Below are 48,636 nucleotides of genomic sequence, written 5' to 3' on the forward strand. Positions count from 1 at the left end.
AGGCGCGCATAGTCGTTCTATGTAAGTCTTGCCGTAACGCCGAAGGCGGACGAAAAGACCAGCAAGATGTGACCTTTATTTCTTGACAGGCCCTAAGAATCGTCATACGCGAATACAAGCTGTTGTAATTTGATAACTTTCCAAACTTCGTAAGTGTCGACGACATGGCATTGCCCATTTAGGACCTCCCTTCTCCCCTGAGGAGAAGCGCAGGATGAGGCCATATTTTTGAAAGAAAACTCGTAACTACTCACCCGGTCTGTAAGTGATTGTCCTGCCTTGTTGGCCGATCTTGGTGGCGCCTCGAATCCGGCCCCTTTTTCAGATTCAGGCCTGCCCTTGTTTGAGCGAAGCGAGTTTTGTCCAGGGATGGACTTATGCCGCGGAGCCCAAGAGGAGTGGTACAGGGATGTACCGTTTACGGAGCCGAGGATGCAATGGCCGGGAGCGGCTTGGGCAGGCGCTGAAAATGGGGCCGGATTCGAGGAGGCAAGCGATCGTGTGAGGCCGGCAAGGTAGGCCAATCACCCCGTGAGTAGTTACGAAAACTCTATACTTTATTCTTTCAAAAAAAGCAGAATCCAAGACTTGGCCTCGGTCGCCTGCTATGCCGCAGCGGGCAGGTATGCGAAGTGGTTACAGTGTAACCACCCCATGTCTCGGATCGGCTTAGACCGTCCGCTCAGATAACGCCGCAAATCTTCACGTGCTCGACGGCCTTCCTGGTCAGTCGCGGGAATACGCAGAAGACGCTCGCTGCGCCAGACGCGGACAATCCTCACCCGCTGGGGATCGCGCCGGTACACAATGCGAAATGGCGGTTGGATGAGTTCTCGCAGAAAGGGCTGATCGAATTCTGGCACCACCCAGTCCAGGTCGGGATGGTCGACTAGAGTCTGGCCGCACAGGAAGACCTCCGCCACCGGCCTCGCCCCGACATCAGGCACCCCTTGCTCGGCATACCAGGCTCGCACCACCTGAAGATCACGGCGTACGGATTCAGCAAAACTGATGGCCACTGTGGATTTGTAGCGACTAAAGGCCGAGCCTCGCCATGGCCTCGTCGAGGGATACCTCGCGCCCCGCCTCCAGGTCCGCCAGCCCTGCAATCACTGCGCGCATGAAGGCCTGCTCTTCGTCGGCTTTCTCGTAATCAGTGACCGACTGTAGCACGGCAACACCTCGGCCCCGGCTGGCCAGCAATACGGGGCGGTGAGCCTCTGTGGTGTGCTTTACCACCCGTCCCGGGTTCACCTTCAGGTCCGTCAAGGGAACCAAATCCTCGGAAAATTTGATAGTCATGATTGCCTCCACAAATACCTGTAATAGATATCCAAAATAGCACCTGTTACATGGCCTTTAAATCAGTCGCTTAATGCAGCATGGGGTTGGGGATCAGGCATCGTGCGAAGTGATGCCTCGGCGCAAAACAGGATTAAGGAAGAAAACGTCCCGCACGAGGCGGGGAGCTGTCGTTTATTACGACTCGGCTTCCTGTAACCACCCCTTATCGTGCGTCCTGTGCAGCTATTTTTTATCGTACGTGATATATTTCGTGCATTGGCGCATGGCGACTCTTTATTTATCACGCACGATAACTTTTTATTGCCGCCAGCTGATCAAGGTGCTATTTTTTACCGTACGATATCTTTATTGAGAGTGCAGCCATGGCGCAGGATGACATCACTTACGGAACGGTCCAGACCGCCAAGGAACTCGGCCGCCTGGTGCGTACCCATCGCAAGCAGCGGCACCTGACGCTGGAAACGGTCTCCGGCCTCGGCAATTTGAGCACACGTTTTCTGTCGGAGTTCGAGCGCGGCAAGGAGACGGCGGAGATTGGCAAGGTCCTGAAGGCGCTGCGCACGCTGGGTCTGGAGGTGATTATCCAACCGCGCGGCCAAGCGGGCGCCCGGAGCGGTCCCGGCAAGGTCGGTGGGGGCATCTCATGAGCGATCCTGATGTGTTGAATGTTTGGTATGAGCAACATTTGGTTGGTGTCCTCCAGCGCAACCTAGTCGGAGCCGTGGGTTTTCACTACGATCCCGACTGGATCGCGGGCGGCGGCTTTACGGTCTCCCGTTCCCTGCCGCTGGCAGCCCGGGAATTCATTCCTGAAGAAGGCAGCGCCCAGCGCTGGTTTGCCAATCTGTTGCCCGAGGGAGGGGTGCGCGAGCACATCGTCCGCGACCTCAAATTGCCGAATACCGATTTCGACCTCCTGCGCGCCATCGGTGGTGAGTGCGCCGGCGCGCTTTCGATCCTGCCCGTTGACAGGCAGCCATCGAAGCAGCGGCACTATCATGCACTTACGGATAAGGAACTGGCGGACCTGGCTGCGCGGCGGGGGCAGAGCTATGCGTCCTGGCCGGCGGACGAGCGCCCGCGGCTGTCGCTCGCCGGCGCCCAGGACAAGTGCCCGGTGTTCCTACGCGACGATCGCTATTACCTGCCCCAGGGCGAAGCGCCCTCCAGCCACATCCTCAAGTTCGAGCTGGCCAACTACCGCAATCTGCCCGCCTACGAGACCTTCACCACCCAACTGGCTGCGGCCATCGGTTTGCCGGTAGTGGACATCACCCTGCGGTCGATTGGACAGACCCGCTATGCGCAGATCACCCGCTATGACCGCGTATGGGATGAACACGGCGAGGTGCAGCGGCTGCATCAGGAGGATTTTTGTCAGGCCCTGGGTTACGGGCACGAAAGGAAATACCAGGAACACGGCGGGCCATCCTTCGCCCAGTGTTACCGTCTGGTGCAAGAAGTTTCCAGCGAGCCGGCCATCGACACGCAACACCTGCTGCGCTGGCAGATTTTCAATGTGCTGGCGGGCAACTCGGACGGCCACGCCAAAAACCTCTCTCTGCTGCATCTGCCTGATGACACGACGCGTCTGGCGCCGTTCTATGATCTGGTGTGTACCCGTGCCATTGCGCGCATCGACTATCATCTCGCCTTCGATGTGGGTGGTGAGCGCAATCCCAGTGTGATCACACCCGCCCACTGGAAGGCGCTTGCCCAGGCATGCGACGTGCGGCCGCAATTCATGGATAATCTGGTGCGTGAGACCGCAGCGGGTTTGCTGGAGAAGCTCGGGACGGTTCGGGTGGTATTTGAATCTCGTTACGGCGCCTACCCGGCGCTGCAACGCATCGAAAAGGTGGTCTCCACACAGTGCCGGCGTAGCGAGTAGTGGTAGGAGTTACAGTGATTAAGTGAATACGGTAACCACCATACCCCCCATCATTATGCGCCTTGAGGATTGACCTACAGCAGCCGTAGCGGAGAATTGGGATCCGCTGTAATGTCGGAGGTTCGAACCTTTTTCGACAACGCATAAACAAAAAGCCCACCCTTTGGGTGAGCTTTCCGTTTATATGGCGCGCCCGGAAGGATTCGAACCTCCGACCACCTGGTTCGTAGCCAGGTACTCTATCCAACTGAGCTACGGGCGCTTAACTTTGGAGCGCGAATTCTGAAGATTTCTTGCTCCGTTGTCAACTAAATAGCTGACGATGATAATGGCGGAGAGCGAGGGATTCGAACCCTCGATACGCTATTAACGTATACGCCCTTAGCAGGGGCGCGCCTTCAGCCGCTCGGCCAGCTCTCCTGATTCATTTCACGCATTTAATGGTCCTGCGGACCATGCGGGGCGCGTGTTATTCGGTGCCACGCACCACCCCCTACGATGCCGTCCCGATAGAGCAGAACAGCCAGGGCGATACCCTGTCTCGAAAGAGGCGGTATTCTAACCCATTTTTTTTCGTATTGCTTCTATGAATTTCACTTTAAAAACGGTTTTTGAAGGGCCGTTTTTTTGCCCTGTCCGGCCGGATGGCTCAGCCAGGGACACACGCTTTTGTATGAAGGCAACGGGGCCTGAACGGCCCCGTACGGGTAAACGCTTTACTCGTCGTCCACTATATCCTGGTCAGTCTGCTGCTCACGCTTGATGCGCTCGTAAATTTCTTCACGATGCACCGTTACATCACGTGGGGCATTGACACCGATACGGACCTGATTACCTTTGACGCCCAGTACCGTTACGGTCACTTCGTCGCCAATCATCAGAGTCTCACCTACGCGGCGTGTCAAGATCAACATCGTCCAATCTCCCTGTTAAATTTCCAACTGTGACGTCTCGAACACCAACCCTGCCGAGGACTCCATCCTCCGGAAAGTGCACAGAAACGCCGCCAACCAAGCACTTGCGCCACAGGAGATGTGGTGAAAGAGCGATGGAATTCTACCAGCTAACCCATTGAGAAATAAAGGGAATTAAAGGTATATACTGCCGTGTGAATACCTTTCCACTGATAGAGGGAACCGACTCGTCCATATAGGTAGACTCTAGCCTATCTTTGCCGGTTCTGCCGCCAGGTCAAACGCCTCGTGCAGGGCACGGACCCCCAGTTCCAGATACTTCTCGTCGACCACCACCGAGATCTTGATTTCGGAGGTGGAGATCATGCGGATATTGATCCCCTCCTTGGACAGGGCGGCGAACATGGAGCTGGCGATACCGGCGTGTGAGCGCATGCCCACGCCCACCAGGGAGATCTTGACGATGGTGTTATCACCGCTCACCTCCCGCGCACCCAGCTCCTTTGCCACCCCGTTCAGAATGGACACGGCCTTGTCGTAATCGTTGCGATGCACGGTAAAGGTGAAGTCGGTGGTCCCGTCCTGGCCGATGTTCTGGATGATCATGTCCACTTCGATATTGGCATCGGAGATGGGGCCCAGAATCTGGTAGGCCACGCCGGGCTGATCCGGGACCCCCAGGATGGTGAGTTTCGCCTCATCGCGGTTGAACGCGATACCTGAAATTTTTGCGTCTTCCATACCCTTGTCCTCAAAGGTGATCAGGGTTCCCTCGCCCTCTTCGAAACTCGAGAGTACGCGCAGGGGTACATTGTATTTGCCAGCAAATTCGACCGCCCGGATCTGCAGCACCTTGGATCCGAGGCTGGCCATCTCCAGCATCTCTTCAAATGATATCTTGCTCATGCGGCGCGCCTTCGGCTCCACCCGCGGATCGGTGGTGTAGACCCCGTCCACATCGGTGAAGATCTGGCACTCGTCGGCCTTCAGCGCCGCCGCCAGGGCCACCGCCGTGGTATCCGAACCGCCGCGGCCGAGGGTGGTGATGCTGCCCTGCTCGTCGATGCCCTGGAACCCGGCCACCACCACCACGCAACCGGCGTCGAGGTCGGCCTTGACCTTGATATCATCGATATCCTGGATACGTGCCTTGCTGTGGGCGCTGTCGGTGAGGATATGCACCTGGCCGCCGGTGTAGGATTTCGCCGGGCAACCGATCTTGTGCAGGGCCATGGAGAGCAACGCGATGGTCACCTGCTCGCCGGTCGACACCAGGACGTCCATCTCCCGCGCGGAGGGGTGTTCCTCGATCGCCTTGGCCAGCGCGATCAGCCGGTTGGTCTCGCCGGACATGGCGGAGACCACCACCACGACCTGGTCGCCATGGTTTCGTGCCGCCGCGACCTTTGCGGCCACCGCCTGTATCCGCTCGATGCTGCCGACCGATGTGCCACCGTATTTCTGTACGATAAGGGCCATTGATTCTGCTACTCGCTTTCCAGTTACATGATCTCGCCCGGCGCAAGGCCGGGCGTCCGAAGGGGGCTAATTAAACAATAAAATATGCGCGGTTTCCACGGTTTCGTAAGCGGCTGCCGTCTACTGCCCCAGCGCCTCACGCACCCAGCCCTCGACCGAGGCCAGGGCGCCGGGCAGGGCCGCCGGGTCGCTGCCGCCGGCCTGGGCCATGTCGGGCCGGCCACCGCCCTTGCCGCCCACCTGTTCGGCGACGAATTTCACCAGCTCGCCCGCCTTCAGGGTCGGGATCTGGTCCTTGGTGACGCCGGCCACCAGGCTGACCTTGTCGCCACTGACTGCCGCCAGCAGGATCACCGCGCTGCCCAGCTTGTTTTTCAGCTGGTCCAGGGTGTCGCGCAGGTCCTTGGGATCGACCCCGTCGAGCTTGGCGGCCAGTACCTTGACGCCCGCCACTTCGACGGCGCTGCCGGCCAGGTCGCTGCCGGCCGCGCTGGCCAGCTTGCTCTTCAGCTGCTCCAGCTCTTTCTCCAGGCGCCGGCTGCGTTCCACCAGTTGGGTCACCTTGTCCGCCACATCGTCGCGGCCGGATTTGACCAGGTCGGCGATCCGTTGCAGCCGGTTCTCGTCCGCCTCCACCCATTGCAGGGCGGCGGCGCCGGTCACCGCCTCGATGCGCCGCACGCCGGAGGCGATGCCGGTTTCCGAGACAATCTTGAACAGGCCGATGTCGCCCACCGCCTTGACGTGGGTGCCGCCACACAGCTCGGTGGAGAAGTCGCCCATGCGCAAGACCCGCACGTTGTCGCCGTACTTCTCACCGAACAGCGCCATCGCGCCGCTCGCCTTGGCATCCTCCAGGGACATGATGCGGGTCTGCACGGTGTGGTTCTCGCGGATCTGCTCGTTGACCATGCGCTCGATCTCCTGGAGCTGCTCACGGCTGACCGGCTCGAAGTGGGAGAAGTCGAAGCGCAGGCGCTCGGCATTGACCAGCGAGCCCTTCTGTTGGACATGCTCGCCCAGCACCCGCTGCAGCGCGGCGTGCATCAGGTGGGTGGCGGAGTGGTTGAGCGCGGTGGCGGCGCGCTTGCCGGCGTCGACCCGGGCCAGCACCTCGCTGCCGACCTGGAGCGAGGCGCCCTGGAAACGGCCACTGTGGACAAACACGTCGCCACCCTGCTTGCGGGTGTCGGTGACGATGAAGCGGGTGTCGCCACACTCCAGGACCCCCGCATCACCCACCTGACCGCCTGACTCGGCATAGAACGGGGTGCGGTCCAGCACCACTAGCCCCGCCTCGCCATCCCCCAGGGTGTCGACCGATTGGCCGTCCTGGAACAGGGCGATGATGGTCGCCTTGCTCTCCAGCCGCTCATAGCCGGTAAACTCGGTGGCGCCGTCGAGATTGATCTCCACCTTCTGGGCGCCGCCGAACTGGCTGGCGGCACGCGCCCGTTCCCGCTGCGCCTGCATCGCCAGCTCGAAACCGGGCATATCCAGGGTCAGATCCCGCTCGCGGGCGATATCCGCGGTCAGGTCGGTGGGGAAGCCGTAGGTATCGTAGAGCTTGAACACGGTCTCGCCCGGGATCTCCTTGCCGGCCAGTGATTCGATGGTCTGATCGAGGATCTTCATCCCCTGTTCCAGGGTCTCGGCAAAGCGCTCCTCTTCCAGGCGCAGCACCCGCCGCACCTGATCGGCCGCCTTGGGCAGCTCGGGATAGGCCGCGCCCATCTCCTGGCTCAGCGGCTCCACCAGCTTGTGGAAGAAGGGCTGTTTCATGCCCAGCATGTAACCGTGGCGAATGGCGCGGCGGATGATACGGCGCAGGACGTAGCCGCGCCCCTCGTTGGAGGGCAGCACGCCGTCGACGATAAGGAAGGCGCAGGAGCGGATGTGATCGGCAACCACCCGCAGGGACTTCTCTTCCAGGTTGCCGCAGCCGGTGGCCTCGGCGGCGGCCTTGATCAGGTGCTGGAACAGGTCGATTTCGTAGTTGCTGTGCACATGCTGCAGCACCGCCGCCAGCCGCTCCAGGCCCATGCCGGTATCCACCGAGGGTCGCGGCAGCGGGGTCATCTCGCCGGACTGGTCGCGGTTGAACTGCATGAACACCAGATTCCAGATCTCGATATAGCGGTCGCCGTCCTCTTCCGGGGAGCCGGGAGGTCCGCCCCACACCTCCGGGCCGTGGTCGTAGAAGATCTCCGAACAGGGCCCGCAGGGGCCGGTATCGCCCATGGACCAGAAGTTGTCCTTGGCGCCGCAACGGGAGAAGCGGCCCGGGTCGACCTTCATCTCCTTGAGCCAGATATCCTCGGCCTCCTGGTCCTCCTCGAACACCGTTACCCAGAGCTTCTCTTCCGGCAGGCCCAGCACCTCGGTGAGGAACTCCCAGGCGTACTGAATCGCCTCGCGCTTGAAGTAGTCGCCGAAGCTGAAGTTGCCCAGCATCTCGAAAAAGGTGTGATGCCGCGCGGTGTAGCCGACATTTTCCAGGTCGTTGTGTTTGCCGCCGGCGCGCACGCAGCGCTGGGAAGTGGTGGCGCGCACATAGTCGCGCTTCTCCCGTCCCAGGAAGGTGTCCTTGAACTGCACCATGCCGGCATTGGTAAACAGCAGCGTGGGGTCGTCATGGGGCACCAGCGAGCTGCTGGGAACCTCCGTATGTCCCTTCTCGATAAAGAAGTTCAGGAAGGCGGTGCGTAATTCGGCGCTGGTCTTCATACAGGCTAGACTTTGTGATTGAACGAAATGGTGGATATTAGGCAGAACGACGGGCGTTGTCACCTGCAATTCTACGGAAATCGCCCGGGGAGAACAAATGGCCCCGGCCGCCGCCAGGCCACCCGATGAAGTGCCTGCCCGCCGAAACCCGCGACTTGGACATCCGCCCGATCCGCCGTAAGATGTGCGGCCCTTTCAGCAGACCCCGGTAGCAGAAGATGCAGATCAGCAACGACAAGGTAGTGACCATCGAATACACCATGACCGACCAGCTGGGCAATCTGCTGGACACCTCGGACAACGGTGAGACCGTTTCCTTCATCCACGGTCGGGGGACGGTATTCCCCGCCCTGGAGGAGGCGCTGGATGGCCGGTCCATCGGCGAGCGGTTGCAGCTCACCCTGACCCCGGAGCAGGCTTACGGCGCCACCGACGAGCGCCTGGTCAAGGTGATCCCGCGGGACAAGTTCAAGCTCGAGGGGGAGATCGCCGTCGGACGCCGCTTCAAGACCCTCCGCGACGACACCGAGGTGGTGGTCACCGTGGTCAAGGTGGACGACGAGAGCGTGGTGGTGGACGCCAATCCGCCGCTGGCCGGCGTTACCATCCAGATGGACGTGGTGATCGTCGAGGTGCGCGACGCCATCGCCGAGGAGCTGGCCAGCGGCCAGGTCCAGGACATGGACGAGATCTACGAGAAGGAGCAGAAGAAGAGCGTCATCGTCGAGCTGAAGTAGCTGACACCTCCGGTAAAGCCGCGGCTTCCACAAGCGCCCCTCCCGCCGCTAATGGCTCGCGCAAGAACAAGTTCCGGTATTCGGTCGCCCGTGGGCACAGTCATCGATGTACGACCCTGCCCGGTCGGCGGGCATCGCCCTGCCTATGGGTAGGGTTTTGCACTAACGTCAGGAAGTGGAGACGCAGGCCACATCCTCGAATAACCGGCCGGATAGTAGTCGACTACGGCGCGAAGCCGGTGTCCGGGTTATTCCACAGGAAGTCGCGAATCAGTTCGCTGGGGAAACCGCGGTATTCGAGAAAACGGGCGCGCCTGGCCTGCTCCTTGAAATCGGCCGGCGGGGAGTCGCCAAATTTGCGGCGGCAGCAGGCACGCATCTGATCCCGCCACTCGTCGTCCCGGGGATCGGTCTGGGGATCGATCAGGGTGGATGCCACACCCCGCTCCTGCAGCTCCTGTCTGATCCTGACGGGTCCGAATCCCTTCTGTTTACGGCTGCTGACATACTGCTCGACGAAACGGGCGTCGCTCAGGTACCCCTGCAGCTCCAGCCCGTCCAGCACCCGCTCCAGCAATGCCGAGGTTTCACATCGGGACTGCAGCTTCCTGCGCAGTTCAACCCGGCTGTGCTCCCGGATCGCGAGCAGGCGGAGGGCCGCCTGCTCCAGCTCCGCCCGCGCCCGATCCACCCGGGCCTGCTCCATGCTCTCGGGCACCTCAGACCTCGATGCCGGCCTCGGCCTCATCCGACTTCACCTCGGGTTTGGGGAAGGCCTGCGCGCGGATCTGATCCTCCAGGTGCTGGGCGATATCCCGGTTCTCCTTGAGGAAATTGCGCACATTGTCCTTGCCCTGGCCGATACGGTCACCGTTGTAGCTGTACCAGGCGCCGGATTTCTCCACCAGCCCGTACTGCACACCCAGATCGATCAGCTCGCCCTCGCGGGAGATACCCTCGCCATAAAGAATCTCGAAGTTGACCTGTTTGAAGGGCGGAGCCACCTTGTTCTTCACCACCTTGACCTTGGTCTCGTTGCCGATCACCTCGTCGCCCTTCTTGATGGCGCCGGTACGACGGATATCCAGGCGCACCGAGGAGTAGAACTTGAGGGCGTTACCACCGGTGGTGGTCTCCGGGTTGCCGAACATCACGCCGATCTTCATGCGGATCTGGTTGATGAAGATGACCACGCAGTTGGAACGCTTGATATTGGCCGTCAGTTTGCGCAACGCCTGGGACATCAGGCGCGCCTGCAGGCCGACGTGGATGTCGCCCATGTCGCCCTCGATCTCCGCCTTGGGGGTCAGTGCCGCCACCGAATCGACCACCACCACGTCCACCGCGCCGGAGCGCACCAGCATGTCGGTAATCTCCAGCGCCTGCTCGCCGGTATCGGGCTGGGAGACCAGCAGCTCATCCACGTTGACCCCCAGCTTCTCGGCATACTGGGGATCCAGGGCGTGCTCGGCATCGACAAAGGCCGCCGTGCCGCCCAGTTTCTGGGCCTCCGCCACCACATGCAGGGTGAGGGTGGTCTTGCCCGAGGATTCCGGACCGTAGATCTCGATCACCCGCCCCTTGGGCACACCCCCGACCCCGAGCGCGATATCCAGATTGATCGATCCGGTGGAGATCACCTCGATGTTTTTGAGCGCCGTACCGTCACCCATGCGCATCACCGCACCCTTGCCGAACTGTTTCTCGATCTGACTCAGTGCGGCACCCAAAGCCTTCTTGCGATTTTCGTCCATTGCTTCCCCCGGTTTGACTGTAGGCGACATCCCGCCACCCATTAAGTTCTACTGATGTTCTCCATTATTACACAGCGGCAGGCTCAAGTCATGAGTCCGTTCAGAATTTATTACTCCATCAGCCGGGACCCCCCGGCGGGAATTACAGGTACAATCGGTCCGGTGTATCTTTTCGCCTTTCGCCACTAACTCAGGAATCCGTGCATGTTATCAGGAGAGACCGCCGGCATCGCCAACTATCCGTTACGCAACCAGCTGGCCAGCGAAGTCCACGCCCGCCCCTATGAACAGCTGACCGCCCCGGTGCAGGCGAGCCATCTGGCGATCCTCTCGGACGAGAGCCTGCTGCCGCAAGAGCGGGAGATGATCGCGGCGCTGTGCGAGCGCTTCCGGGTGGCGCCGCCATCCCCCTCCGCACGCCACCACAGCGCCGACTTGGGGGTGTTCCGGTTGAAGTGGGAGCGCCACAGCGAATTCTCCAGCTACACCTTTTTTCACAACGCCCCGTTTGAGCAGCCGTTTCAGGAGACCGCCATCAACCGGGTGCCGACCGACTGGCTGGCGCAGTTGCCGGGTAAACTCCTGACCGCGACCCACCTGGCCCTGGCCCCCCAAACCTACCCCAACCAGGAGATCGAGGAGCTGGCCACCCTGTTCGCCAGCAACACGGTGACCGGATCGCTGGTGGCCGGCGGGGCTGCCCGGGTCTGGACCGACTTCCATATCCATGCCGACTGCTTCAGCCGCTTCCTGATCCAGGACAATCACCTGCGCAGCCGCCAGGCCGGGCGCCTGCTGCAGCGCCTGTGCGAGCTGGAGCAGTACCGTCTGCTGGCCCTGCTCGCCTTCCCGCTGGCCCAGCAGTACGGTCAGCAGCTCGGCCAGCTGGACCAGGCGCTGACCAGTCTGACCGGCGAGATCGTCGACATCGACAACCTGGAGGACGAACACCACGCGCTGGACCAATTGACCGGACTGGCCGCGCAGGTGGAACAGATCGCCTCCAGCACCAGCTACCGCTTCAGCGCCGCCGACGCCTATGACGACATTATCCAGCAGCGCCTGGCCGAGTTGCGCGAGGAGCGCATCCAGGGGGTGCAGATGCTGCACGAGTTCATGCAGCGGCGGCTGGCGCCGGCCATGCACACCTGCCGCTCGGTGGACCAGCGCATCCAGGCCCTGGCCACCCGGGTGGCCCGCGCCTCCAACCTGCTGCGTACCCGGGTCGATGTGAGCATGGAGGGACAGACCAAGGACCTGCTCCGCTCCATGGACCGGCGCGCCCATCTGCAGCTGCGCATGCAGGAGACAGTGGAGGGGCTCTCGGTGGTGGTGCTCAGCTACTACCTGCTGGGCCTGGTGGGCTATGGCCTGAAGGGGCTCAAGTCGGCCGGTATCGGCATCAATGTCGAACTGGGTACCGGCCTCGCCATCCCGCTGGTGGTGGCCGCGGTGTTCTTCGGGGTGCGGCGGCTGAAGCGGCTGGCGGGGCATACGGAGGGGTGATTCACTCCGGTGCGATCGGAGTCAAGCCATTGATGCGGTTCGTGTTACTCACCGCATCCTACGATGGTGGGGCCGCACCGGGGTTCTGTCCTTGCCGGGCGGCGGGATTCGGACACAGATCGTAGGATGCCGGTGAGCCTGCGAACCGCATCATGCGCGAACAAGTTGGTAGGCGCGTCAACCGTAACCTGCAATCCGGACAGGGTGCGCGTATTACAATAGAGCCAGCGCCCCCTGTAGCGCCACCACCACCGCCTGCCGACGCACCGCCTCCCGGTCGCCGGAAAAATGGTGACAGACGGCGACCGCCGCCTCGCCCCGGCGCTGCCAGGCAAACCAGACAGTGCCCACCGGCTTCTCCGGGGTACTGCCCCCGGGGCCGGCGATACCGCTAACCGAGAGCGCCAGTTCGGCGCGGCTGTGAGCCAGGGCGCCGGCCGCCATCTCCCGCACCACCGGCTCGCTGACGGCACCGTGGGCCGCCAGGGTCTCTGCCCGCACCCCCAGCATCTCCTGCTTGGCCGGGTTGCTGTAGGTAACGAAGCCGCGCTCGAACCAGTCGCTGCTGCCGGCGATATCGGTCAGTACCTTGGCGATCCAGCCGCCGGTACAGGACTCGGCGGCGGCCAGTTTCAGCTTCCTGTCCAGCAGCCGGGCGGCCAGTTCACGGGCCGGTTGTTCCAGTTCATTATTCATAGCGGACAGTATCTGGGTTCACCCGGGCCGGCGCAAGCCACACAACACCCGCCGGCGTCCCTTTTGCCAGATCGGGCCTGACCGTCCGGCCGATTTCGGCTACACTGTGCGGCCCTGAAGCATCAACCCGGAAGCTGCTATGCAAATCCTCTGTGAACACAAGGCCTCGCCGGCCAAGCTGGAGATCCTCGGCGTCTTCGAGTGGCCCATCTGGGAGAAGGAGATCTCCGAGTTTCCCTGGCAATATGAGCGCACCGAGGTCTGCTACTTCCTGCGCGGCCAGGTGGAGGTGACCCCCGACGGCGGCCAGCCAGAGAGCTTCGGCCGCGGCGATCTGGTCACCTTTCCGGCCGGCCTCTCCTGCACCTGGAAGATCCTCAAGCCGGTCGAGAAACACTACAGCTTTGAATAAACCCATACCCGACAAACTGGACAACGACCACCGCACAGCGCCATGAACCACACCGCCAGCCCCGCCCACACCCCAATGATGCAGCAGTACCTGCGCATCAAGGCAGACTACCCGGACATGCTGGTGTTCTATCGCATGGGGGATTTCTATGAACTCTTCTATGGCGACGCGGAGCGGGCCGCGCGGCTGCTCAACATCACCCTGACAAAACGCGGCCAGTCGGCAGGCCAGCCGATCCCCATGGCCGGCATCCCCTACCACGCCGCCGAGGGCTATCTGGCCAAGCTGGTCAAACAGGGCGAGTCGGTGGCGATCTGCGAGCAGGTGGGCGATCCGGCCACCAGCAAGGGGCCGGTGGAGCGCAAGGTACAACGCATCGTCACCCCCGGCACCGTGACCGACGACGCCCTGCTCGAGGAGCGGCGCGACAACCTGCTGGCGGCCCTTTTCGAACAGGGCGACCACTTCGGTCTCGCCATCCTCGATCTGAGCAGCGGCCGCTTCGTGGTGCAGCAGTTGCGGGGGGCCGAGGCGCTGGCCGGCGAACTGGAGCGGCTGCGTCCGGCGGAGCTGCTGCTGATGGAGGATTATGCCCTGCCCGGAGGGATCAGCGCCCCAGGCGGCACCAAGCACGGCACCACCACCCGCCCAGCCTGGCACTTCGACCGGGAGAGCGCGGAACGGCTGCTGACCCGCCAGTTCGGCACCCGCGACCTGGGCGGCTTCGGCTGCGCCGACCTGCCGCTGGCCATCGGCGCCGCCGGCTGCCTGCTGCAGTACGTGAAGGACACCCAGCAGAGCGCCCTGCCCCACCTGCGCGGGCTCTCGGTGGAGCGGCGCGAGGAGGCGATCATCATCGACGCCGCCACCCGCCGCAACCTGGAGCTGGACCACAGCCTCAGCGGCCAGAACCAGCACACCCTGGCGGGCATCCTCGATCGCACCACCACCCCCATGGGCAGTCGCCTGCTGCGGCGCTGGATCAACCGCCCGCTACGCGACATCGGCCAGGTGCGGGAGCGCCACGACGCCATCGGCCTGCTGTTGCAACAGCAGGCGTTTCCCGCCCTGCGCGAGTGCCTGCAGGGCATCGGCGATATCGAACGTATTCTCGCCCGGGTGGCGCTGAAGAGCGCACGGCCGCGCGACCTGGCGACCCTGCGCGACTCACTGGCCCAGCTGCCGGCCCTGCAATCCCTGTTGGCCAGTCTGGACGCCCCGCTGCTGCGGTGGCTGGCCGGCGAGTGCGGCACCCATCCCGACACCGTCGGGCTGTTGCAGCGCGCCGTCATCGAGCAGCCGCCGATGCTGATCCGCGACGGCGGGGTGCTGGCCGAAGGTTACGACGGGGAACTGGACGAGCTGCGCGATCTGTCCCAGAACGCCGACCAGTTCCTGCTCGACCTGGAGAGCCGGGAGCGGGCACGCACCGGCATCGCCAACCTGAAAGTGAGCTACAACCGGGTGCACGGCTACTACATCGAGATCAACCGCAGCAAGTCCGAGGAGGTCCCCGACGACTATGTGCGCCGCCAGACCCTCAAGGGCAGCGAGCGCTTCATCACTCCGGAGCTGAAGAAGTTCGAGGACCGGGTACTGTCGGCGCGGGAGCGCGCCCTGGCGCGGGAGAAGCTGCTCTACGAGGCGCTGCTGGAGACCCTGCAGGCGGTCATTGCCCCGCTGCAGCAGTGCGCCGCCGCGCTGGCGGCGCTGGATGTGCTCGGCAACTTCGCGGAACGGGCCGAGAGCCTGCGGCTCACTCCGCCACAGTTGGACGAGACCCCCGGCATCCGCATCGAGGAGGGCCGCCACCCGGTGGTGGAGCAGGTGAGCGACGCCCCCTTTGTCGCCAACAGCGTCGACTTCGACGAGCAGCGGCGCATCCTCATCATCACCGGCCCCAACATGGGCGGCAAGTCCACCTACATGCGCCAGACCGCGCTGATCGTGCTGCTCGCCTACGCCGGCAGCTTCGTGCCCGCGGCGGCGGCGCGCATCGGCCCGGTGGACCGCATCTTCTCGCGCATCGGCGCCTCCGACGACCTGGCTGGCGGCCGCTCCACCTTCATGGTGGAGATGGAGGAGACCGCCAACATCCTGCACAACGCCAGCGAGCAGAGCCTGGTGCTGATGGACGAGATCGGCCGCGGCACCAGTACCTTCGACGGCCTCTCCCTGGCCTGGGCCTGCGCCGTGGAGCTGGCCACCCGGATCCGCGCCTTCACCCTGTTCGCCACCCACTATTTCGAGCTCACCACCCTGCCGGAGGAGTACCCGGGGATCGCCAACGTGCACCTGGACGCGGTAGAGCACGGCGACTCCATCGTCTTCCTGCACGCGGTACGGGAGGGCCCGGCCAACCAGAGTTACGGCCTGCAGGTGGCGGCCCTGGCCGGAGTCCCGCGCCCCATCATCAAACGCGCCGGGCAGCGGCTGCGGGAACTGGAACTGGCGGCGCAGCGCCACACCGACCAGCACACCAGCCAGCTCTCCCTGTTCGCCCCGGAGTCCGAGCCGGCGCCTCCTGCACCCGCCCTGGTGGCGCTGCAGCAGCTTGATCCCGACGAGCTAACCCCCCGGGAGGCGCTGGAGGCCCTCTACCGGCTGAAATCGCTGTGTGATTGAGGCGCGTCGCGACAGCATTATTGATGGGGGGTGCACCTACCGGTGGTTGTGGGCTGCACCGGCTACTGGACGAAGGAGATCTCCGCCCGATACTCGCCCACTTCCACCACATCCCCCTCGTGCAGCTGCACGCCGCCCTTGGAGTCGATCTCCTTGTCATTGATGCGCGGAAAGCTGGAACCGCCGATGTGCAGCAGGTAGAAGCCCTGGGGGCGGCGTGCGATCACCGCCACGTTCTCCCCGGGCTTGCCGATGGTGTAGAGTGAGCGGTCGATCTTCTCCTGATGCCCCTTGTTCGGCCCGCGCATGAAGTGCAGGGTGGCGCTCTTGGGCTGGAGTTTTCTGACTGGCCGGGTCTGACCGGCACGGGCAGCGGCAACCGCCTGGGGCTGGAGCACCACCGTCTTGTCCAGGTCCTCGTCCGCGGCCCCCTCGGGCACGTCGTCCAGCATATCCAGCAGAAAACTGCCAATTACCAACTGGTCCCCCGGTTTCAGCACATGCTTGGTGACGGCGCGCCCATTCAGCTGGGTGCCATTGGTGCTGCCCAGATCCTCGATATAGAGGTCGGTGTAGATGCGGCGGATGGTGGCATGGTGTCGGCTTACCGACGGATCATTAAGCTGCAGATCGGACTCCGCGTCCCTCCCGATGGTAACTATCTGCTTATCGATCGGAACCTCATCCACCAGCGCATCATCTTTCTTAATAACCAGCTTTTCCATCGTTACTCCAGACCATGAATGTAGGGCCTTATTCACCTTAAGATTGTGGGCACACCAGTGCCAGTGACACATTGTCCAGACCGCCATTATCCAGCGCGGTTTGCAGCAGGCGACCGGCGGCCTGCTCGATATCGCCATCCACTTCCAGCAGGATGCCCAGCATGTCCCGATTCGACACCATGTTGCTGAGCCCGTCCGAGCAGATCAGGTAGAGATCGTCCGCCTCCACCGCCGCGCTGGCGACGTCCACCTCGACCGTCTCCTGGATGCCCAGTCCACGCAGCAGAATATTACCCTTGACCCCGGCGTCCAGCGCCTCCTCGATGGAGTCGAACATCCCTTCATCCACCAGTGCCTGGACCATGGAATGATCCCGGGTCAACTGCTCCAGCCGGCCGTTGCGCAGGCGGTAGAGCCGGGAGTCGCCGACATGCCCGTAGTGCACCCGCTGATCGCAAAACAGGGCCATCACCACCGTAGTGGCCATCCCTTCGTAGGCCGGCTCGGACTGCACGGCGGAGCGGATCGCCTCATTGGCCACCTCCATCGCCGCGCGGATGTGCCGCTCCGACGGTTCCGCACATTCACCAGTATAGAGTGGCAACAGCTCGGCGGTAATGGTTTCGACCGCCAGTTGACTGGCCACCTCGCCGGCATTGTACCCCCCCATGCCATCGGCCAGGACCACCAGGCCGTGCTCCTCGAGCACCGCCACGTTATCCTCGTTAATCTCCCGAACCCATCCCTTGTCGGAACGGGTGACGGCGCTGATGGACATTAGATTCATAATTTGTAAGCTGATCCTGACACGGCCCGCAACCGATAACGCTCATAGCGTAATAATGTCTTTCCATGACCATGGCCCTTCCTGACCGGGGTATCGGCGGCCTTTCCGTTCCCCTTGAATGTTCTTCCACTATGGCGAAAGAATCTGTAAACGACAGCACATTTCCGCAACCCGGAAAATCCAGCTTCGATGATCCGGCACGGTTGACACACCCTGCCCCCCCGTCATGCCGGATCCAGGTGTCCGCCGGGCTTCACCGATAGACTTCTAGGGCTTCAAGCGCCGTATTTTACCCAGAACTTCGTACAGCCGCTCGGCCGAAACATAGCCCGGCAGCATATCCCCGTTCTCCAGCACGATGACCGGCGCACCGGAGATACCCATACGTCCACCCAACCGCCAATGGTCTCCGACCGGATTGACACAGCTCGCCGCTTCCACCGCTTCACCGGCCATCGCCTCGCGCAGTGCCCGAGTCCGGTCCGGGGAGCACCAGACGGCCGCCGCCTTGTCGAAGGAACTGCTCTCCAGCCCGGCCCGGGGGTAGAACAGATAGCGCACCCGGATCCCCCGGCGGGTGTATTGCTCGATCTCCTGGTGCAGCTTGCGGCTGTAGGCGCTGTCGATATCGGTGAACACGGTGACGCTGTAGCGGGCCGGTCCCGCGGGCTCGAAGATCAGCATGTTCTGCTCACCAATCGCATCGACGGCCGCCACGGTCACTTCGTTGAGACGGGGATTGGTGAGGTTTTTTTGCTGCTCCAGGTCGATGATCTCACCCTCGATCAGGTAGCGGCCGTCCCCGGTCACATAGACCAGCCGCGCCCCCACCACCACTTCAAAAAGACCGGGTATCGGTGTGGGACGGATGCTGTCGGGCAGGACATCCGGCAGCAGCAGGGCCAGGCTCTGGCGCACCTGGGCAATCTGCCGATCGCCGGACGGGGCGGCCCCCGGCGCGGTCGAGATGGACAACAGCAGCCACGGGACCAGCCAGCGGAACAGGCGCGTGCAGCAGACCATGTCAGTCGCGGAAATTGATGTACTTGAGGGGCAGGTCGAATTCGGCCTCCCTGAACAGAGCGATCACCTGCTGCAGATCGTCCCGGTTCTTGCCGGTCACCCGCACTTGGTCGCCCTGGATCTGCGCCTGCACCTTGAGTTTGGCGCCCTTGATCAACTTCACCATCTTGCGCGCCGTGTCGGCTTCGATGCCCTGCCTGATCAGCACCTTCTGGGTGGCGGCATTTAGCGTGGTTTCGGGGTCCCCGATATCCATGCAGGCGAGATCCACCTTCCGCTTGACCATCTTCTGGCGCAGGATATCCAGCATCTGCTGCAGCTGAAACTCCTGCTGGCCCTTCAGGGTGACCTCGGTGTCATTCAGCTCGAAGCTGCACTTGGTTCCCTTGAAATCGAAGCGGGTGGACACTTCGCGTTTGGCCTGGTCGACGGCGTTGCGGACCTCCTGGATATCCACTTCGGAGACGATATCAAATGATGGCACGGGGCCACTCCTCTGTTAGGTTGCTCGGGCCATAAAGGCTACCACACTCAGGCCCTCGGGTGATGCTGCTGGTGCATGCTCTTCAGGCGCTCCCGCGCCACATGGGTATAGATCTGGGTAGTGGAGAGATCGCTGTGTCCCAGCAGCATCTGCACCACCCGCAGGTCGGCCCCATGATTCAGCAAGTGGGTGGCGAAGGCGTGGCGCAAGGTGTGGGGCGAGAGGTGTTTATGGATCCCGGCCGCCGCGGCGTGTTTCTTGATCCGGTACCAGAACGCCTGCCGGGTCATGGCGGCACCGCGCCGGGTGGGGAACACGTCATCGCTGAGCCGCTCGCCGAGCAGATCGTAACGCGCCGTGCGGATGAAACGGGTAAGCCACTCCATCGCCTCGTCGCCCAGGGGCACCAGGCGCTCCTTGCCCCCCTTGCCCATTACCCGGACCAGCCCCTGGTTCAGACCGAGCTGGGCAAAGCGCAGTTCGACCAGTTCCGACACCCGCAGGCCGGTGGCGTACAGCAGCTCCAGCATGGCCCGGTCCCGCAGCCCTTCCGGGTCCTCCGTCTCCGGCGCCTCCAGCAGCGCCTCCACCTCCTGTTCGGTGAGTGACTTGGGCAGGGGGCGTCCCAGCCGGGGCGCGTCGATCCGGGTCGACGGGTCCACCCGGACCCAACCCTCGCGCAGGGCATGCTGATAGAACTGGCGCAGACAGGAGAGCAGGCGCGCCGAGGAGCGCGCCTTGGTTCCGGCCCGTGCCCGGGCCGCCAGATACTCCAGCAGATCCTCCCGGTGTGCCGCCAGCAGGGTGGCGCCCCGCTCCCGGCTCAACCATTCGGCCAGTTTGGCCAGATCCGACTGATAGGCGGCCAGGGTATTGCGGCTGAGTCCCCGCTCCATCCACAGCGCATCGGCAAACCGCTCGATGATCGCGTCATCCGCCGCTTCTGACATAACCTACCACCCGGCATAACCCTCTGATTATTCAAACCACAATTGACTACCCCCAACAAAGCCGGGGCTTATTCCGTGAGCGCTCCAAAGTCGCCACCACACCATGAGCCGTCCAGAACGACCGAACAACCTTCCGAACCCACGGCTCTTTCCCGGTCCCGAATCGTTAGAATTTATCCTCTCGCAAAGACGCCAAGTACGCCAAGAAAAACCGATGCCTTGCTTTAAACTTTGCGTTCTTGGCGTCTTGGCGAGAGTTCTTCTGCCATCTTTCTTTCATTCAGCGGCGCTTGACCGACGCACAGGTCAAACCTGATGAGTCCCCCGGCGCAGCCGGAGGATTGGCCTGGTGGTTTACAATGCCGCGGTTATCGGCCGTGGCCACATCATACACCGCGCGGCAGGTGGCCGCCGCACCAGGCATTGCACCCCACCGGGCGAATAGGGGATCATAGGCCGCACATTCAACAGCCACCAAAGCAGCGCATGAGATTTCACGGACCGGCCCCCGATAACAGCACCCCCCCCTGCACCGGTATCCTGATCACCAACCTGGGCACGCCCGACTCACCCGCGGTGGCCGACGTCAGAAGCTATCTGCAGGAGTTCCTCAGCGACCCCCGGGTGGTGGAGGTTCCGCGCCCGCTCTGGTGGCTGGTATTGCACGGGTTCATCCTGCGAATCCGCCCGAAACGCTCGGCTGCGGCCTACCGCAAGGTCTGGACCGAGCAGGGCTCCCCCCTGCTCACCTTCTCGCGGTCGATAGCCGCCGCGCTGCAGCAGACCCTCGATCAATGCCTCGACGCTCCGACCAAGGTGGTACTGGCGATGCGCTACGGTTCCCCGTCCATTGCCGAGGGGCTGGAGAGCCTGCGTCAAGCCAACGCACGGCGCATCCTGGTACTGCCGCTCTATCCGCAATACTCCGCCACCACCACCGCCTCCACCTTCGACGAGATCAGTCGAGTGCTGCGGGGCTGGCGCTGGCTGCCCGAACTCCGCTTCATCAACCACTATCATGACGACCCCGGCTACATCGACGCCCTGGCCGGGAGCGTGCGGGCGTTTTCCCAGGCACATGGCGACTGCGACCGACTGCTACTGTCGTTCCACGGCCTGCCCCAGTCCTACACCGACCAGGGCGACCCCTACGCCGAGGAGTGCAGCGCCACCGCCGAACGCCTGGCCACCACGCTGGACCTACCCGCGGAACGCTGGGCCATTACCTTCCAGTCGCGGGTCGGCCGCCAGCCTTGGCTCCAGCCCTATACCGACCAGACCCTGAAACAGTGGGGCAGCGAGGGGATCAAGCGGGTCCATGTGCTCTGCCCCGGGTTTCCGGCCGACTGCCTGGAGACCCTGGAGGAGATCGGCGAGGAGAACCGTGAGTACTTCCTGTCAGCCGGTGGTGAGGAGTATCACTACATTCCCGCACTGAACGACAGCCCCGCCCACATCGACTTCCTGGCCGACCTCGTGCGCCGCCACCACTGGCGTAACCGCTAGCCCGATCCCGGCAGATTATTGGTAGCCGGGCTTATCCTAATCATCAGCAGAATTGATGGCAAAAGATTAAAGGTCACCTGGGGTTAGCCGCTATCCGTTAACCAACAAGAATCAGGTAACCGCCATGAAGCCGAGCATTCTGCGTACGCTGTTCATTGCCTATATGGGATTTGGTCTGGCCATGGGGCTGCTGTTTCCCCTGTATGCGCAGTTCTTTGTGGAATGGAAACCCGGCATGCAGCTCTGGTTCAACATCGGCTGCATCATTGCCGGCCTCTCCATCGGCATCGCCAACTACTGGGTCTGCAAACAGGTGCTGCTGCGCCGCTTGAGACGCATCTCCGAGGTGGCCCAGGCGATCAGCAACAACGACATCAGCCAGCAGTGCACCCTGGTCAGTCATGACCTGATCGGCGAGATCATCCACAGCTTCAACCAGATGGCGGCCAATCTGCGGGACATGATCGGACGGATAGGGCAGTCCACCCATAACCTGGATGAGAATATCCAGCAGCTGGCCGAGATCGCCGACCGGGAGAGCGACAAGGCGGCCCGGCAGCAGGCGGAGAGCCGCCAGGCAGTGCAGGCCATAGAGGGTATCAGCGACGGGATCCACCAGGTCACCGAGATGGCAACTGAAGCGGCCGGCGCCTCCGGCCAGGCGGATCAGTTCGCCCGCGAGGGGGCCTTGATCGCCACCGAGGCGATCGGCTCCATCTCCGGGCTGATCGGTGACATGAACAAGGCTGGTGATGTGATCGGTCAACTGGATGAGAAAAGCGCCAGCATCGGCATGGTGATGGATGTCATCCGCAACATCGCCGAACAAACCAACCTGCTGGCGTTGAATGCCGCCATCGAGGCGGCCCGGGCGGGCGAGCAGGGGCGTGGCTTCGCCGTGGTGGCCGACGAGGTACGCACCCTTGCGACCCGCACCCAGGAGTCCACCGAAGAGATCGAGAAGATCATCGGTCAGTTGCAGTCCGGTTCCCGTTCGGCCGTAACCATGATGGACAACGCGCGGAGTCGGGGGATGCAGACCGAGGAGCACTTCGAGCGGGCAGCGGAACTGCTGGCGGAGATCGCCGGCGCCATCGCCTCGGTGACACGGATCAGCAACGGCCTGTCCGGCGCCACCGCTTCCCAGAATGCCCTGGTCGACACGCTAAAGGCGCACATGGGGCGTATCGACGAATCCGTCCAGGACACCACCCAGGGCGCCGTAATGGTTGCCGAATCCAGCAACAACCTGAGCCATCAGGCCCACGAACTGCGTCACATGCTGGAGCAGTTCCGACACTGATCAGCCGGATGCAGGGGCAGGCCCCCGTGCCTGCCCGGGCCGCGCACCAAACCGCCCCAAGGGCAACCACGGGGGGTTACCCCACGGGTTGTCTTGAAACAGGGTGGCCTCCGCGCCATAGGGGCAGGCCCCCGTGCCTGCCCAAATCGACCACCAAACTGCCCCAAGGGTAACCACGGGGGGTTGTCCCTACGGGTTGTCTTGAAACAGGGTGGCCTCCGCGGCATAAATCCATCCCTGGACAAAAAAAGCCCGGCGGTTAGCCGGGCTTTTTTTGTCGGAGGCAGTCGTTATTTCAACTTGCCGATGCCCAACATCTTGAGGATGTACTTCTCGTAAATCGGTTCCGTGGTCCCCTTCTTCATCTTGCGGATGAAGTACTTCTCGAAGGCGATCTTGGCCATGTGCACCCATTTGCCCTTCTTGAACCAGGCGACGTTGCGCGGCGGGATCTGCGGCAGGGCCACGAAGGCGGCACCGGTATCCCCCATGTCGGCCAGACAGATGGCGTTCCAGGTGGCGTTGGTGGAGAGTTCGCGTCCGGCGATATCGTCGGCAATATTGTGCACGATAGCGGTGACCATGGACTCGATCATATAACCGGTCTTGGGCGCACCGGTCGGCACCGCCGTCGCCTCGACCGGGGGAATGGCGATGCAGACCCCGGCGGAGAAGATATTCGGGAAGGTCGGGTTGCGCTGATGGCTGTCGACAAAGACGAAACCGCGCGGATTGCACAGCCCCTCTACATTGGCGACCGCATCCACCCCCTTGAAGGCCGGCAGCATCATCGAATATTTGAAATCCAGCTCGTGATTCTTGATCAGGTGACCGCTGTCATCGTACTGCTCGACATGCATCTTGCCCGCTTCCACCTTGGTCACCTTGGCGTTGGTGATCCAGTTGATGTGGTGGGCACGCAGATCGGACTCCAGGAAGCCCTTGGAATCGCCCACACCGCCCAGCCCCAGATGGCCGATATAGGGCTCGGAGGTCACATAGGTCATGGGTACCTTGTCGCGGATCTTGCGCTTGCGCAGATCGGCATCCATGATGAAGGCGAACTCGTAGGCGGGTCCGAAACAGCTGGCAAAGGGCATGGCGCCGATGACCACGTGTCCGGGATTTTCGAGCAACTGCTGATAGGCATCGTAGGCGCCCAGGGCGTGATCCACGGTACAGATCGACTGGGTATTGCCGATCGCCGGACCAGCGCCTTCCACCTCTTCGAAAAACAGCTTCGGGCCGGTGGCGATGACCAGGTAGTCGTAGCTGACCACTTCGCCATCTTCCATTTCGAGCGTATTGCCTTGCGCATCGATCTTGCTACAGCGTTTGGCGATAAAGCTGATGCCTTTGCGTTCCAGGTGAGGACGTATGTCAAATGTGACGCTGGCCCGGTCGCGCCAGCCCACCGCCACCCAGGGATTGGAGGGGGTGAACTGAAACTCCTCCCGTTCGTTGACTACCGTGACCTGGTGCCCCTTGCCCAGGGCCTCTTTCAATTCATAGGCACAGGGCATGCCCCCGGTACCTGCCCCTAATACAACGATATGAGCCATTCTCTCTTCCTCCCAACGAACGTCGCTGTTAACAATGCTCCCCACCCGCCTCCGCGATCTGTCGGTCAAGCCCGACAGACTGCAAACCGGCACTCGAACCTCACGGGTCCACTCCTGGACCCCGGTGGCAAGCCCTTCTCTAATAATAAATAGTCATCCTGACATCCCGCGATGCCGTGACCCATACCGCGCAAGGTTTCCCTACGCGACGGGTGATGCCCCTTGCTTTCCGGCTCTGCTCAGGTAATCAAACAGGGTCTGAAAGCGAATCTTGTCGGGCTTGTCGAACACCGGGTCGGCGTGACTGGGTGACTGATCAATGATCCCGGCCCAATCCTGCTCCTCCAGCATTTCATCCAACAGCGGGAATGCCTCCTGCTCCTCAAGATCGATGTGCTGACGTTGCAGGGCAATAAATTCACGTCCCTGCACCTCCAGCTCGTCCCGCGGCATCACCCCGCCCTGGTAGATATTCTCCAGGGAGTTGCGGAAGGTTCGGGTCAGCTGCGCCAGCTCCTGATGCTGCTGTATCAGGCGATCCATAAGATCCGCCCGATCAGCCACCCGGGATTTGGCCGCGCTGAACATCACATTCTCCAACGGATGGTGTCCCTGGTCGGCGTAGGCCTCCATGTATTCCAACAGTTCGATCTTAAGGTCAAAATCCGACTCGCGACCCGCCAGAAAATGATCAAGCTGAGACGTCAGCAGATCAAGAATCTTTTCCAAATTCCTATGATCTTTTTGTAGTTTTTCCAGTAGATAATGCATGGGATGCCTCCATATAACAAGCCAAGAATCGAGTGATTCGGGTATAAGTAATTCTTTGTAGGACCTGGAAAGAAATAACTGCGAGGTATTGCGCCGGATTTTCGTTTGCCTTCAAGGCACGGCAAGGCGCGCATAGTCGTTCTATGGAAGTCTTGCCGTAACGCCGAAGGCGGACGAAAAGACCAGCAAGACGTCGTAGTTATTTATTGACAGGCCCTCACTACCCGTAAAATCTGTTTCGGTTCCCCGGAAGCGAAGTGTCCTCGGGGACATTCAGGGCTGACAGGCTGCTCATCGGAGCCTGCGGGATAGTTACATCCTACCCCATCCCGGTCCCGCGCACCTCACCCGAATGGGGGTGCAGCAACCGGTCGGCCGAACCGCCCATCGCCACAGACAAAACCATATCCCGATCATACGATCTGTATTCACCGACACCAAGTCCCGTGTTCATTTCCGCCGGTACCCACGCGGCGGATCCTGCCCGCCGAATCCAGCGACCCGATCCAACGCCCCCCGGCCAAGTTGTTACTATTGGTAACGGCTGGTACTCTTGGCGGATGCAAAAGCACCCGGACCCAATCAGGCTGCGAGAGAGTGCACTGTTACTGGCGCTCTTCGCCCTGTTTCTTTTCGCTTCCCCCCTGACAATCTGGTGGGCCTCCGACCATGCCCACTGGCTGATGCCCTACGCGCTGTGGCTGTTTGTCATCCTGCTGGGAGCCTGGTTACGTCGACGATACCCACACCATGACCTATGACCTGGAGATCCTGTTCGGGGCCAGTCTGTTCTACCTGCTGCTGCTCTTCTTCGTCGCCTATGTAACCGACAGCGGGTTGGTGCCCGACCGCTGGACCGACAATGCACCGGTCTATGTCCTCTCGCTCGGGGTCTACGCCACCTCCTGGACCTACTACGGCAGCGTCGGCTTCGCCCAGAGCGAGGGCTATCAGTTCCTCACCGTCTACCTGGGAATAACCATCGCCTTCATCCTCAGTCCGGTTTTGCTGCAGCCGCTGTTGCGGCTGACCCGGGACTACCAGCTCACCTCGCTGGCCGATCTGCTCGCCTTCCGCTACCGCAGCCAACTGGGTGGCGTCCTGGTGACCCTGTTCATGCTGCTCGGCTCGCTGCCCTACATCGCCCTGCAGATCCGCGCCGTCACCACCTCCATCCAGGTGCTGACCCATGACGAAATCCCGCAGCTGCTGGCGTTGGGCTTCTGCGGCATGCTGACCCTGTTCTCGATCCTGTTCGGCGCCCGGCACATCTCCCCCCGGGAGAAACACCGCGGCCTGGTGGCCGCCATCGCCTTCGAGTCCCTGGTCAAGATCATCGCCATGCTGATGGTGGGATTCTTTGCCGTCTTCGGCGTATTCTCCGGCCCGGAATCACTCAACCAGTACCTCACCGAGCATCCCGAGGCGCTGCGCAATCTCTACGAACCGGTGCGCGAGGGCCCCTGGACCACCCTGCTGTTCCTCTCCTTCTGCGCCGCCTTCCTGCTGCCGCGGCAGTTCCACATGACCTTCACCGAAAACCTGTCGATGCGCTCCCTGGCGACGGCGAGCTGGGCGTTTCCGCTGTTCCTGCTGCTGCTCAATCTCTCCATCCCGCCGATCCTGTGGGCGGGCGAGTATCTGCAGCTGGAGATGGACGCCGACTATTATGTGCTCGGCATCACCCTGAGCAAGGGCCCGACCTGGCTGCCGATCCTGGCCTTTATCGGCGGCGTCTCGGCTGCCAGCGCCATGGTGATCGTCTGCACCCTGGCGCTCTCCTCCATGTGCCTGAACCATCTGTTGCTGCCGGCCAGTTACCCGGACCCCAAGGTGGATATCTATCGCTGGCTGTTGTGGGGCCGGCGCCTGCTGATCGGGCTGATCATCTTCGCCGGTTACATCTTCTACGAGGTGCTGGAACACAATCAGGGGCTGGTGCAACTGGGGCTGATCTCGTTCGTCGCGGTCGCCCAGTTCCTGCCCGGCATCATCGGCCTGCTCTACTGGCGCCGCGCCACCCGCGAGGGGTTTATCGTCGGGCTGCTCGGCGGCATCGCCATCTGGATCATCACCCTGCTGCTGCCGCTGCTGGAAAAATCGGGCTTTATCAGCACCGGCATCGACGTGCCCGCCATGCGCGATCTCTCCGGGCTGGATCAGTGGGAGTTCTCCACCTTCTGGTCCCTCGCCTGCAACGGCCTGCTGTTCGTGATCGTCTCCCTGTTGACCCGCCAGTCACCCGAGGAGGAGGAGACCGCATTCGCCTGTCGCAGCGAGGTGGCGCCGATGGCGCCGCTGGCCGGCACCCTGACCGCCGCCTCGCCCACCCAGTTCGCCGAGGGCCTGGCGGTGATGCTGGGACAGGAGGCCGCGGAAATGGAGGTCAACCAGGCGCTGGAGGATCTGCAGCTGGATCGCGGCGAAACCCGGCCGCGCGAGCTGAAGCGGTTGCGCCAGCGGATCGAGCGCAACCTATCTGGCCTGGTGGGGCCGGCGATGGCCCATATGATTATCAATCAGCAGCTCAAGGTCGATGCCGAAGCCAAGACCGCGCTGGCCGACTCCATCCGGCACATGGAGGAACGGATGGAGCAGTCCCGCAGCAAGCTGAAGGGCCTGACCGCCGATCTGGACGCCCTGCGCCGCTACCACCGGCAGATCCTGCTCGACCTGCCCCTGGGGGTCTGCGCGGTCGATCCGGAACACACCGTGATCACCTGGAACCTGGCCCTGGAGGTGATGAGCGGGGTACCCAGTAACGAGGCCACCGGGCGCAAACTCTCCACCCTCACCCAGCCCTGGGGCGAGCTGCTGGCCGGTTTCGCCCTGGCCCAGGATGAGCATATCCACCACATGGAGGTGCCGATCAGCAACCGCCCGCACTGGTTCAACCTACACAAGGCGGCCATTCTCGATCCCGATCTGCCACGCTATCAGACCGGCCCGCGCAGCGGCCTGGTGCTGCTGCTGGAGGATCTCACCGATCTTGAGACCCTGGAGGCGGAGCTGGCCCACAGCGACCGGCTCGCCTCCATCGGCAAGCTGGCGGCCGGCGTGGCCCACGAGATCGGCAACCCGGTCTCCGGGATCGCCTCGCTGGCCCAGAACCTGCTGGAGGAGCGCGACGAACAGACCACTCAGGAGAGTATCGAGGCGATCCTGCAGCAGACCCGCCGGATCAGCAGCATCGTCCACTCGCTGATGAACTACAGCCGCAGCGGGCGCATCGGCCTCAATTTCGAGACCTTCAACCTGAAGGAGATCATGGCGGAGGCGATCCAGCTGGTGGGCCTGACCCGTGCCGGCAAACACGTAGCCTTCAGCAACGGCTGTCCCGAGGGCCTGAGCATGAAGGGGGATCGCCAGCGGCTGGCCCAGGTGATGGTCAACCTGCTGACCAACGCCTGCGACGCCTCGAAACCGGGCGACCGGGTGGAGATCTTCGCCTTCGCCTCCGACACCCAGCTGCAGATCGAGGTGATGGATCAGGGGGAAGGGATACCGGAAGAGGTGCAGGGCGAGATCTTCGAGCCCTTCTTCACCACCAAGGACGCCGGCAAGGGTACCGGACTGGGTCTGCCCATGGTGGGCAAGATCATCGATGAACATAATGGCACAATAGAGATCGACTCGGCGCCGGGAATCGGCACCCGGGTCATCATCCAGCTGCCCCAACACATGGACCCCAAACGTCATGAGTCAGATATTGGTTATTGAGGATGAATCAGTCATCCGTAGCGCCGTCGATCGTCTCCTGACCCGCCGCGGCTACACCGTGACCACGGCCGAGTCGGTGGAGGAGGCGGAGCAGAAATTCGACCTGAAGAGCTTCAATCTGATCCTCACCGATGTGCGGCTGCCCGGCGTACCCGGCACCGAGGTGATCAGGCGCGCCCCGGGCGTGCCGGTGCTGATCATGACCAGTTACGCCAGCGTACGCTCGGCGGTGGACTCCATGAAGCAGGGCGCCATCGACTATATCGCCAAACCGTTCGACCATGACGAACTGGTGATGCTGATCGAGCGCACCCTGAAGCAGGAGAAGCTGGAGCGCAAGACCGAGGTGCTGAAATCGGACCTGGACAAGACCTATCCGGTCGACGGCATGGTGGGGAAATGCCCGGCCATGCAGGAGGTGTGCCGGCGCATCACCAAGGTCGCCCCCACCGACTCCACGGTGCTGATCCTCGGCGAATCCGGCACCGGCAAGGAGCTGGTGGCCCGCGCCCTGCACGAACAGAGCCTGCGCAAGGATGCACCGATCGTTACCGTCAACTGTGCCGCCATCCCCGAAACCCTGATCGAATCGGAGCTGTTCGGCCATGAAAAGGGCGCCTTCACCGGCGCTGACTCGGCCCGCACCGGGCTGATCGAGGCGGCCGAGGGCGGCACCCTGTTTCTCGATGAGATCGGCGAACTGCCCCTCGCCGCCCAGGCCCGGCTGTTGCGGGTGCTGCAGAACGGCGAGATCCGCCGGGTCGGTTCGGAGCAGTCGCGGCTGGTGGACGTGCGGCTGATCGCCGCCACCCATAGGGACCTGAAGCGGCGGGTCCAGGATAGCGAATTCCGCAGCGATCTCTATTTCCGCCTGCGGGTCGTGGAACTCAACCTGCCGCCCCTGCGGGAGCGGGGCCAGGACCTGGTGGAGCTGGCCGTGTTCCTGCTGGAGAAGACCCGCAAGCAACTCAACCGTGCCCCCATGACCCTCGGTCAGGCGGCCATCGACACCATCACCACCTACGGCTGGCCGGGCAATGTGCGGGAACTGGAGAACGCCCTGGAGCGGGCGGTGATCCTGTGCGAGGAGGATGTCATCACCCCGGACCTGCTGGCGATCGAAAGCAACCACTCCGCCGCCAGCCCGCCAGCCAGCCTGAATCCGGGGAGCGGCGACCTGACCCTGGAAGAGTATTTCCGCCAGTTTGTTCTGGAGAATCAGGAGCAGCTGACCGAAACCGAACTGGCCAAGCGCCTCGGCATCAGCCGCAAGGCGCTGTGGGAACGGCGTCAGCGCTTCGGCATTCCCCGAAGCAGGAAGGGGGCCGGCTGAGCGGCCCTGTTACCGAACCACACGGAGTTGTCACCTTTGGTAACAGCCAAGGGGTAACAGACGCGCCATGAAGCTCGCCAAGCCATTGAGCCTAATAGCTTTATTAAACGGCACAATTCTCGCATAATAGCGGCAGCTTTCGCCTATCGGCCATAGGTCGGCGGCCAAGACAGATACAGATAACAGAACAATTAAAACCATTTGAATTTCACTACTGAGGGGGAATACGACCAATGGACGCAAAGGTTGTCTGGTTGTTTGTATTCGTTGCGCTTTACTGGTCATACTGCATCTTCTGGGGCATCAAGGGCGCGCTGTCGGCAAAGACCGCCAGCGACTATTTCGTCGCCGGCCGGCAGATCTCGCTCTGGGTGTTCATCCTCGCCGCCACCGCCACCTCGTTTTCCGGCTGGACCTTCATGGGACACCCCGGCCTCATCTACCGGGACGGCTTCCAGTACGCCTACGCCTCCTTCTACGCCATCACCATCCCCTTCACCGGGGTGCTGTTTCTCAAGCGCCAGTGGATGCTCGGCAAGCGCTTCGGCTTCATCACCCCGGGCGAGATGCTGGCCTACTACTTCCGCTCCGACACGATCCGCATCCTGGTGGTGCTGGTGGCGCTGATCTTCTCGGTGCCCTACCTCGGTATCCAGCTGCGCGCCTCCGGCTTCCTGTTCAATGTCCTCACCGATGACATGCTGAGCACCAATGTCGGCATGTGGCTACTCTCCATCGTGGTGATCATCTATGTCGCCTCCGGCGGCCTGCGCGCCGTGGCCTATGTCGACTCGGCCCAGGCGATCCTGCTCGGCGGCGGTATTGCCGTGATCGGCATCATCGCCATGAACGAGGTCGGCGGCTTCGAACGCCTCAACCAGGGCATCGCCGCCCTGACCCAGATCGACCCGAGCACCGGCAAGGCGATGTTCGGCGACACCACGCCGGACGGCTACAGCGCCTATATCGCCATCCCCGGGGTAATCCAGTTCGGCGCCGGCCTCGGCAGCGACAGCGCGCCCATCGGCGGCGCCTGGACCGGGGTGATGATACTGACCTACATGTTCGGCCTGATGGGCATCCAGTCGGCCCCGGCCTTCTCCATGTGGGCCTTCGGCAACAAGAGCCCGGAACCCTTCGCCCCGCAGCAGGTGTGGGCCTCCTCCCTGGTGATCGGCTTCATCCTCATGTTCTTCACCGCCATCCAGGGCATCGGCGCCCACTTCCTCGGTGCCGACACCGAATTCATGGCGCGCTTCCCCGAACTGGTCAACAACGTCATGGGCACCGGCCTGGGCGGCATCGACCTGCTGCTGTCCGAGGGCAAGGGCGACATGCTGGTGCCGCAGCTGGTCTACCTGATGTCCGAGACAGCGCCCTGGCTGGTGGGGCTGTTGTCGGTCTGCGCTCTGGCCGCCATGCAGTCGACCGGCGCCGCCTACATGTCCACCGCCGGCGGCATGCTCACCCGCGACCTGCTGAAACGCTTCGTCATCCCCAACGCCAGCCATGCCCAGCAGAAGCTGTACGGCCGCCTGGGCGTGATCCTGATCGTCATCGCCGCGCTGATGGTCGCCTCCACCTCCACCGACGCCCTGGTGCTGCTCGGCGGACTGGCGGTGGCTTACGGATTCCAGATGTGGCCGGCGCTGATCGCCGTCTGCTGGTGGCCCTACCTGACCCGACAGGGGGTCACCGTGGGGCTGATCGCCGGACTGGTCGCGGTCACCCTGACCGAGAGCATCGGCGCCGAGTACATGCCCTGGGGCCGCTGGCCCATGACCCTGCACTCCGCGTTCTGGGGCATCCTGTTCAATCTCGGCCTCGCCATCGGCGTCTCCGCCCTGACCCAGAACGGCAGCGAGCGCGAACACCGCATGATATTCCACAACTTTCTGCGTGATCACGCCTCCCTCTCCCCCGAGAAGCGTGGCCTGATCCCGGCGGCCTGGATTCTCACCCTGGTCTGGTTCTTCTTCGGTATCGGACCCGGCGCGGTGATCGGCAACTGGATATTCGGTGATCCCACCAATGCCGGGACCTGGACCTTCGGCATACCCTCGATCTGGGCCTGGCAGTTGCTCTGGTGGGTACTGGGCGTGGCCATGATGTGGTTTCTCGCCTACCGGATGGAACTCTCCACCGTGCCGCACAAGGAGGTGGTGGCGCTGCATGAGGATATCGGCGACATCCAGTTGGACCTGGACAAACCGGGTTGAGATTGCACCTTTGGACAATGGATAGCCGATACTCGTTATTGTTATTTTCGTGTATTCGGGTGCATTCGTGGCGCGGGTGACTTGCCAGGTCACGGGGTTGAATCGTCGCTACCGCTCCTGATCGTATAGACCGGGAACGCCCGATCAGGACCAAGAGCTGAATCAGACCATGAATCCGATGTTTTATCTCTGGGTCGCAGTGCTGTCAGTGATGCTGTTCTTCCCGGTCAGCAACCTCATCTGGGTAGTCAGCGTGCGTCGGTTGCGACGCAGACTGGGCCGGGAGCTGGCTGCCGAAGAGCTCAACGGACAGAAGAACCGGGCACGTTTTATCAGTCTCATTCTGGTGACCCTGTTCTCCTGGTTTTTCAATTTGTCGGTCAGCGGGGCCGCGCATGGGTGATGCGTACTACCGGATGCTGGTGCGGGTGGCCGTCGTCCTCACCGCCGCCTGGATCGGCTGGACGTTCTATGACAGCGGCCCCGGCGAGTCGACGGTGACCGGCCGGGAGCTGGCGGCAGCCGACCGCTACCTGGAGGATGGCGAGTTTGAACAGGCGCTGGGCATCTTCAGCCAGGTCCATGCGCGGCAACCGGACAACCTCGGGGCGTTGCGGGGCAAGGCACAGGCACTGATGCGCATCGGCATACGCCGGGCGGCCGAGGCGGACCGGCTGGACCCGACGACGCAGCAGCCGGAGATCGCCAGACTGCGGCAGGAGTCGACACAACTGTTGCGGCAGGCCCTGGGGTATTACGACGAAGCGATCGGACGGGAACTGACGGCGGGCGTCAACGAAGGAAACCGGCGTGCCATGGCGGTGGCCCTGGCCAATCGCGGTATCCTCAAGGATCAGCTGGGGGAGTATCGCGGCGCCCTGGCCGATTACCGGGAGGGGCTGCGCCTGGAGCCCGGGCTGGCGGACGGGCCGGGATTTCTCACCCGGTTCCTGCGCAATCAGCCGCAACCGCCGCCCAGCATCGCCGACCGCGCCCGCTATCTCGCCGCGCAGCTGGCGAAACCGGAAGCGGAGCGGCTGATGCGGATACCGGAGCAGGACCACCGGCAGCGTGCCTACCGGCTGGATTAGCCGCGGCTGGGCCACTGCTACAGTAATTTGAGGATATCGACAAACAGAACACGCACGAAAAACAGCAGGGCGATCGCACCGAACAGCAGATGGCCGATATCGTTCTCGCCATCGTCATTGCGATGGGTGAGGGCGTGCCAGGCAATCACGGCGGTAACCAGCAGAAAGATCCAATCGATCAATTGAGCGCCTTCATCGGCAGCAGTTGGCAAGGGAAAATAGCAGTTTTTCTTCCTGAGCTACAGCACAAAACAGAACCCGGACATTTTATATCGTCAACGACAGCAACAGCAACGAATGACACAGCAGAGCGAAACCGTTACAACCGAGCAGATACTTGCCGCCACCCGCACCTTTCGGGATGTCCCGCTGGAGACCCTGCGGGAGCTGGTGGCCTGTGCCAACCGGCGCGTCCTGCCCGGTGGCGTGGCCCTGTTCCGTCCCGGCGAACCGTACCGGAAAGAGATCTATATCCTGCTCGACGGCAATATCGTGATGCACCGCCCCAGCGGCCGCCAGGACACCGTGCTGCCCGGCGATCTGATCGGACTGGCCAACTACCTGGACAAGAACGACTACACCACCAAGACCGTCGCCACCAACCAGTCGGAGATCCTGGCGGTCCCCGAGGAGCGTTTCAAGGCCCTCGAGGAGACGCACCCGGAACTGTTCAACGTGCTCAACCGGGTGATCGCCACCAAGCTCCGGGAGCGCAGCCCGGATCGCTCCATCTCCACCGGGGTGCTGGCGCAGCCGGTCACCCGGGTGATGCGCACCCCGGTCGCCTCCTGCACCCCGGAGACCACGCTACGGGAGGCCTTCAGCATCATGAAGGCACGCAAGATCGGCAGCCTGGTGGTGACCGATGACCAGGGCCGGCTGCGCGGCGTGCTCACCTACGCCGGGCTGGCCGAGGCGGTGATGCTCAAGAGCGCGGACCCGGATGACCAGGTGCTGAAGATGACCCCGGACACCCCGCGGGTGATCGACCCCGACACCGCCCTGTGGGAAGCCGAAGAGATCATGAAACGGCATACCGCAAAGTACCTGATCGTGCTGGAGGAGCAATACCCGATCGGCATGGTCTCCCAGACCGATATCCTGCGCATCCTCATCTCGCGGCCGAGCACCCTGACCAACCGCTTCCGTGAGGCCGACAGCATCAAGGAACTGGCGGAGCTGACGCCGCGACTGGTGGATGCGGCCATCGACATCCAGGAGACCAATCATCGCCCCAGCAGCGCGGTCCGGCTGCTCAGCGAATACCACCTGATCGCCCAGCGACGGGCGGTGGAGCTGACACTGCGCTGGATGGAGACCAAGGACCTGGGCAAGGCGCCGGTCGGCTTCAGCGTGCTGATCATGGGTTCCGGCGGTCGTCTGGAGATGCTGCTCAATCCGGACCAGGACAACGGCATCATTATCGAGGACACACCAATCAGCGAGAACAAGGAAGTGAAGGAGTGGTTCGACCATTTCTGCAACCGGCTGAATCTGAACCTGGACCGGATCGGCTATCCGCTCTGCCCCGGCGCCATCATGGCGCGCAATCCGCTCTACTGCAAAACCCTGTCGAAGTGGAAACAGCAGATCAGCCATATCGCCGACCAGCCCACTGCAAAGGCGGCGCGCTGGTCCAACGTGGTGTTCGATTTCGACACCCTGTACGGCGACGATAGCCTGACCACAGAGCTGCGCCGTCACGCCCTTGCCGAGCTGAAGGAGAAACCGCGACTGCTGAAAATGATGTCCGACGACGACGCCGAGGGAAAACCCGCTATCGGTTTCTTCAATCGATTGGTTACCATGAAGGACGAACAGGGCGAGTATATCGATATCAAGCGCAACGGCCTGCGCATCATCGCCGACGCCGCACGCATCTTCTCGCTGCAGAACGGCATCGCGGCACAGAACACCACCGACCGGCTGAATGCACTGATGCGGGTCGGCAAACTCTCCACCGATTTCAAGGACTCGGTACAGGAGGCCTTCGAGGAACTGCTGGATCTGCTGCTGACCCACCAGATCCGGCAGGCCAAAACAGACAGGGAAGTGAACAAGCTGATCAATCCGGAACGCCTCTCCCCACAGTCACGCAGCACCCTGCGCATGGCCATGCGGGCGGTCAAACGGTTTCAGGAGCAACTGCAGGACGAATACGCAACGGACATATTCTGAGAGAGGAGTGGCAGAGACTTCCCGACAGCCAGATTTGGCGACATCATTCCGCTCCGGCCCAAGGGCCGGAATAACAACTATAAATTACGCATGGTTTGAGTCGGGTCGGGTAGCAGCTGCAAACAAAATATGGCAAGTGAACAACTCGGCGAGTTATTCGGGAGAATACATGCTGGATTCCGGCGCACCCTGAGCAAGGGGGCGCTGCTGGCCGATCCCGGGATGCTGGCGCTGCACCGGCGCCTGCTGTCGATCGATCCGAAACGGCTGGTCACCCGGCCACTGGCGGAGACCCGGTTTGTGGTGGTGGATACCGAGACCACCGGGCTGCAGGCCTACGCCGGTGACGAGATCTGTTCCATCGCCCTGATCGAGATGCAGGGCCTGGAACTGACCGGCAGGGAATTCAATACATTGATTTTTCCGGGGCGCAAGATTCCGGCCGAATCGACCCGCATCCACCGGCTGACCGACGCGGATGTGAAGGACGCTCCTCTGATCGAGGAGGTGATGCTGGAGATCGTGGATTTCATCGGCGAGAGCGTGCTGGTGGGACACCATGTGGGATTCGACATTCGCTTTCTGAACAAGATTCTGCAGCGGGAGCTGCTGTGTCATTTGAAACATCCATGGCTGGATACCATGCTACTCTATCTGGTCCATACCGGCCGGGTTGGACACTATACACTGGAAGAGGTGGCCGACTACGCCAGGGTGGAGGTACAGGGAAGACACACGGCGCGGGGTGACGCCATCACCGCCGCCGAGGTGTTCAGGCGAATCGCCGCGGTATTGACGGAATACAACAATCCGGTCGACCGGCTGATTCAACGGCAATACGAATTGGGACATTTTTAATATTTCAGATAAGCGGATGATCCGCGAATCATCACCAGCAGTTGAGCAGTGCAACTACACTAAATCAGAGAAACCGACCGAGCTTTCGGTCCATGTAATTTAAAGAGAAGGAGACACGCCATGTCCGAAGAGAAAATCTATCCGGTAAGTGCTGAGACAGCCGCGCAAGCCCACATCGATGCAGCCAGATATCAGGAGCTGTATCAGCGCTCAGTAGAAGACCCGGATGGTTTCTGGGGCGACGCCGCTGAAGAGTTTCTCACCTGGTTCCGCAAGTGGGACAAAGTAAGCGAGTGGGATTTCAATGAAGCTGAGATCAAATGGTTTCAGGGCGGCAAGCTGAACGTCTCCTACAACTGCCTGGATCGCCACCTGGAAACCCGAGGCGACCAGACCGCCTTCATCTGGGAGAGCGACAATCCCGCCGAGGACAAAAAAATCACCTACCGCGAACTGCATACCGAGGTCTGCAAGTTCGCCAATGTGCTGAAAAGCCGCGGCGTCAAGAAGGGTGACCGGGTCTGTATCTACATGCCGATGGTCCTGGAAGCGGCGGTGGCCATGCTGGCGTGTACCCGTATCGGCGCGGTGCACTCCATCGTCTTCGGCGGTTTCTCGCCCGACGCCCTCTCCAGCCGCATCCTGGACTCCGACTGCCAGACCCTGATCACCGCCGACGAATCGGTGCGCGGCGGCAAGCACGTCCCGCTCAAGAGCAATGCCGATATCGCCCTGGAAGATTGCCCCAACGTGCACACCTGCGTGGTGGTCAAGCGTACCGGCGGCAACATTGCCTGGACCGAAGGCCGCGATATCTACTATCACGACGCCATGGCCGACGCCTCCGCCGAGTGCGAGCCGGAGCCGATGGATGCGGAAGATCCGCTGTTCATCCTCTACACCTCGGGCTCCACCGGACAACCCAAGGGCGTGCTGCACACCACCGGCGGCTACCTGCTGTTCGCCGCCATGACCCACAAATACACCTTCGATTACAAAGAGGGCGAGATCTACTGGTGTACCGCGGACGTCGGCTGGGTCACCGGCCACACCTATATCGTCTATGGCCCGCTGGCCAACGGCGCCATCAGCCTGATGTTCGAGGGCATCCCCACCTATCCGGATGCCGGCCGCTTCTGGGCGGTGTGCGAGAAACACAAGGTCAACACCTTCTACACCGCACCCACCGCCATCCGTGCCCTGATGCGGGTAGGCGAGGAACCGGTGAAAAAACACGACCTCTCCTCGCTGCGCCTGCTCGGCACCGTGGGCGAGCCGATCAATCCGGAGGCCTGGGAGTGGTACTACCGCGTGGTCGGCGGTGAGCGCTGCCCGATTGTCGACACCTGGTGGCAGACCGAGACCGGCGGCCATCTGATCACCCCGCTGCCCGGCGCCACCGACCTGAAACCCGGCTCCGCCTCCAAGCCGTTCTTCGGCGTGGTGCCCGCCATCGTGGACGCCACCACCGGCGAGACGCTGGAAGGCGAGTGCGAAGGCGCGCTGGTCCTGACCCGCCCCTGGCCCGGCATGATGCGTTCCGTTTACGGCGATCACCAGCGCTTCAAGGACACCTACTTCACCCAGTATCCCGGCAGCTATTTCACCGGTGACGGCGCGCGCCGCGACAAGGACGGCTATTACTGGATCACCGGGCGTATCGACGACGTGCTGAACGTCTCCGGCCACCGTCTCGGTACCGCCGAGATCGAGTCGGCCCTGGTGCTGCACGAGAAGGTGGCCGAGGCCGCGGTGGTGGGCTATCCCCACGAAATCACCGGCCAGGGCATTTATGCCTACGTCACACCCATGGCCGGCGTCGAACCGACCGATGAGTTGAAGGCCGAGCTGGTCAAGCTGGTGCGTGACGAGATCGGGCCGATCGCCAAGGTCAACCTGATCCAGTGGGCGCATGGCCTGCCCAAGACCCGCTCCGGCAAGATCATGCGCCGCATCCTGCGCAAGGTGGCCTGCAACGAGATCGACTCCCTGGGTGACACCTCCACCCTGGCAGATCCCGGCGTGGTGGATGACCTGATCGAGAATCGCGCCAACAAGTAACCGCGGCCTCTGTCAGCCAGCAAGGGCGGTCCCGGCCACGGGCCGCCCTTTTTTGTGGTTTTCTCACCACGACAGCCCCACCTGCAAACAGCCGTGAAACCGTAGGGGCAACCCCCCGCGGTTGCCCTTCTGTTCACCGTGCCATCGACCCGGGCAGGCACGGGAAATCAAGAGGGGTCGGAGTCAAATGGGCTCAAGACTGTTCGGTCAGGCCAACCTCTCTACCCCCATTTGACTCCGACCCCTGTGCCGCTCGCCTGTCAACCGTCATCGCATCGACCCTGCAAACAGGACTCACCACGGCAGCAGACACGCCCCCCGCCAACGCCTATACTTTTGACTATAAATTGCAGAGAGAGCGCCTTGGACGGCCGCGGCAAATGCCTAGAGGCCCGATAGTCAGGGCATCCGTATCAGGGGGAATCGGTTTGACGGATCGGCAGGACGAAGTAAAGATCAATATCTCCACCTACCAGTGGTCGATACGCTTCTTTTCCACCATCAGGCGTCTGTTGAGCGTCAATATCAAGATGCATCACGACCGCGGGCAGGTGGCCGAGGGCGAGATCTTCCTGTTCAACCATTTCGCCCGCTTCGAGACCTTTATCCCCCAGTACCTGATTTACCAGGAAACCGGAGTCTATTGCCGCTCCATCGCCGCCGCGGAGTTTTTCACCGGCGACGACACCCTGAGCAACTACCTGCGCAACGTCGGTGCCGTGCCCCACAATCATCCGCGCCTGATCCCCTACCTGGCCGAGGAGATCCTGCGCGGCCACAAGGTAGTCATTTTCCCCGAGGGGGGCATGGTCAAGGACCGACGGGTGCAGGATAAACGGGGCGGTTACAGCATCTATTCGCGCACTGCCCTGGAACGCAGAAAACACCACACCGGCGCCGCAGTGCTGTCGCTGGCAGTGGATATCCTCAAGCAGTCGATCCTGCACGCCTTCGAACAGGACAACCAGCCGCTGATCAATCACTGGATGGATCGGCTGGAACTGGCCACGCCGCAGGCGCTGTTGGCGGCCGCGGAGCGGCCCTCCACCATCGTTCCGGCCAATATCACCTTCTACCCGATGCGCGTCAGCGACAACCTCCTGCACAGCGTATTCGAACTGGTCAATCGCGGCATCAGCCGCCGCCTCTCGGAAGAGTTGTTGATCGAGGGCAATATCCTGTTGAAGAACACGGATATGGATATCCACCTGGGCGATATCCTCTACACCCGCAAGTACTGGAGTTGGTGGGTGCGACCGATCGTCAGGCAACTGGCACCACAGCTGAAATCACTGGACGAACTGTTGACCCGGCAGGCGCCGCCGGGCGATTTCAAGCGCCGCCTGTTCAGTAACCGGCTGCGCAGGAACGCTCTGCGCCTGCGCAACGACTACATGAAGGCGATCTACAGCCAGGTGACCATCAACCTGAGCCACCTCGCCGCGCTGATCATCTATCAGCTGCTGGAGAAGGGGCAGCAGGCAATCGACCGGGACCTGTTCCACCGCATGCTCTACCTGGCCGTCAAGGCGACACAGAAGCTGCCGCGCATCAACTTGCAGCGCAGTCTCCGCGATGCCGCCAGTTATGGTGAGCTGATGCTCGGTCGTTGCGCCGGGCTTGACCAGTTCTTTCGCACCGCGGCACAGCTGGAACTGATCGAGCACGAGGGCGACCACTACCTGTTCATGCCCAAGCTGTGCAAGGAGCATGAATTTGATGAGATCCGGCTGGAGAACATGGTCGAGGTCTACGCCAACGAGGCGCGTCCGGTCGTCGGCCTGAACGAGCTGATCGACGACATCATCAACCGGGCTGCTGCCACTACCCCGAAAGAGCTTGCCGCCCATCTGTTTGATGACGAACGGGTCGCCTATCGCTGGGACAAGGCCAGTTTCTCCAAGCCACGGCATCAGGAGCTGAACAGTAAGGAGACGGCCACCCGGAGTGCCGAGCCGTTCCTGATTCTGCCGGAACAACCCAACCGCCTGGGTATTGTGCTGGTGCACGGTTTTCTCGCCTCGCCGTCCGAGGTGAAACAGTTCGCCGATAAATTGGGGCACCTGGGATATGCGGTCATCGGCCCACGGCTGAAGGGACACGGCACTTCGCCCTGGGATCTGCGCGAGCGCGGCTGGAAGGAGTGGCTGGCATCGGTCCAGCGGGCCTGCCACATCATGCGACAGCACTGCGAGGATATCTGTCTGATCGGCTTCTCCACCGGGGGTGCCCTGTCACTGCTGCAGGCGGCCGAGCAGCCGGACGGGCTGGCCGGCGTGGTGGCCATCTCCGCGCCGATCAAGTTTCGCAACAAGAATATGATTTTCGTGCCCCTGGTGCATCACGCCAACCGGCTGGTGAGCTGGCTGCGCGCCTATGAGGGGATCATGCCGTTCCGCCCCAACGACACGGAACACCCCGACATCAATTACACCAGCATGCCGGTACACGCCCTGTTCGAGTTGCGTCTGATGGTCACTCAGCTGGTGAAACGTCTGCCGGACGTACACTGCCCGGCCCTGATCATTCAGGGTGACGAGGATCCGGTGGTGGTGCCGGAGAGTGCCAACCGGGTCTATGAAAAGATCAGCAGCAAGCTGAAACGCCTCGAGTTTGTGCACTCCCAGCGGCACGGCATCCTGAATGAGAATATCGATAATACCCAGGGGATCATCATTCAGTATCTGAAGGCCCTGGAAGAGAACCTGACCACCCCCATGCAACAGGCGGTACTGCCGGCGATTGAGCCGCCGCTGCCGATCTGATGTAATGAGCCACTTCCGGTTGGATCATTTACCTATAGGGGTCGGAGTCGAATGGTACTTACTTAAGTCAAGAACTTAAGTCAAGAATCACCGTCATCCCGGCGCAGGCCGGGATCCAGACTGCTTAATGGTGGCGGTATTCCTGGATTCCGGCCTGCGCCGGAATGACGAAAATCCTGCGATTCGCTTTAAGTTAAGTGCCATTTGACTCCGACCCCTGTCTTGAAATTAAAAAAATGGATTCCGCACATGCTTAAAATCGGTGTTTTTGTCGACGCGGAAAACGTCAAATTCAATGGCGGTTATCAGTTGCGTTATGACATTCTGCGACGCTTTGCGGCGCGCGATAACGGCACCCTGCTGCGCCTCAACACCTATCTCGCCTTCGACCAGGAGCGTGCCCGGGAGGATGGCGAATACGCGAAGAAATCCTACATCTACCAGCAGATGGTGCGGGATTACGGCTGGAAGATCATCGTCAAGCACGTCAAGCGCTATACCGACGAGGAAGGCAACATCACCACCAAGGCCAACGCCGACCTGGACCTGGCGGTGGACGCCATGTTGCAGGCGGAGAACCTGGACCTGATCCTGCTGGTCACCGGCGACGGCGACTTTCTCCAGGTGGTCACCGCGCTGCAGAATCGCGGCTGCCGGGTGGAACTGCTGGGTTTCAAGAACGTCTCCAAGCAGCTGCAGCGCCAGGCCGACGCCTTCTATCGCGGTTACCTGATCCCGGATCTGCTGCCGTTCTCCTACGAGCCGCGCAACGAGTGGGGCAAGCCCGGCTCCTGTGTGCGCGGGGTCTGTACCAAATGGTTCCAGGACAAGGGCTACGGCTTCCTGCGCTTTATCCGCGACATCTCGCCCAATCTCTGGATCACCGATCCGCGCGATCCCCACTCGCCCTACGAAAGCGTCTTCTGCCACATCAACGAACTGGCCGACGAGGTGACCCCGGATCTGCTGATGCACCGGGAGACCATTGTCGAGTTCTATCTCAAGGAGAGCGACGTGGATGAAGGCCTGATCGCCACCAATGTGCGGCTGGTCTACGCGCCCAGCTGATTCCGGCTACTCGTGCAGGGTGGTGCGATAGCGCCGCTGCTCCCCCGGCAGGCGCTCGATCACCCCGGAGCGCAGCCGGAACGCCCCCCGGCGCTGGTCCTCGAAGTAGTATTTGAGGGTCTCGGAGACCACCTGGAAGGCCAGCTCGTCCCAGGGGATCTCCCGCTCCTCGAACAGCCGCACCTCCAGGCTCTCGTGGCCCGGCGAGAAATCGAGATCCAGCAACGGCCCACGGAACAGCATGTAGACCTGCGAGATATGGGGCAGGCTGAACAGCGTATAGAGCTGTTCCACCGCCACCCGGGCGTTGGCCTCTTCCAGGGTCTCGCGCAATGCCCCCTGCTGGGTCGATTCACCATTCTCCAGGAATCCGGCCGGCAGGGTCCAGTAGCCCTTCCGCGGCTCGATGGCACGGCGGCAGAGCAGCACCCGGCCCTCCCACTCGGGAATGCAGCCGGTCACCACATTGGGGTTCTGGTAATGGATATATCCGCAACTGGAGCAGACGTGGCGCTCCCGGCTGTCGCCCTCCGGTACCTTGATTTCAATGTCGCTGCCGCACTGGCTGCAGTAATTCATGCTGTTGCCCGTCGTCTCAATGGAGTCATGCTTAAATAGTATAAATGAACCCTGACAATACAATGACCGGCCGCCCCTGACAAACGGGTGCCATGGCAGTGAAACCGGTGTAGTCTTGTAGCGCGGATCATCCGCCCAGGGCAGCGTCCTGGTAGCGGTTTTAACTGCATTTCACGTGATTAGGCGTGTATTCAAGGCGATATGAACGGCCTCTGAACTCAGCGGCGCCTGGCGGATAGCAGGCTATATTCTAACCTGTTTCTCAGTTCAACCGGATTGACCGATAGCAGATATGAAAATCATCATCATCCGACATGCCATCGCCGAAGACCGCGCCGTCTTCGCCGAACACAACACCGACGACAACCTCCGCCCACTGACCGACAAGGGCATCAAGCGCATGGAACAGTCGCGACAGGGACTGAAGCGGTTGGAACCGGAAGCGGACTATATCTTCAGCAGCACCCTGACGCGGGCGGTGCAGACCGCCGATCTGATTGCCGAATACTATCCCGAGGCGATCCGCAAGGCGATTCCCCAGCTCAATCCGGGCTCGGACCCGGCCAAGCTGACCAGCCTGCTCGCCGAACTGCCGACCCAGAGCACGATTCTCCTGATCGGCCACGAACCGGACCTGTCGGAACTCATCTCCTGGCATACCAACGGCTCCCATTTCAACTTCCTGCAGCTCAAGAAAGGTGCCGCCTGCCTGCTGCAGTTCAAGGGCGCACCCAAGCCGGCCTCGGCGGAGATGATCTGGCTGCTGCCGCCCCGGCAGCTGCGCAGCCTGGGGCAGGAACCGTGCCCCTGACCCCACCGTTCCTGCAAAACACCCACAATCCCGTAGCGGCAACCCCCCGTGGTTGCCCGGGCGGGCGCCGCCAAAACCACGGTTTCAATCGATCCGGCCCGGTGGTAGCATGCCGGTCCCGTTTGTCATAAAGCGCCTGAGCCATGCTGCGTTATATTGCCAACATCGCCAACCTCTCGGATACCGTCGCGGCGGTGGATCTCGGCTCCAACAGCTTTCACATGATCGTGGCCAAGGTGGACAACGGCAATTTCCAGGTAGTGGACCGGCTGCGCGAGATGGTGCGCCTCGGCGCCGGCCTGCAGGAGAACAAGGAACTCTCGCCGGAGACCGAGGCGTGCGCTCTGGACTGCCTGAAACGCTTCGGCCAACGCCTGAAATCCCTCCCCCACGGCAGCGTCCGCGCCGTCGGCACCAGCGCCCTGCGCCAGGTGCGCAACTCCACCCGTTTCCTGGCCGAGGCCGAGGCGGTGCTGGGACACCCGATCGAGATCATCGCCGGCCGCGAGGAGGCGCGCCTGGTCTACCTCGGTGTGGCCCACGGATTGGCGGCCGGCAACGAGCGCCGCCTGGTGATCGACATCGGCGGCGGCAGCACCGAGCTGATCGTCGGCGACGGCTTCCAGTCACGGCGCACCGAGAGCATCCACATGGGCTGTGTCAACATGACCCGCTGGCACTTCAGCGACGGCCACCTCAGCGCCGAGGCGATGCGCTCGGCGGAACTGAACGGCGCGCTGGAGATGCTGCCGGTCAAGCACGAGTACCGCAGCGCCGGTTGGGAGGTGGCAGTCGGCGCCTCCGGCACCATCCGCGCCATCCACAAGGTGGTGCAGGCGGCGGGTTGGACCGGCGAGCAGGAGGGCATCACCTACCAGGCGCTGAAGAAACTGCGCAACGCGCTGATCGACGCCGGCCATGTGGACAAGATCCAGCTGGAGGGACTCAGCAGCGAACGCCGGGCGGTATTCGCCGGCGGCGTGGCGGTGCTGCGCGCGGTGTTCAAGGCGCTGAACATCGAGCAGCTCAAGGTCTCCGACAAGGCGCTGCGCGAGGGCCTGCTGTACGAGATGCTGGGCCGCACCCAGTACGAGGACGTGCGCGAGAGCACCGTGCGCGCCCTGTGCCGCCGTTACGACGTGGACGTGGAGCACGCCAGCCAAGTGGAGGCCACCGCCCGTGCCCTGTTCGACCAGGCGGCCGACGCCTGGCAACTGCGCGAGGGCGAGTACATCGACATGCTCTGCTGGGCCACCCGCCTGCACGAGATCGGCCTGACGGTTTCCCACAGCCAGTTCCACAAGCATGGTGCCTACCTGATCGCCAACTCCGATATGCAGGGGTTCTCGCGCCAGGAGCAGCGGGTGCTCTCGGCCCTGATCCGCGGCCACCGGCGCAAATTCCCCTTCGACGTGTTCACCGAACTGCCCCAGGATATCTCCCTGGCCGCCCTGCGCCTCTGCATCCTGCTGCGCCTGTCGGTATTGCTGCACCGGGCGCGCTCCGCCGCCACCCAGGTGAAGGTGGCGATCGAGGTGGCCGAAAGCCGCCTGCAACTGACCTTCCCCGAGCACTGGCTCACCACCCACACCCTGCCCCATGCCGAACTGGAGCAGGAGGCCAGACAGCTGGCCGGTCGTGGCTTCGAGCTGCGGTTCAGCTGATTAGAAAAACACCCACAACCCCGTAGAGGCAACCCCCCGTGGTTGCCCCAATGTTCACCGTGCCAGCGACCCGGGCAGGCACAGGGGCCTGCCCCTACGCACCTTTCCAAAAACACCCACAACCCCGTAGGGGCAACCCCCCGTGGTTGCCCTGATGATCCCGGTCCCGCCACCAAAGAAAAATTTGAAATCCCATCGGCGAGAACGCACACTGGAACCGGTCACCGGTTAACGATAAAAACAGAGGACCTCTGGCGCGATGGAAATACTGCTGTTGCTACTGCTGCCGCTCATTGCCTGGGCCATCATCATCTACAACAAACTGGTGCGGGACAAGAACCGGGTACTGGCGGCCTGGAGCGATATCGACGTGCAGCTGAAACGGCGTCACGACCTGATCCCCAAACTGGTGGATGCGGTACAGGCCTACGCCCGCTACGAGCAGTCCACCCTGGACCACATCACCCACCTGCGCAGCGCCGCCTCGGCCACCGCCGCGCCGGCGGAACGGGGCCGGCTGGAGAGCGGCCTCAATGAACAGGTGCGTTCCCTGCTGCTGCTGGCCGAGGCCTACCCCGACCTGAAGGCCGGCGCGCAGTATCTGGACCTGCTGGAACAGCTCAGCGACGTGGAGAACCACATCCAGTACGCGCGCCGCTATTACAACGGCGCGGTGCGCAACCTGAACGTGCGCATCGACTCCTTTCCCGATCTGCTGATCGCCCACACCTTCCGCTTCCACCCCGCCGCCTTCTTCGAGCTGGAGAGTGCGGTGGAGGTCGATCCACCGGAGATACGTTAGTGCCGAACCCTTTCAGACCCGTCACCCTGCTGTTGTTGCTGCTCCTCTCCACCCCCGGTATCGCCCAGGAACGCATCCTCGACTACTTCAGCGACATCCAGGTGCAGCGCGACGGCAGCATGCTGGTGGAGGAGACCATCGAGGTACGGGCCGAAGGCAACAAGATCCGCCGCGGTATCTTTCGCGACTTTCCCACCGACTACAAAGACCGCCTCGGCAACCGCTACCGGGTCGGATTCGAACTGCTGGAGGTGCGCCGCGACGGCCGCAGCGAACCCTACCGCACCGAGGCCCAGGACAACGGCATCCGCATCTATGCCGGCAGCCAGAACGTCTACCTGAAACCGGGCGTTTATCGCTATACCCTGCGCTACCGCACCAGCCGTCAGCTCGGCTTCTTCGCCGAGCATGACGAGCTCTACTGGAACGTCACCGGCAACGGCTGGGACTTCCCCATCGAGCGCGCCGGCGCCCGGGTCACCCTGCCACCCGAGGTTCCCACCGGTGCGATCCGGGTCGAGGGTTACACCGGCGCCCAGGGCGCCCGGGGGCAACAGTACAGCGCCCGGGTGGACGAGGACGGCAAGGCGCTGTTCGAAACCACCGCCCCGCTGCCGGTCCACCACGGGCTGACCCTGGTCACCAGTTGGCCCAAGGGCCATGTCACGGAACCGGACCGGCAGCAGCGCATCAGCTGGTTCCTGACCGACAACCGGGGCTTTCTGATCGCCGGCGGCGGCCTGCTGCTACTGCTGGCCTACTTCACGGCCATCTGGTACCGGGTGGGCCGCGACCCGGAACTGGGCGTGATCATCCCACTCTACACCCCGCCCAAGGACTACTCCCCCGCCGCCATGCGCTTTATTCAGAAGATGGGCTACGACCACCAGACCTTCGGCGCGGCCGTGGTCAACATGGCGGTCAGCGGTTATCTCAAAATCAAGGAGGACAAGGCGGGCAAGTTCACCCTGGAGAAGACCGGCAAGTCGCCCACCCTGGCCCCCGGCGAGGGTGCCATCGCCAGCGCCCTGTTCGGTGGCCGCGACCACAAGATCAAGCTGCACCAAACCAATCACCGGAAAATCGCCAAGGCGCTGGAGGCGCACAAGGCGTCACTGAAGCGGGATTATGAAAAACGCTACTTCGTCCGCAACAGCGGCTTTATCGTACCGGGCCTGCTGATCACTCTGGCCCTGCTCGGGGTCGGCCTATGGCATGTCGGCTCGGAAGAGAAACTGATGCTGGGCGGCTTCATGATGGTCTGGCTCTCCATCTGGAGCATCGCCGTGTTCAAGATGGTGGTCGGCATCTATCGGGCCTGGCGCGATGCGCTCGGCAGCGGCGTCGGCAGCTACGCCAAGGCGATCGGCGTCACCCTGTTCGCCCTGCCTTTCCTGGCCGGCGAGGTGTTCGGCATCGGCATGCTCACCTTCGCCATCTCACTCCCCTTCACCCTGATGCTGCTGCTCGCTATCGCCATCAATGTGGCGTTCTACGAGTGGCTCAAGGCGCCGACCCTGGCCGGCCAGCAACTGCTGCAGAAGGTCAAGGGCTTCAAGCAGTATCTCGGGGTGGCCGAACAGGACGAACTGAACTACAAGCACCCGGTGGAGAAGACCCCGGCGCTGTTCGAGGCCTACCTTCCCTACGCCCTGGCACTGGGGGTCGAACAGCAGTGGGCGGAACGCTTCACCCAGGTGCTGGCCGGCGCCGGACAGGATGGCCACGCCTACCACCCCACCTGGTACAGCGGCCGGAGCTGGAACAGCCGCAACCTCAGCGGCTTCACCAGCGCCGTGGGCAGCGCCATGGGCTCGGCCATCTCCTCCTCTTCCAGCGCACCGGGTTCCTCCTCCGGCAGCGGCGGTGGCGGCTCCTCCGGTGGTGGTGGCGGTGGTGGTGGCGGCGGCGGCTGGTAGCCGTCTGCGCAGAAAGCACGCCTGTTCAATCGTAGGGGCAGGCCCCCGTGCCTGCCCGAGGCTGGAAACAGCCCGGTAGAAACTATGAAGCCCGGTAGGGTGGGCACGTTTTTTGTGCCCACGCCTATAAAACTGCAACCAGATCAAATATGGATCGTGGAAAATTGATCTGTCAACTTTTATCTGTTTTCTTAAAAGTGCCTCGGAATAATCGCTATGGAATTAGAGCTTCATCGGCAAAGAAGAAATCTTATTGGCCTTTCATTAGCACTTGTCGTTTTTGAGCTTGCGGGAGGTAAGATCAAAGAAATCTCGTTTATGGGTGGAGGTGTTTCTCTGGACGATCCAAAAGCTCTCGTTACTTTGAGCTATCTCGCGCTAGCGTATTTGCTTTGGCGTTACTGGCTTTAT

39 protein-coding genes, 2 tRNA genes and 1 pseudogene are annotated in these 48,636 nt (G+C 62.3%); 23 read left to right on the top strand and 19 right to left on the bottom strand.

All coding sequences use genetic code 11. The annotated features are described in order from the left end of the window. Nucleotides 1-734: 734 nt before the first annotated feature. Both NPX02_RS15880 and NPX02_RS15885 read right to left on the bottom strand, forming a co-directional pair. Nucleotides 735-1,019 (bottom strand): annotated as a pseudogene (locus NPX02_RS15880) (type II toxin-antitoxin system RelE/ParE family toxin); the annotation flags it as partial. 16 nt (nt 1,020-1,035) lie between these two features. Then, entirely contained in the window at nt 1,036-1,302 is a 267-nt protein-coding gene (locus NPX02_RS15885) for a type II toxin-antitoxin system Phd/YefM family antitoxin (protein WP_260294762.1), read from the bottom strand. 365 nt (nt 1,303-1,667) lie between these two features. Between NPX02_RS15885 and NPX02_RS15890 the strand changes: the two genes are divergently transcribed. Together NPX02_RS15890 and NPX02_RS15895 are read left to right on the top strand one after the other, a co-directional pair. Next, the gene (locus tag NPX02_RS15890; protein ID WP_260294763.1) at nt 1,668-1,952 is read left to right on the top strand and encodes a helix-turn-helix domain-containing protein; all 285 of its coding nucleotides are present in this window, start codon (nt 1,668-1,670) and stop codon (nt 1,950-1,952) included. Then, nucleotides 1,949-3,196, top strand: coding sequence for a type II toxin-antitoxin system HipA family toxin (locus NPX02_RS15895; RefSeq protein WP_260294764.1), 1,248 nt, complete (start codon nt 1,949-1,951; stop codon nt 3,194-3,196). Before NPX02_RS15890 ends, NPX02_RS15895 begins: the two co-directional genes overlap by 4 nt. 185 nt (nt 3,197-3,381) lie before the next feature. On the opposite strand, the gene NPX02_RS15900 is transcribed toward NPX02_RS15895, so the two are convergent. The 5 genes from NPX02_RS15900 to alaS all read right to left on the bottom strand — a co-directional run bounded on the left by NPX02_RS15900 (nt 3,382) and on the right by alaS (nt 8,316). After that, nucleotides 3,382-3,458 (bottom strand) — tRNA-Arg (locus NPX02_RS15900). Nucleotides 3,459-3,525: 67 nt separating this feature from the next. Next, nucleotides 3,526-3,616 (bottom strand) — tRNA-Ser (locus tag NPX02_RS15905). Between the two features lie 296 nt (nt 3,617-3,912). Continuing rightward, nucleotides 3,913-4,110, bottom strand: a complete 198-nt coding sequence (csrA, locus tag NPX02_RS15910) for a carbon storage regulator CsrA (protein ID WP_260294765.1) — start codon at nt 4,108-4,110, stop codon at nt 3,913-3,915. A 246-nt stretch (nt 4,111-4,356) separates the two neighbouring features. Further along, nucleotides 4,357-5,589, bottom strand: coding sequence for an aspartate kinase (locus NPX02_RS15915; RefSeq protein ID WP_260294766.1), 1,233 nt, complete (start codon nt 5,587-5,589; stop codon nt 4,357-4,359). Between the two features lie 120 nt (nt 5,590-5,709). Continuing rightward, entirely contained in the window at nt 5,710-8,316 is a 2,607-nt protein-coding gene (alaS, locus tag NPX02_RS15920) for an alanine--tRNA ligase (RefSeq protein ID WP_260294767.1), read from the bottom strand. Nucleotides 8,317-8,534: 218 nt separating this feature from the next. Between alaS and NPX02_RS15925 the strand changes: the two genes are divergently transcribed. Beyond that, on the top strand, nt 8,535-9,053 hold the full coding sequence (locus tag NPX02_RS15925) for an FKBP-type peptidyl-prolyl cis-trans isomerase (protein WP_260294768.1): 519 nt from the start codon (nt 8,535-8,537) through the stop codon (nt 9,051-9,053). A 223-nt stretch (nt 9,054-9,276) separates the two neighbouring features. Here the strand turns inward: NPX02_RS15925 and NPX02_RS15930 are convergent, their stop codons facing one another. Together NPX02_RS15930 and recA are read right to left on the bottom strand one after the other, a co-directional pair. Further along, complete coding sequence (locus NPX02_RS15930) at nt 9,277-9,771, bottom strand: regulatory protein RecX (protein WP_260294769.1); 495 nt, start codon at nt 9,769-9,771, stop codon at nt 9,277-9,279. A gap of 1 nt (nt 9,772) precedes the next feature. Continuing rightward, nucleotides 9,773-10,807, bottom strand: a complete 1,035-nt coding sequence (gene recA, locus NPX02_RS15935) for a recombinase RecA (RefSeq protein WP_260294770.1) — start codon at nt 10,805-10,807, stop codon at nt 9,773-9,775. Between the two features lie 204 nt (nt 10,808-11,011). On the opposite strand from recA, the gene NPX02_RS15940 reads away from it, so the two are divergent. After that, nucleotides 11,012-12,313 carry a DUF3422 family protein gene (locus NPX02_RS15940; protein ID WP_260294771.1) on the top strand — a complete coding sequence of 434 codons (1,302 nt, stop codon included), beginning with the start codon at nt 11,012-11,014 and terminating at the stop codon, nt 12,311-12,313. A gap of 213 nt (nt 12,314-12,526) precedes the next feature. On the opposite strand, the gene pncC is transcribed toward NPX02_RS15940, so the two are convergent. Continuing rightward, on the bottom strand, nt 12,527-13,009 hold the full coding sequence (pncC, locus tag NPX02_RS15945; RefSeq protein WP_260294772.1) for a nicotinamide-nucleotide amidase: 483 nt from the start codon (nt 13,007-13,009) through the stop codon (nt 12,527-12,529). Nucleotides 13,010-13,148: 139 nt separating this feature from the next. Between pncC and NPX02_RS15950 the strand changes: the two genes are divergently transcribed. Both NPX02_RS15950 and mutS read left to right on the top strand, forming a co-directional pair. Further along, nucleotides 13,149-13,421 (top strand): cupin domain-containing protein, encoded by a 273-nt coding sequence (locus NPX02_RS15950; protein WP_260294773.1) that lies wholly within the window; start codon nt 13,149-13,151, stop codon nt 13,419-13,421. A 42-nt stretch (nt 13,422-13,463) separates the two neighbouring features. Further along, complete coding sequence (mutS, locus tag NPX02_RS15955) at nt 13,464-16,046, top strand: DNA mismatch repair protein MutS (RefSeq protein ID WP_260294774.1); 2,583 nt, start codon at nt 13,464-13,466, stop codon at nt 16,044-16,046. Nucleotides 16,047-16,108: 62 nt separating this feature from the next. On the opposite strand, the gene NPX02_RS15960 is transcribed toward mutS, so the two are convergent. From NPX02_RS15960 to xerD, 5 genes are all read right to left on the bottom strand, one after another. Beyond that, nucleotides 16,109-16,771 (bottom strand): FHA domain-containing protein, encoded by a 663-nt coding sequence (locus NPX02_RS15960; RefSeq protein ID WP_260294775.1) that lies wholly within the window; start codon nt 16,769-16,771, stop codon nt 16,109-16,111. 37 nt (nt 16,772-16,808) lie between these two features. After that, on the bottom strand, nt 16,809-17,558 hold the full coding sequence (locus NPX02_RS15965) for a PP2C family protein-serine/threonine phosphatase (protein ID WP_260294776.1): 750 nt from the start codon (nt 17,556-17,558) through the stop codon (nt 16,809-16,811). Nucleotides 17,559-17,825: 267 nt separating this feature from the next. Beyond that, nucleotides 17,826-18,581 carry a DsbC family protein gene (locus NPX02_RS15970; protein WP_260294777.1) on the bottom strand — a complete coding sequence of 252 codons (756 nt, stop codon included), beginning with the start codon at nt 18,579-18,581 and terminating at the stop codon, nt 17,826-17,828. A 1-nt stretch (nt 18,582) separates the two neighbouring features. Further along, nucleotides 18,583-19,065, bottom strand: coding sequence for a YajQ family cyclic di-GMP-binding protein (locus NPX02_RS15975; RefSeq protein WP_260294778.1), 483 nt, complete (start codon nt 19,063-19,065; stop codon nt 18,583-18,585). A gap of 47 nt (nt 19,066-19,112) precedes the next feature. After that, entirely contained in the window at nt 19,113-20,015 is a 903-nt protein-coding gene (gene xerD, locus NPX02_RS15980; protein WP_260294779.1) for a site-specific tyrosine recombinase XerD, read from the bottom strand. A gap of 486 nt (nt 20,016-20,501) precedes the next feature. Here xerD and hemH point away from each other — a divergent pair, with 486 nt between their 5' ends. Both hemH and NPX02_RS15990 read left to right on the top strand, forming a co-directional pair. After that, complete coding sequence (gene hemH, locus NPX02_RS15985; protein WP_260294781.1) at nt 20,502-21,521, top strand: ferrochelatase; 1,020 nt, start codon at nt 20,502-20,504, stop codon at nt 21,519-21,521. Between the two features lie 124 nt (nt 21,522-21,645). After that, the gene (locus NPX02_RS15990) at nt 21,646-22,824 is read left to right on the top strand and encodes a methyl-accepting chemotaxis protein (RefSeq protein ID WP_260294782.1); all 1,179 of its coding nucleotides are present in this window, start codon (nt 21,646-21,648) and stop codon (nt 22,822-22,824) included. Nucleotides 22,825-23,114: 290 nt separating this feature from the next. On the opposite strand, the gene NPX02_RS15995 is transcribed toward NPX02_RS15990, so the two are convergent. Next, entirely contained in the window at nt 23,115-24,386 is a 1,272-nt protein-coding gene (locus tag NPX02_RS15995; RefSeq protein ID WP_260294783.1) for an NAD(P)/FAD-dependent oxidoreductase, read from the bottom strand. A gap of 201 nt (nt 24,387-24,587) precedes the next feature. Beyond that, nucleotides 24,588-25,157, bottom strand: coding sequence for a hemerythrin domain-containing protein (locus NPX02_RS16000; RefSeq protein ID WP_260294784.1), 570 nt, complete (start codon nt 25,155-25,157; stop codon nt 24,588-24,590). A 750-nt stretch (nt 25,158-25,907) separates the two neighbouring features. Here NPX02_RS16000 and NPX02_RS16005 point away from each other — a divergent pair. The 5 genes from NPX02_RS16005 (at nt 25,908) to NPX02_RS16025 (ending at nt 33,520) form a co-directional block, all read left to right on the top strand. Beyond that, nucleotides 25,908-28,877, top strand: a complete 2,970-nt coding sequence (locus NPX02_RS16005; RefSeq protein WP_260294785.1) for a sensor histidine kinase — start codon at nt 25,908-25,910, stop codon at nt 28,875-28,877. Next, entirely contained in the window at nt 28,855-30,210 is a 1,356-nt protein-coding gene (locus NPX02_RS16010) for a sigma-54-dependent transcriptional regulator (RefSeq protein WP_260294786.1), read from the top strand. The genes NPX02_RS16005 and NPX02_RS16010 overlap by 23 nt, the downstream gene beginning before the upstream one ends. A gap of 233 nt (nt 30,211-30,443) precedes the next feature. Further along, nucleotides 30,444-32,429 (top strand): sodium:solute symporter family protein, encoded by a 1,986-nt coding sequence (locus tag NPX02_RS16015; protein ID WP_260294787.1) that lies wholly within the window; start codon nt 30,444-30,446, stop codon nt 32,427-32,429. A gap of 169 nt (nt 32,430-32,598) precedes the next feature. Then, a complete protein-coding gene (locus NPX02_RS16020) occupies nt 32,599-32,832 on the top strand; it encodes a hypothetical protein (protein ID WP_260294788.1) in 234 nt (77 codons plus the stop codon). Next, nucleotides 32,825-33,520, top strand: a complete 696-nt coding sequence (locus NPX02_RS16025) for a tetratricopeptide repeat protein (RefSeq protein ID WP_260294789.1) — start codon at nt 32,825-32,827, stop codon at nt 33,518-33,520. The genes NPX02_RS16020 and NPX02_RS16025 overlap by 8 nt, the downstream gene beginning before the upstream one ends. A gap of 17 nt (nt 33,521-33,537) precedes the next feature. On the opposite strand, the gene NPX02_RS16030 is transcribed toward NPX02_RS16025, so the two are convergent. After that, nucleotides 33,538-33,702, bottom strand: coding sequence for a hypothetical protein (locus tag NPX02_RS16030; RefSeq protein ID WP_260294790.1), 165 nt, complete (start codon nt 33,700-33,702; stop codon nt 33,538-33,540). A gap of 115 nt (nt 33,703-33,817) precedes the next feature. On the opposite strand from NPX02_RS16030, the gene NPX02_RS16035 reads away from it, so the two are divergent. From NPX02_RS16035 to NPX02_RS16055, 5 genes are all read left to right on the top strand, one after another. Continuing rightward, a complete protein-coding gene (locus NPX02_RS16035; RefSeq protein ID WP_260294791.1) occupies nt 33,818-35,698 on the top strand; it encodes a putative nucleotidyltransferase substrate binding domain-containing protein in 1,881 nt (626 codons plus the stop codon). A gap of 129 nt (nt 35,699-35,827) precedes the next feature. Beyond that, nucleotides 35,828-36,556, top strand: a complete 729-nt coding sequence (locus NPX02_RS16040; RefSeq protein WP_260294792.1) for a 3'-5' exonuclease — start codon at nt 35,828-35,830, stop codon at nt 36,554-36,556. 120 nt (nt 36,557-36,676) lie between these two features. Continuing rightward, nucleotides 36,677-38,617, top strand: coding sequence for an acetate--CoA ligase (acs, locus tag NPX02_RS16045; protein ID WP_260294793.1), 1,941 nt, complete (start codon nt 36,677-36,679; stop codon nt 38,615-38,617). 428 nt (nt 38,618-39,045) lie between these two features. Continuing rightward, nucleotides 39,046-41,382 (top strand): alpha/beta fold hydrolase, encoded by a 2,337-nt coding sequence (locus NPX02_RS16050; RefSeq protein WP_260294794.1) that lies wholly within the window; start codon nt 39,046-39,048, stop codon nt 41,380-41,382. A gap of 249 nt (nt 41,383-41,631) precedes the next feature. After that, complete coding sequence (locus tag NPX02_RS16055; protein ID WP_260294795.1) at nt 41,632-42,450, top strand: LabA-like NYN domain-containing protein; 819 nt, start codon at nt 41,632-41,634, stop codon at nt 42,448-42,450. Between the two features lie 6 nt (nt 42,451-42,456). Here the strand turns inward: NPX02_RS16055 and NPX02_RS16060 are convergent, their stop codons facing one another. After that, entirely contained in the window at nt 42,457-43,029 is a 573-nt protein-coding gene (locus tag NPX02_RS16060; protein ID WP_260294796.1) for an NUDIX hydrolase, read from the bottom strand. 292 nt (nt 43,030-43,321) lie between these two features. Between NPX02_RS16060 and NPX02_RS16065 the strand changes: the two genes are divergently transcribed. From NPX02_RS16065 to NPX02_RS16085, 5 genes are all read left to right on the top strand, one after another. After that, entirely contained in the window at nt 43,322-43,840 is a 519-nt protein-coding gene (locus NPX02_RS16065) for a SixA phosphatase family protein (protein ID WP_260294797.1), read from the top strand. Nucleotides 43,841-43,983: 143 nt separating this feature from the next. Next, nucleotides 43,984-45,504 (top strand): exopolyphosphatase, encoded by a 1,521-nt coding sequence (ppx, locus tag NPX02_RS16070; protein ID WP_260294798.1) that lies wholly within the window; start codon nt 43,984-43,986, stop codon nt 45,502-45,504. A 259-nt stretch (nt 45,505-45,763) separates the two neighbouring features. After that, entirely contained in the window at nt 45,764-46,306 is a 543-nt protein-coding gene (locus tag NPX02_RS16075) for a LemA family protein (RefSeq protein ID WP_260294799.1), read from the top strand. Next, nucleotides 46,306-48,225, top strand: a complete 1,920-nt coding sequence (locus tag NPX02_RS16080; protein ID WP_260294800.1) for a DUF2207 domain-containing protein — start codon at nt 46,306-46,308, stop codon at nt 48,223-48,225. Before NPX02_RS16075 ends, NPX02_RS16080 begins: the two co-directional genes overlap by 1 nt. Nucleotides 48,226-48,441: 216 nt before the next feature. After that, on the top strand, nt 48,442-48,636 hold a 195-nt coding region (locus NPX02_RS16085; RefSeq protein WP_260294801.1), incomplete at its 3' end, for a hypothetical protein.

It is taken from the genome of Sedimenticola hydrogenitrophicus (assembly GCF_025175675.1).
In the GTDB taxonomy this organism is placed as follows: Bacteria; Pseudomonadota; Gammaproteobacteria; order Chromatiales; family Chromatiaceae; genus Sedimenticola; species Sedimenticola hydrogenitrophicus.

Bases quoted from the DNA above. Each gene is read 5' to 3' on its own strand.
- NPX02_RS15895 (WP_260294764.1), top strand. From the start codon at position 1,949: ATGAGCGATCCTGATGTGTTGAATGTTTGGTATGAGCAACATTTGGTT.
- ppx (WP_260294798.1), top strand. From the start codon at position 43,984: ATGCTGCGTTATATTGCCAACATCGCCAACCTCTCGGATACCGTCGCG.
- xerD (WP_260294779.1), bottom strand. From the start codon at position 20,015: ATGTCAGAAGCGGCGGATGACGCGATCATCGAGCGGTTTGCCGATGCG.
- NPX02_RS15950 (WP_260294773.1), top strand. From the start codon at position 13,149: ATGCAAATCCTCTGTGAACACAAGGCCTCGCCGGCCAAGCTGGAGATC.
- NPX02_RS15965 (WP_260294776.1), bottom strand. From the start codon at position 17,558: ATGAATCTAATGTCCATCAGCGCCGTCACCCGTTCCGACAAGGGATGG.
- NPX02_RS15990 (WP_260294782.1), top strand. From the start codon at position 21,646: ATGAAGCCGAGCATTCTGCGTACGCTGTTCATTGCCTATATGGGATTT.
- NPX02_RS15995 (WP_260294783.1), bottom strand. From the start codon at position 24,386: ATGGCTCATATCGTTGTATTAGGGGCAGGTACCGGGGGCATGCCCTGT.
- mutS (WP_260294774.1), top strand. From the start codon at position 13,464: ATGAACCACACCGCCAGCCCCGCCCACACCCCAATGATGCAGCAGTAC.
- NPX02_RS16025 (WP_260294789.1), top strand. From the start codon at position 32,825: ATGGGTGATGCGTACTACCGGATGCTGGTGCGGGTGGCCGTCGTCCTC.
- NPX02_RS15960 (WP_260294775.1), bottom strand. From the start codon at position 16,771: ATGGAAAAGCTGGTTATTAAGAAAGATGATGCGCTGGTGGATGAGGTT.
- NPX02_RS16015 (WP_260294787.1), top strand. From the start codon at position 30,444: ATGGACGCAAAGGTTGTCTGGTTGTTTGTATTCGTTGCGCTTTACTGG.
- NPX02_RS15890 (WP_260294763.1), top strand. From the start codon at position 1,668: ATGGCGCAGGATGACATCACTTACGGAACGGTCCAGACCGCCAAGGAA.
- NPX02_RS16005 (WP_260294785.1), top strand. From the start codon at position 25,908: ATGACCTATGACCTGGAGATCCTGTTCGGGGCCAGTCTGTTCTACCTG.
- NPX02_RS16020 (WP_260294788.1), top strand. From the start codon at position 32,599: ATGAATCCGATGTTTTATCTCTGGGTCGCAGTGCTGTCAGTGATGCTG.
- hemH (WP_260294781.1), top strand. From the start codon at position 20,502: ATGAGATTTCACGGACCGGCCCCCGATAACAGCACCCCCCCCTGCACC.
- NPX02_RS16065 (WP_260294797.1), top strand. From the start codon at position 43,322: ATGAAAATCATCATCATCCGACATGCCATCGCCGAAGACCGCGCCGTC.
- NPX02_RS16000 (WP_260294784.1), bottom strand. From the start codon at position 25,157: ATGCATTATCTACTGGAAAAACTACAAAAAGATCATAGGAATTTGGAA.
- NPX02_RS16060 (WP_260294796.1), bottom strand. From the start codon at position 43,029: ATGAATTACTGCAGCCAGTGCGGCAGCGACATTGAAATCAAGGTACCG.
- csrA (WP_260294765.1), bottom strand. From the start codon at position 4,110: ATGTTGATCTTGACACGCCGCGTAGGTGAGACTCTGATGATTGGCGAC.
- NPX02_RS16040 (WP_260294792.1), top strand. From the start codon at position 35,828: ATGGCAAGTGAACAACTCGGCGAGTTATTCGGGAGAATACATGCTGGA.
- NPX02_RS16035 (WP_260294791.1), top strand. From the start codon at position 33,818: ATGACACAGCAGAGCGAAACCGTTACAACCGAGCAGATACTTGCCGCC.
- NPX02_RS15940 (WP_260294771.1), top strand. From the start codon at position 11,012: ATGTTATCAGGAGAGACCGCCGGCATCGCCAACTATCCGTTACGCAAC.
- NPX02_RS15970 (WP_260294777.1), bottom strand. From the start codon at position 18,581: ATGGTCTGCTGCACGCGCCTGTTCCGCTGGCTGGTCCCGTGGCTGCTG.
- NPX02_RS16055 (WP_260294795.1), top strand. From the start codon at position 41,632: ATGCTTAAAATCGGTGTTTTTGTCGACGCGGAAAACGTCAAATTCAAT.
- NPX02_RS16010 (WP_260294786.1), top strand. From the start codon at position 28,855: ATGAGTCAGATATTGGTTATTGAGGATGAATCAGTCATCCGTAGCGCC.
- NPX02_RS15915 (WP_260294766.1), bottom strand. From the start codon at position 5,589: ATGGCCCTTATCGTACAGAAATACGGTGGCACATCGGTCGGCAGCATC.
- pncC (WP_260294772.1), bottom strand. From the start codon at position 13,009: ATGAATAATGAACTGGAACAACCGGCCCGTGAACTGGCCGCCCGGCTG.
- NPX02_RS16075 (WP_260294799.1), top strand. From the start codon at position 45,764: ATGGAAATACTGCTGTTGCTACTGCTGCCGCTCATTGCCTGGGCCATC.
- acs (WP_260294793.1), top strand. From the start codon at position 36,677: ATGTCCGAAGAGAAAATCTATCCGGTAAGTGCTGAGACAGCCGCGCAA.
- NPX02_RS15885 (WP_260294762.1), bottom strand. From the start codon at position 1,302: ATGACTATCAAATTTTCCGAGGATTTGGTTCCCTTGACGGACCTGAAG.
- alaS (WP_260294767.1), bottom strand. From the start codon at position 8,316: ATGAAGACCAGCGCCGAATTACGCACCGCCTTCCTGAACTTCTTTATC.
- recA (WP_260294770.1), bottom strand. From the start codon at position 10,807: ATGGACGAAAATCGCAAGAAGGCTTTGGGTGCCGCACTGAGTCAGATC.
- NPX02_RS15925 (WP_260294768.1), top strand. From the start codon at position 8,535: ATGCAGATCAGCAACGACAAGGTAGTGACCATCGAATACACCATGACC.